Source organism: Sphingomonas sp. MMS24-J13, assembly GCF_044905095.1.
GTDB lineage: Bacteria > Pseudomonadota > Alphaproteobacteria > Sphingomonadales > Sphingomonadaceae > Sphingomonas_I.
Genome location: NZ_CP173258.1, coordinates 4,886,316 through 4,942,418 on the forward strand (window position 1 = coordinate 4,886,316; position 56,103 = coordinate 4,942,418).

The window sequence follows — 56,103 nt, forward strand, 5'->3', positions numbered from 1 at the left end:
CGCGGCTACATCAACCTGATCGTCGCGGGCAAGCAGCCCGAATGGCAGTGGCTGACAATGGATGAAGCGATCGCGCACTGCACGATCGGTGCGGGCATCTGGCACTGGGCGAGCGACGAGGGCGAACCCGACATCGTGATCGCCAGCGCTGGCGACGTGCCGACGCTCGAGGCGCTGGCGGCGGTGACCTTGCTGCGCACCTACGTGGACGACATTCGCATCCGCTTCGTCAACGTCGTCGATCTGATGGTGCTGCAGCCGCAATCCGAGCATCCGCATGGCCTGGCCGATGCCGATTTCGAGGAATTGTTCACCGCCGACAAGCCCGTCATCTTCGCCTTTCACGGCTATCCGGCGATGATTTACAAGCTCACCTACCGTCGCCCGAACCACGACAATATCCACGTCCGCGGCTATAAGGAGGAAGGCACGACGACGACGCCGTTCGACATGGTCGTGCTCAACGATCTCGATCGCTATCGAACTCGCGCTCGATGCGATCTTGCGCATTCCGCGCTTGCGCGATCGCGTGCCGGCTGAAACCCAACGTTACTGGACGTCGATCGAGCGCCATAAATTGTACGTCGCCGAGCATGGCGAAGACCTGCCCGAGATCCGCGACTGGCGCTGGGCGCGATGATCGTCGTCACGCTCAATAGCGGGTCGTCGTCGTTGAAATTCGGTCTCTATCGGATGGTTGTGTCCCAACCGGAAGCGCTGCTCACCGGCAGCGTGGAAGGGCAGACGATGAAGGTCGATGGCCGGCCGGACGTGAGGATGCCGGCTGCGACATCGGCGGCCGCGATCGGCGCGATAAAGACGTTGCTGGCCGACGCGCAATTGCCGCCGCCCGACGCGATCGGACATCGGATCGTGCACGGCGGCCCGACACTGCTGAGCCACGCCCTGATCGACGATCAGGTGCTGCGCGCGCTGCAGGCGGCGACCGCATTATCCCCGCTGCATGCGCCGGCTGCGCTCGCCATCATCCAACTCGCCCGCAATGCCTGGCCCGACATTCCCCAGGTGGCGTGTTTCGATACGGCTTTCCATGCCGGCCTGCCGGATATCGCCCGTATTCTGCCGCTGCCGCATGCGCTGAAGACAGAAGGCGTGCGGCGTTATGGCTTTCACGGCCTCTCCTGTGAATCGATCGTGCGCCAGCTGGGCGATGATCGCCCGCGCCGGCTGATCATCGCGCATCTGGGCAACGGGGCCAGCGTCACCGCCGTTCGCGATGGGCGCTCGATCGATACCAGCATGGGATTGACGCCTTCGGGCGGGGTCATGATGGGAACGCGTAGTGGCGATATCGATCCGGGCATCCTGATCTACCTGCTGCGCGAGAAGGCGATCGACCCCGGCGCGCTCGAAGATCTGATCGATCATCGATCGGGCCTGCTGGGCGTTTCGCGTTGCAGCGGGGACATGCGTCTGCTCCATGAGGCGGCGCCGGCCAATCCGGACGCACGGCTCGCCATTGCGATGTTCTGCATGTCCGTTGCCAAGCAGATCGCGGCGATGATGGTTGTGCTCGATGGGGTCGATACGATCGTTTTCACCGGGGGCATCGGCGAGCATGACGCGGCGGTGCGTGGCGAGATTTGCAGCCGGCTTGCCTGGACCGGGCTCGTCATCGATGACGAGCGCAATCGTGCCGCCCGGAACGGGATCGAGGCGGAGTCCTCGCGCTGCCGCGTGCGCGTCTTGCCATCGCAGGAGGACGAGCAGATCGCACTCCACGCGCGATCGCTCGCGGGACCTTGATCCGCCCCGGCCGACCTACGCCTGACCGAAGCGATCAGCGGTGCCGCCCATTCCCGGGCAGTAGCAAGAGCGATCCATCTTTACGGCAACGCGGGCCAAACAACGCGTTTTAAGCGTTTAACCCCATTCGAACATCAGGAGACAGATATGGCCGACGACAAGACGAAGCGCGCGCCGCAGGATAAGTCGCGGATTGCAATGGGCGAGGATTATGAGATTGCCTATTGGTCGAAGAAGTTCGGCGTGGGCAAGGACACGCTGGCCGAAGCGGTGAGCGCCGTCGGCAACAGTGCCCAGAAGGTGGCCGATTTCCTCAATAAACGGTTGTAGCCGGCTGGCCGGTCCTTATGCCGGCGAAACCATACCGCGTCGAATACGATCTTGTTGCCCGTGGCTCATCGGCCCTAGCGATCGGCAATGATTGCAGGTTCTATAGGGAGCCGGGCTGCACGGGCGCGCCAAGCTTTTCCAGCCACGCGCGCGCCTGCTTCGGCTCGCCCACCGCGCTCGACGCGACCGGGCCGCGTGATGCCAGAAACTGCCGGTGCAGTTCGAACGGCTCCAGGCCGAGCGTTTCGCGGGCGTTGTCGATCGCTTCGCCCATTTCCGCCAGATTATCGACCACCGGTGCGATTTTGGCGCGGGTTCGGCGATCCTGATCATGATCGAACAGCCCACGCCCGCCGGCGGCGGTCATCTGGAGCGCCGCGATCAAGGCCGCCAGATAGTCGGCCTCCAGCTCGGTGCGCAGGATTTCCAGGCGTTCGAGGCGTTCGGCTTTGGCCATGATCCTGCCTGAGCGCGATGCGCGTGGGCGTCAATGCCCGGCCACACTGATGACGACTTCATCATGTCAGGTCAGCGACTGGCGATAGACCAGAAAGCCCGAACGCTCGGCGACGCGATCGTAGAGCTTCCGCGCGACCGCATTGGTTTCGTGCGTGTGCCAATAGAGACGCGGCGAGCCTGCTGCCTCGGCGCGCGCGGCGACCGCCGCAATCAGCGCTCCGCCGACTCCCTTGCCGCGCGCTTCGTGCGTCGTGAACAAATCCTGCAGGTAGCAGATCGGCGCGATCGTGGTGGTGCTTCGGTGAAAGAGATAGTGCGCCAAACCGATCAGTGTGCCCTGTTGCTCGGCGACCAGCGCGTGAACGGGCTCCGCATCGTCGAAAAACCTCGCCCACGTCGTTTCGCTGATCTCGTCTGGAAGGGCCGTATCGCCCGAGCGGCCGTAAAAGCTATTATATCCATCCCACAAAGGGCGCCAACCGGCATGGTCGGTTTCGCGGAGCGGGCGGATCGTGAAGCTCTGATCGATCGTCATGGCCTGGCGATAAAGCTGCGCGGACGTGCCGTCGAGCGCACCTCGCCGCTGACAAAGCCGGCGACGGGGGCTAGGGCGTAGCGACCGCCCGGCCATAGGATCTGCGCATGCCGTTTACCGATTTCGCCGCTTTCGCATCGCGCACGCTGACCGATGCCACGATTCCGGAGCTGCCGAACCATTATCGCGGCAAGGTCCGCGACAATTACGATCTGCCCGATGGGCGCCGCATCATCATCGCCAGCGATCGACTGAGTGCGTTCGATCGGATCCTGTGCGCGATCCCGTTCAAAGGCGAAGTGCTGACCCAGACCGCGCGCTTCTGGTTCGAACAGACCGCCGATATCTGCGCCAATCATGTGCTGGAATATCCGGATCCCAACGTCCTGATCTGCCGCAGGCTCGATATCCTGCCGGTCGAGATCGTCGTTCGCGGCTATCTCGCCGGGACGACCGGAACGTCGATCCTGACGCTCTACAAGAAGGGGCAGCGCACGATGTACGGCATGACGCTGCCCGATGGGCTGCGCGACAATGCCCGGCTTGCAGAGCCGATCATCACGCCGACCAGCAAGGAATTCGATGGCGGCCATGACGAGCCGCTGACGCCTGCCGAGATCCTCGACCGCAAGCTCCTCACCGCGGCGCAATGGGATGAACTGAGCGCGACCGCGCTGGCCTTGTTCGCGCGCGGCCAGACGATGGCGGAGGAGCGCGGGCTGATCCTGGCCGACACCAAATATGAATTCGGCGTCACCCCCGACGGCAGCATCGTGCTGGCCGACGAGATCCATACCCCCGACAGCAGCCGCTACTGGCGCCGCGCAAGCTATCAGGCACGCTTCGAGTCGGGCGAGCGGCCCGACAGCTTCGACAAGGATTTCGTGCGATCGTGGGTCGCGGCGCGCTGCGATCCCTACACGGATCCGATCCCGGCGATTCCGGAAGACCTGATTCTCGGCACCGCTGCGGTCTACGCCGAGGCGTTCGAAACCATCACGGGCAAGGCCTTTGCCCCCGATCTCGCCGGGGCCACGGTGCTCGATCGCATCCGCGCGCAACTGACGTCATTTTTTGCCATTGATTGAACCGTTTCAGGCAAATTTGCGGGGCTCCCGCCCGGCGGGGGCACGCTCCTTACCGATATTCCTAACCATTGAATGATCTTGCCGCTCGCGGGCGAGCGGCTCGAACGGTGCGGTCCGGGGCGCCCCCGGACCGATATCGTTATTGCGCCGCTGCCGGATCGTGATCGAACGGCACCGCGAAGCGGGCGCGCGAATCCTTCTCGTCCGGCTTGGCGGTGCCCGCCGCCACCGCGGCCCGATGCGCGCGGGAGGCGGTTATGTAGTTGCGCACCTGCACGTCGCCTTCGTGGCAGGCATATTCGAAGAATTTATAATTGTCGTCGCGCGCCCAATCGAGCTGCGCGGTCCACGGCTTCACATAGACTTCGGGATCGTCATACGTGATCGAGTAGCTGATCGTATTGGCGTCGGTCATCGTGAGCCGCTCGATCGTATGCGCCTTGTCGCTGGTCGGCGTGGTGTTGAACGGCGGGGTCGCCTGCGTCGCCATGTTGAGCGGGGAGGCGGCGCGCTTCGCCAGATCGTGGGTCGCGCTGTCGCCCGATTTGATGTTGGTCGTCTCGATGACGAAGGTCTTGCCCTCCCAGTGGCCGACGCTGTCGCCCATCCATGCCTCTACCGGCTTGGGCCAATGCGCCTGCTTGCCGATCGGAATCACGCGCGTGCCCAGCATCTCGAGCGCGATGATCATGTAGCCCGGCGCCTGGAAGATGCGGATCCCGTTATTGTAGCGGAACGGGAACATCGAGGCCGGGAACCCGCGCGAGATGCAGCGATCCCACGTGTCGAAATCGTCGACCCAGTCATATTCCTGGCCGACCACCCAGCCCGAACGCCCGGCCTTGAACAGCTTCTCGGCCTGCGGCGTGAGCGCTGGCAACTGGCCGTCGGCGGGGCTCACCAGCATCGACGAGCGGTGCGCATAGGAAGCGGTCTTCGCCCACTGCGTCAGACCCTGGGTACCGCCGGCATTGACGCCCTTGTCCTGCCCGAACGCGCCATCGGATTTCTCGGCAGCGGCGACGCGCTTGGCATATTCGGCGTCGGTCAGCCACGCGCGGTTGCCAAATACCTTGGGGCGCTGAAACAGGATGCGGATGTTGTTGAGATTCTCGATCGGCCAGGTGCCGCGGAAATCGTAATCGCCCCACGGCGTCCTGTTGGGGGTATACGTCGTCGGGGGCGACGGCAGCGCGGTCAGGTCCGCAGGCACCTTCTCCTGTGCCACCGCGGCCGAACCTGCCATGAAGGATGCCACCGTGGCGATGGCGGATGCCGCCGTGACGATGCGCGCTGCGAAACCCCGATGCCCCATCTTCGTTGACTCTCTCCAGTTTATCTATCGGCCACCATCTATGGCTTTTTTGGGGGGCAGGCCAGCCCTTTCGGCGGGGCGAGTGCAGCGAATTCAGCCCTTCAGAGAGAGGGCACTGGAGAGAAGGCCCATGGCTGCCCGCGACCGTGGTCGGTGCGGGGTACGCCCACGGATCGTCGCAAACGTTGCAAATGCCCACTTTTCAGGATCCGCGAGCCGCGCCGGACCGGGACGCGCAGCCTTGGGTATCGACTCAGGTTCTATTTGTCCGAAAAGCCGGAACCACCCCGGCAGCGGTTGGTTCTGCATGCCGAGGTCGCGACTTAGCCCCCCGCTCAGCGGCCTCGGAACCGACCCGCCGGCCTTTCCCCCCAAAGGCCGGCGGGTCCATTCCGCCTAACGCATTTCGATTTCACCCCAGACCGGCGCCTCCCATTCGACGCGCGATGGTCTAAGATTGGCGCCCACTCCGAACCGGACGCCCATGCCGACCATCATCCCCATCGACGATCCCGCCGATCCGCAGATCGAAGCCTATCGCGATATTCGCGAGCGCGATCTGGTCGGGCGCAGCGGGTTGTTCGTGGCCGAGGGAAAGGTCGTCGTCGAGAAACTCGTCGCGAGCAGCGCCTATCGTCCGCAATCGCTGCTGATCGCGGCCAAGCGCATCGATGCGCTCGAGCCGATCCTCCGCCAATTGCCCGCCGAAATTCCGGTATACGCCGCCGCCCAGCCGGTGATCGATGCCGTCGCCGGCTTTCCGCTCCATCGCGGAATCCTCGCGATCGGCCGGCGGATGGAGCAGCCGACCGCCGAGGATCTGCTTGGGCATCTCGCGGGGGAGGCGGATGTGCTCTTGCTGTCGGCGATCGCCAACCATGACAATATCGGCGGGATCTTCCGCAACGCCGCTGCCTTCGGGATCAAGGCGATCCTGCTCGATTCCGACTGCTGCGATCCGCTCTATCGCAAGGCGATCCGCGTGTCGGTCGGGGCCGCCTTGCTCGTGCCGTTCGCGCGGATGGCGCGAGGTGAGGATGCGCTTGCCTTGCTCGATCGTCACGATTTCCGCGCGATCGCGCTGAGCCCGTCGGGCACGACCCTGCTCACCGATTACGAGCCGGGGCCGCGTAACGCGGCTATTCTCGGTGCCGAAGGGCCGGGGCTGGCCGCCGACGTGATCGATCGGGCGATCGGCGTGCGGATCGCGATGTCCTCGGGATTCGATTCGCTCAACGTCGCGACGACGAGCGGCATCGTCGCGCATCATCTGGCGGTTTGCCGGGAGCGTGCGCGCGGCTGATCAAATCCGTGCACCTTTGCCCAAGCCGTCGGCCGGGCGGCGCCCTAGCGTGTCCCGATAACGCCGAAAAAAGAATGGCGAAGGGAGAGGGTATGAAAAGCAACAGGCCGGTTCGCACCGGGGCGTGGGCGATCATTCTGGGCGGGGCCGCGCTGGCGGGAACACCGGCTTCGGCGCAATCCGATCCGCCGACGCCGGCATCCGACAGTCCGGCGGCGAAGACGGTCGGCGATATCGTCGTCACCGCGCAGCGCCGATCCGAGCGATTGCAGAACGTGCCGATCGCGGTTGCCGCGATCAACGGCGCGCAGCTCGCGGCCAAGGGCATCAACAATGTGCTCGATCTGGGCAAGGCGGTGCCGACGCTCAACGTGTCGAACGAGGTCGGCTTCACCGTCACCTCGCTGCGCGGCATCGGCAGCACCGCGATCGGCCCGGCGCTCGAGAATCCGGTCTCGATCTATGTCGATGGCGTCTATTATGCCTCGACCAGCTCGCTTGCCTTCGATCTCGTCAATATCGAGCGGGTCGAGGTGCTGAAGGGCCCGCAGGGCACGTTGTTCGGCCGCAACGCGACGGCCGGCCTGATCCAGGTGATCACGCGCGATCCCGATCAATCGACCCGCGTCTCGGGCCACCTCAGCTATGGCAATTACCAGACGGTGCGCGGCGACCTCTATCTGTCGGGCCCGATCACGAGCAATCTTGCCGCCGACCTGTCGATGCAAGGCAGCGCAATGGGCAAGGGTTATGGCAAGAACCTCTATAACGGCCAGGATATCAGCCAGAACCTCCACACCTTCACGGTCCGCTCGAAATGGGTCTGGACGCCCGCCGCCGGAACCAAGGTGACCCTGATCGGGGACTATGGCGACCAGCGCAATTCGATGAACGGGCCGAGCCTGTCGCCCGGCACGATCCCCAATCCGCTCACCGGCGGCGCGATCAAGACCGGCAATCCGCGCGACATCGACGAGAATGTCCAGCCCCTGCTCGCCAACCGCAACGGTGGCGCGAGCCTGAAGATCGAGCAGGATCTCGGCTTCGCGACGGTCTCGAACCTCGCCGCCTATCGGCGCGCGAAAACCCGCAACCGCTTCGACGTCGATTATACCCCGGCGCCCTATCTCAACGCCGATCTCTATATCGACGAGAAGCAATTCAGCGACGAACTGCAGCTCGCCTCGAACGGGGGCGGGCGCTTCAAGTGGCAGGCGGGGCTGTTCTACTTCGATGGCCATGGCGCCTACGAGCCGTCGGGCGTCGATTTCGGCTTCGGCGCCGACGCCGCGCACAACCCGATCTATCCGCTCGAATATCTCTCGACCTTCGCCAACCAGCACACCCAGTCGGTCGCGGGCTATGCGCAGGCGACGTGGGAGGTGCTACCGTCCACCAACCTCACCGGCGGCGCACGCTACACCTACGAGAAGCGCACGATCGTCGGTCACACCGATGCCGCGCTCGTCGGCAATATCTCGATCGGCACGATCGCGACCGAGAATGACCGGATCAGCTTCCGCAAGCCGACCTTCCGCGTCGCGCTCGACCATCGCTTCTCGCCCGAGGTGATGATCTACGCCTCGTTCAATACGGGCTTCCGCAGCGGTGGCTTCAACACCCAGAATCTGGGCGATCCGGCGTTCCAACCCGAAACGCTCAAGGCCTATGAAGCGGGTATCAAGACCGATCTGTTCGATCGGCGGCTGCGGCTGAACCTCGACGGCTTCTATTACGATTACAAGAATATCCAGGTTCAGAAGGTCGGCCTGTCGACCACCGGCATCATCAACGGCGCCGGCGCGCACGATTATGGTGTCGAGGCCGATTTCGAGGCGTTGATCACCCCGGCCTTCCGCATCAGCGGCAGCGCGGCCGCGATCCATGCGCGCTTCACCGACTTCCCCAACGCACCGCTCTCGATCCCCGCCGGCGGCGTGCCGGTGACGATCGGCAGCGCCAAGGGCAATCATTTGCCCAAGGCGCCGAGCTTCCAGGGCATGCTCGCGGGCGATTACCGGATCGAATTGCCGCGCGGCCGCATCGATCTCAACGCCAACCTCTCCTATAATTCGGGCTATTATCTGGAGGCGGACAATATCCAGCGCCAGCGCGCCTTCACCCAGCTCGGTGCGTCGGCCACGTGGACCGCGCCGGGCGATCGCTTCAGCGTGAAAGTGTGGGGCGTCAACCTGACCGACAAACTGGTCGAGGGTTATGGCGGCACGCTCTCCGACGGCACCCACTCCTTCTTCTACGAGCCGCCGCGCACCTACGGCGTCACCTTCGGCTTCAACTTCAAATAGCTCCGGAGCAGGCCATGTATCCCTTCAAACCCGGCAGTTTCGCGCCCCGCAACGGCTGGTACGTGATCGCCTTCCCGCACGAGATCACGCGCAGTCTGATGACCCGTTGGGTCCTTAACGAGCCGGTCGTGCTCTACCGCAAGGAGGATGGCACGGCGGTCGCGGTTGCCGGCCGCTGCCCGCACCGCCATTTCCCGCTCGGCGACAGCAAGCTGATCGGCGACACGATTCAGTGCGGCTACCACGGCATCACCTTCGGCCCCGACGGCGCCTGCACGCGCGTGCCGACCCAGCCCAACATCCCGAGCGTCTACCGGATCAAATCCTACCCGCTGGTCGAGAAGGGCTTGTGGATGTGGATCTGGGCGGGCGATCCGGAACTGGCCGACGAAAGCCTGATTCCGTCGCCCGATGAGATCGGCCTGACCCTGCCCGGTTACACCGCGCGCGCTTTCTATTCGCTCCACGTGAAGGGGCGCTACCAGCTGCTCAACGACAATCTGCTCGATCTGAGCCATCTCGGCTTCCTCCACGGCACGACGATCGGCACCGACGAGAATGCGAGCGCACCCGAGGAGCGTGAATCGACCGATCGCTGGCTGCGCAGCCGCCGTACGATGCGCGGCTCGGCATGCCCGCCGGTCACCGCCGAGATGAGTGGCTATGACGGGATCATCGATCGCCTCGCCGGCATGGATTTCTATCTGCCCGGTTTCCATTCGGGCATCGACGAGACGGTCGCCGCCGATCCGCAATCGGATCGCTTCGGCGAGATGCTGAACGCCGCGCGCGTCTGGCATGCGGTGACGCCGTCGACGCGTGACGAGACCTGGTATTTCTTCGCGATGAGCTCGACCGACCCCAAGCAGCTCGATTTCCTCGAGGAATATCTGAAGCCCGTGGTTGCCGAGGATGTCTTCGCGACCGAGGCGATCGAGAAGATCGTCCGGAAGATCGACGATCTGCCGCCCGAACTGATGCTGAAGAGCGACACGACCGCGGTGCAGGGCCGCCGGATGCTGCAGGCGATGATGGACGCCGAACAGGCTGCGGTATAGCATCCGGGCCAAAGGCCGCTGACGGAGAGGCAGCCGCATGCTCGAAAACTACACGACCGCGGATTACGCGATCGACGAACGTATGCCCTTCTGGAGCGGGATCGCCAGCGAGATGCTGGCGCCGCTCACGGTGGACGCCGCCGATCTGGCGAGCTTCGAAGGTGCGATCGTCCGCCGCCGCTTCGCCGATTTCGAGCTGATCGCCGCGCGCTCCACGCCGGCGAGCGTGGTGCGCTATCCCGAGGATAAAGCGTGCCTGCTCCAGATCCAGACGCACGGCCGCAGCATGAACTGGACGGGCGACCGCCATTGTTCGCTCGAGGTCGGCGATTTCGTTATTCTCGATTCCCAGGATGTGGTGAACACCCGCTTCGAGGTCGAGCAGGCGGTGCTGATCCTGCGCCTGGACACGGCCACGATGCGCGATCGCTTGCCGCATGTCAGGGATCTGGTCGGCCGCCGGATCGCGGGCGGGTCCGGGCCGGGCGCGCCTTTCTCCACCTTCCTGCGATCGTTGTGGGGCGAGATCCGCAGCCGGGACGGCGATTGGGTGGATGCGCTCGGCGAGGTCATCTGGCCGATGCTGACGATGGCCTGCGCCGATCCGGGCGAAGCCGCGCCCCGCGCGCGCCAGCATGAGCGCGAGCGCGATACCATCCGTGCGCTGATCGAACGTCGGCTCGACGAACCCGATCTCGGCCCACGCATGATCGCGAAGGAGGCGGGGTATAGCGTGCGCTTCGTCCAGCTGCTCTTCGCGGAGCAGGGGACGACCCCGACCGCCTATATCCGCGGTCGTCGCCTGCAGCGCGCGGCCGATATCCTCGCGACCAGCCAGCAGCGCGTATCGATCACCGCGCTGGCGCTCGACGTCGGCTTCAACGATCTCAGCACCTTCTGCCGCGACTTCCGCCGGCAGTTCGGGATCGCGCCATCGCGCTATCGCGAGGCGCAGCGGGTTTAAGCGTAATTCTTTTCCGTCATTCCCGGCTTCGCGTGAATGACGGCTATCTGTATTCGCCCGAAGGCAATTATCGTGCATCGGTGCGTTCGATCGCGTGGGCGACAAGAGGGCGAGCATATATATGGGTGCCGGAGTTCACGCAGGCCGGAAGACGATGGGTGGCGCCGCGGCTCTGTCGCTGGCCGCGCTCGGGATCGTCTATGGCGATATCGGCACCAGCCCGCTCTATGCGTTCAAGGTCGCGCTGCAGGCGTCGCAGGGGACGAGCCTGACCCCTCCACAGGCGGCGATCGGGCTGGCGTCGCTCATCATCTGGTCGCTCGTGGTGGTCGTATCGATCAAATATGCCGTGCTGATCCTCAAGGCGGACAATCGCGGCGAGGGCGGGGTGGTGGCGATGCTGGCCCTGCTCGATGCCCGCCATGCGCAGAGCGGAAGCTGGCGCGGTTATCTGCTGGTCGTCGGATTGATCGGCGCGGCCCTGCTGTATGGCGACGGCGCGATCACACCGGCCATCTCAGTGCTGAGCGCGGTCGAGGGGCTGGAGGTCGATGCGCCTGGCCTCGCGCGGCTGGTGCTGCCGATCACGATCACGATCCTCGTCATCCTGTTCCTCGTCCAGTCGAAGGGAACCGGCTTCATCGGGCGCATCTTCGGCCCGGTGATGCTCGCCTGGTTCGGATCGATCGCGCTGCTCGGCATCGCCGCGATCGCGCGCCATCCGGCCGTGCTGTCCGCGCTGAGCCCATGGCCCGCGCTGGACTATATCATGCGCGAGCCGATCTCGGTCAGCTTCGCGACGCTCGGCGCGGTTTTCCTGGCGGTTACTGGTGGCGAGGCGATGTATGCCGATATGGGGCATTTCGGGCGGCTGCCGATCCGACTTGCCTGGTTCGTCATCTGCCTGCCGGCCCTGATCCTCAACTATCTCGGGCAGGCCGCCGAGGTCGCGCTCAATCCGGCGAGCGCCAACAACCCCTTCTTCCAGATGGCACCCGATTGGGCGCATTACCCGATGGTCGTGTTCGCCACCGCCGCAACCGTGATCGCATCGCAGGCGATCATCTCGGGGGTCTTCTCGCTCACCCAGCAATCGATCCAGATGGGCTTCCTGCCGCGGCTGCAGATCCTCCACACGTCGGGGCATGAAGCGGGGCAGATCTATGTCCCCTTCGCCAACTGGGTGCTCGCGGCCGCGACGCTCGCGGCGGTCCTGACCTTCCGCTCGTCGGATGCGCTCGCCGGGGCCTATGGCATCGCAGTGTCGGGGTTGATGGTCATATCCACGATCCTCGCGGCTCTGGTCGCGATCAAATGGGGGTTCAACATCTGGCTCGTCGCTGCAGCCAACGGGGCGTTCCTGCTGGTCGATCTGGTCTTCTTCTCGGCCAACGCGATCAAGTTCATCGAAGGCGGCTGGTTTCCCCTTCTCATCGCCGGCGTGATCGCCTTCCTCATGCTGACCTGGCGCGAGGGGGTGAAACTGGTCGAGGTCGTGCGCGCCAGCCAGCGCGAGGACGTGGCGACCTTCGTGGCAGCGTTGAGGCGTGACGAGCTTTACCGCCAGCCGGGCGTGGCCGCGTTCCTGAGCGCATCGCCGGTCGGCATCCCGCTCTCGCTGTCGCATCATCTGCGGCACAATCGGGTTTTGCAGGATCGCGTGCTGCTCGTCTCGGTGATCATGACCGACGAGCCTTATGTGCCGGATAATGCCCGCACGTCGGTGACGATGCTCGACGAAGGTTTCGAGCGGGTGATCCTGACCTATGGCTTCATGGAGCAGGTCGATATCCCGGCCGCGCTGGCGCTGGCGAAGACCTGCGTGCCCAGGGCCGAACTGGGCGAGATCAGTTATTATCTCGGCCACGAAACCGTAATCTCGAGCGCGATCGTCAAGGGCATGGCGCCATGGCGCGAGAAAATCTTCGTCGCGATGCACCGCAATTCGACGCCGACGGGCGCATCCTTCTGCATTCCGTCACGACAGGTGGTCGAGGTCGGGATGGAGATCGTCATCTAGATTCCCCTCCCACGGCAGCGGATCGGGTTTCCTTCGATGCCGTCTGCCCGTGGATTCGGCCACGACGATACGATAAAGGGCCCCAAACGCCGGAGACTGTGATGGCCGCCCCGAAGAAAAGCGAAACGATCGAGATACGCCTGTCACACGAGGCCAAGGCCGCCTTCATGGCGCGTTGCCGGCTGGAACGGAAGAGCGCGAGCGAGGCCGTGCGGCAGTTCATCGATGCGACGATCGATCCGCGAGCGGACGCGCGCCCACGCCGGGCGTCTTCGTGGCGGATCGTTGCCGCCGGACTGTTCGGCGCGGCGCTCGCCCTCGGCGCGGCAGCGCCTTCGCTGGCGCATGCTGCCCGCGAAGACCGGGCGGCCTTCGACCAGCTCGATCACAACCATGATGGCGTGCTGAGCTACCGGGAGTTTCAGGGGCGGTAACCGTTACAGCGCAGCGGTACGCGCGTCCGGACATGATTTTCACGCTGTCCCGACGCACCTTCGCTGGACCGCAATGATCCAGGCGGCTTCATCCGCCGCCATGATCGACACAACGCACCCCAAATCCGCCCGCGGGATCAACTGGCTCGCCGAAATAGGCAGCCTGCTCGGTCTCGCCCTGCTCGTCTTTCTCTTTCAGAGCCTGATCGCGAAGCCCTTCTACATCCCTTCGGAATCGATGATGCCGGGGCTGCGGGTCGGCGATCGGCTCGCCGTCAGCAAATATCCCTATGGCTGGTCGTGGGTGTCGCCCGGCTTCCATATCCTGCCGCCGTTCAAGGGGCGGCTGTTCGGGCATCTGCCCGAGCGCGGCGATGTGGTGATCCTGACCCCGCCCGATGCCGATCGCCGCGGCGAGGATCTGATCAAGCGCGTCATCGGCTTGCCCGGCGACGTCATCGAACTGAAGGGCGGCCGGCTATGGCTGAACGGCAAGCCTGTCGCGACACGCGACATGGGTGATCGCCTGATGCCGATCGACGGCAATTTCCACTGCGACGCCAACGATCCCGACCCCGACCGCGCCTTTCCGGGCTTCGCCGGTGCGCGCGTCGCCGGCCGGGACGGCAAGCCCTATTGCCGCCTCCACATCCTGCGTGAGACGCTGCCCGATGGCCGGTCCTACGACACGATCGATTTCGGCCGCAGCGATCCGGACAACTTCCCGGCTTACACGGTCCCGGCCGGCCATGTGTTCGTCATGGGCGACAATCGCGACGACAGCGCGGACAGCCGGGTGCCGGTCGCTTATCGCGGGCTGGGCGGCGCGGTGCCGTTCGAGAATATCGGTGGCCGGGCGGAATTCGTGACCTTCTCGTTAAACGGCAATGCGACGTGGAACCCCTTGACGTGGTTCTCGGATTTCCGCGGCCATCGCGTGGGGGCGAGCCTGCGCCCGCAAACACAGCGCTGAGATACAAAAACGCCGCCGGAATTCCTTCCGGCGGCGTTCAGGAAAAATAGTCTGGATCAGGAGAAGCGAAGGCTCACCTTGCGACGGCTGCTCCGCATGGCGGCGCCCATCATCCCGAACCCACCGACCAGCATTGCCCACGTTGCGGGTTCCGGGACCGATAGGGATGGCGGGTTGGCAAGCGTTGCGCCGATCGAAAACGCGCTGCCGCCGGTATTGTTGAGCTGCAGCGTCACCGACGAGGCCGTCGCCGTGAAGCCATTCGCGATCGTCGTGCCGAGCAGATAGAGCGAGATCGCATTATCCGCGCCAGCGTTCAGCGACGAATAAGCGATCGTCTCGATGCTCGACACCGAGAAGGCGTAATTGCCGAAGTTGATGAACAGCGGCAGCGATGTCGCTAGCGTCGTCCCGGCCGTGTTGGAGAATGTGAACGAACCATTGCTCGTGCCCAAACCGGTCGCGCCGGTATATCCGCCGGTCGCGCTGGTCGTGAAGATGCTGCCGGTGCCGCTGTAGGAGCCGGTAGTTGCGCCGAGAGTTACGGTCGGGTTGAAGAGGAACGCGAAGCTGGCCGTGCCAGCTGGAATCGTGACTGCCTGAGCGGAGCCGGCAATGCCGACCACCGCGACAGCCGCGAGCATATACTTACGCATAAGGATACCCTTTAGCTACGTGCCAACGGGGGGTGGAGGCACGTCGGCGTGAGTACGCTTCTCCTTCGCACCTGCAATACGAAATTTACTTTTGTTAACGATAAAGCGCGAGAAACGCGACGAGCCGAGCGTGCCGCGATCGTGCACCGCCAAATGGATATAGGACGGGGTGACGCATCAATTCCGCAGACCATCAAAGGTTCCGCTCGATGGTTCGGGTGATGCCGATTGCGGCCAGAAAGGCCGGATCGTGGCTGACGACGATCAGCGCGCCGTCATAAGCCTTTAGACCTGCTTCGACCGCTGCGATCAACTCGATGTCGAGGTGATTGGTCGGCTCGTCGAGGATCATCAATGGCGGTGGACTGGCGCTGCCGAGCACGCAGGCGAGCCCGGCGCGCAGCATCTGGCCGCCGCTCAACATATCCGCGCGCCGATCGGCCACGTCGCCCCTGAACTGGAAGCGGGCGAGTGCAGTGCGGCAAAGATTGTCCCCGACACCGGGATTGAGCCGCGCGTAATTCTCGACGATCGTTTCCGTCGGATCGAGCAAGCTTACCCGCTGGTCGAAGAAGGCGAAACGGCTGCGGATCGCGATCCTGCCGGACCACGGCGTCAGCAGACCGGTGATGAGGTGGAGCAAGGTCGATTTGCCGGAGCCGTTGGCGCCGGTGATCGCGATCCGTTCTGGCCCTACTATGGTCAGCGAGACGTCCCGCAGGATCGGATGGCCCGGTGTGTAGCCGGCCGTGACGTGATCCAGCGCTACCACCTCCTGAGAGGGCGGCAATCCGGTCGGCGCAAGCGTGACCGCCATCGTCTCGACCCGTTCGATCCGCTCCCGGGCATTCGCGACCAACCGGGCGGATTCGGTGCGAAGCCGGTTGGCGAGGCGGGCATTGTCCCCGCCGCTCTTCTCTGCGCGGTCGCGGCGCATGCCGATCAGGATCCTTGGCATGTCCCCACGCGCGGCCTTGCGGCTGCCGGCGGCGTCGCGACGCTGCTTGCGCTCGGCGGTGAGCTGGGCCTTGCGCGCGACCTCCACCATCTGCCGTTCGGCCGATGCCAGATCATGCTCGGTGGCGGCGAGTTCGATCGCCTTGCGTTCGCGATAGCGGCTCCAATTGCCGCCGTAGCGGCTTGCGCCGAGCGTGGTGAGCTCGACGAGCGCGTCCATGGCCTCGAGTAATTCGCGGTCATGGCTGACGACGATCGCACCGCGCCGCCAGTTCTGCAGCAGGGTGCGCACCGCCGCGCGGCCGTTGCGATCGAGATCGTTGGTGGGCTCGTCGAGAATCAGGAAATCGGGCCGGTGCAGCACCGCGCCGGCCAAAGCCACGCGCGTCCGTTGTCCGCCGGACAGATGCACGAGCAGAGTATCGGCCGGCACGTCGATCCCGACCTCGGCGAGTGCCTCGGCCATACGCGTTTCGATCGTCCAGTCGGCTTCGGCCAGTTCGTCGATCGTGGCGGTGCCGGTCTCGGCCTTGCGGAGCAACGCCAGGGCATCGCGCGCGCCGAGCAGATCGGCGACGGTCTCATGCGGTGCAATCTGGACGAACTGGCGCAACGTGCCGATCGTGCCGTTGATGCGGATCGTGCCCCGCGCGGGTTGCAGCGCGCCGGTCAGCAACCGCAGCAAGGTCGATTTGCCGATCCCGTTCCGGCCAACCAGCCCGGCGCGTTCGCAGCCGAAATCCAGATTGAGATCGTCGAGGACGGCGCGGCCGTCAGGCGTGGACCAGCCGATATGGGCGACGGAGATGGAGCAGGCAGACATGGTACGAGAATTTCCTGGCGGCAAAGCGGATCGGCGATGCTGTCGGGGTCTGGTCCACGTCGGGTGCTCCAAATCGGTGGTGTGGTACGATTAAGCGTGCTGCCAACTCTTGTAAACGAACTCGATACTGTGCCCATCCGGATCGAAGATGTTCGCGGCATAGTAACGGGGGTCATAATAGGCTCTCGCGCTGGGTGAGCCGTTATCGCCGGCGCCGGCTTCCATGGCCGCGGCGTAAGCGGCGTCCACCTCCGCGCGCGATGACGCGACGAAACCGATATGGAAGCTGTCGCCGTCGATCCGACCTTCGCGCAGCCACAGGAAGAGGCGGTTATTCTTCCCAAAGCCCTTGAGATCCGGATGACCCGGTGGACCGTCCTTGCCGTCATAATCGACCCGTTGCGTGATCCCGAGCGGCGCGAGCGCCTTTTCGTAGAAGGCGATCGACCTCGCCACGTCGTTCACGGGCAAAAATACATGATCCAGCATAGACATCTCCTAAGTTAGGAGGGGAGACCGTACCTGTCCCGGTGGCGGACGTCAGTTGCGATGGGTCAGGTGTGGGTGACCCGACCGGTTTGCGCCGCGCATCTCCTCGCCGTCCCCCCGCAGGGGAGCGGGAACTCGCTCACCTCGCTCCAGGCCCGCGGGGGAGCGTCAACCGATACACTAAAATGACGTTGTCGTTCGCGCCGCTCCCATGCGGTCCCTTGAGCGACGCATCGAAATGGACGCCGTCGACCAGCCCGTCCTTCGCCTCGAAATCATTGTCGTTGCCGACCAGCAGAAAGTAGTCGTCAGGCGCCTTCGGATCGAGCGCCGGTAGCAGCCCCATCGCCTCCTGCTTTTCCGACAAGGTGGTGGGGGTGGACGGCAACGTGTCGAGGTTCATGCCGAGCCGGCGCAGCTGTGCGGGGGCGAGCATGTTGATCAGTTCGACGCTGCGGACCGGCACGATCCCCTCCACCACCTTGCCCGCGCGCGCCACCGGCATGATGTCGGTCTCGTAGCGGGTGCCGGCGAGGTTGGTCGCACCGGTCGTATCGACCAGCAAGATGCTCTTCACCACCGGGGTTTTGGAGGTGGAGGCGGTCGATCCGCGCCCGATCCCGTCGCGCGCCAGCACGAGGAACTGGTGATCGCTCAGCGCCACCATCTCGGATTGCGCGGCGGTGCGATCGGGCGGGGTGCCGTCGCCGGCCTCGGTGTAGATCGGCAGTTCGAGCACGTAATGCGCGATCGGCCGTGGCGGAGCCGGTTGCTTCGATATGTCGTAGACCAGGATGCGGGTGACGTTGCGGGTCGCCTGGTCCCTGCCGGCGGTATCCTGCACCGTCGCCGACTGGAGGATCGTGATCAGGCGATTGCCGTCGGGCGTGATCGACAGCGCCTCGAGCCCTTGATTGTTGCGCCGGCCGCTGTCGCCCGCCTTGGCACTGTTGAAGTCGATCGCGCCTTTGGTGCGCGGCATCAGTGCGGGAACCGCCGGGATTGTGCTCAGCCGCCGGCCATGCGTATCGAAATGGTAGATGGCCGCGGCATATTCGTCCGAGACATAGATGCTGCCGTCGCGCGCGACGGCGAGACCCTCGGAATCGAGGCTGAAGCGCCCGGCGGCGCCGCCCGTGGCGACGACGGGCAGGGGGATGCCGTCGCGCTCTACGACGTTGCTGCCCGGATCCATGCCGGTCATCGGCACGCCCGCCGCATCGGTCAGGATCATGCCGCCCGCCGGGCTGAGCTGGAGCTGGCTTTGCGAGGCGGTCGATGGCGGCAGGTCGGCGGTGCCGGTGTAGGGCCTGAAGCGGATCGTGAAGGTGTTGATGCGGTTGCGATAATTCATCGTGCCGACGACCGAGCCGACATCGTTCGGCCCGCGATCGGGCAGGGTCCAGATGCGGCCGCTATAGTTGCCGTCGGGCAGCCGCCGCCACGCCGCGCGATCGACCGCCATCGACGAGAAGGAGCCGAGCGTCTCGCCGGCGAAATCGCGCGTCTCCGCACTGAGCCGGCCGGCGCCGACGAGGCCGTGGTTGATGAAGCGCTGACCGCCCAGCGTGACGACATGGTTGCCCGGCGCGGTTTCGAGATGCGGGGTGGTGTAAGCGGGGGAGTCGGCCAATGCGGGGCCGGCGATGGATGCCGCCAGAAACAGCGTGCGTGCGATCACGGACATCCCCCGATTAAATCCTCTCCCCTTCAGGGGAGAGGGGGTAGTTTCAGAAATGGACCTTCACCGTGCCGCCGAAGGTGCGCGGGTTGCCGGGATAGCCCTGGACCAGCCCGGTCGACTTGGTCAGGCCGAGCAGGTTGATGAAATAGCTCTTGTTGAAGAGGTTCTCGACCCAAGCCTGCACGTCCACTTGATTGTGCAGCAATTGCACGCCGGCACGCGCGTTCACCAACGCATAAGCGCCGATCTCGGCGGTCGGATCGAGCGTGATCGTGGTATTCTGGCTGGTGCGCCAATTCACATCGACCAGCCCGTAGCCGGTCACGCCCGGCGTAAGCTCACGGCTGTAGTCGACCGTCATGTCGGCGGTCCATTTCGGCGCCCACGCCACCTGCCGGCCGGTCAGGTCGCACGAGGTCGCGGTCGTCGTCGCCGGGCAGGTCGAATTGTGGAACGAAGAATAATAAGCATGATCGTAGCTGACATAGCCCTTCGCGTGCAGTCCGGTCGCCAGCCACGCCTCGCCCTCGAGCTCGACCCCGTCCGAGGTGAGCGAGCCGACATTGGCGAGGAATTTCAGCGCGGTGTTGCCGACGCCGACCAACTCGTTGGCCTGGTAATTCTTCACCTTGGTGTGGAAGGCGGTGAGGTTGAGAAGGAGGTGGTGGTTGAACCACTCGCTCTTGATGCCGCCCTCGAAATTGTCGGCGGTCTCACCCTTGATCGCCTGGGTCGCGCCGAACGCCACTGCCGATGCCACGCTCGGATCGGGGTTGGTGCTGTTCTCGGGCAGCAGGTTGAAGCCCTTCGACTTATAGCCACGCGCGAACTTTGCGTAGAGCATAACAGCTGGAGTGACCTTGTAGCTCACCCCCGCTTCGCCCGAAAGCGAACTGTCCTTAAGCAATTCGTCGACATGGCCGAGCTGCGCGTTGGCGCCGCTCGGCGAGAGCGCATTGATCTGCGTCTGGGTGAGGTTGGCGGTGTTGGAGACGACGCTGCCGTTATACAATTCCGAACGGCGCTCCCACGTCTCGCGCAGCCCGATATCGAAGGCCAGGCGGCGCGCGGCATCCGGATGCCAGGTGACGTTGCCGAACAGGGCTTCGGTGTCGGTGTGGAACACCGCCTGCGAGCGGAAGCCGACGCCGGCGACCTGATTGGCATAGGCGCCCTGCGCCCAGGTCTTGCCGCCGAGCGTCGGGAAGGCCGTGGCCGAGGGATTGGCCGCCCAGATATAATATTGGTTGCCGAAGCGCAGGCGTGAATCGACCTGCAGCCGCTGGCGCGAGAGGAAGCCGCCGAGCGTCGCCTCGATCGGCTGATCCTTCACCGTCGCCCAGCGCAGCTCCTGCGAGAATTGGTGCTCGTCGTTGCACGAGCCGTAATCCTGCAGCGCATTGAGCTGGGTGTAGTCATTGTCGTTGTTGGTGAAGCACTTCCAGCGTTCGTAGGCAGTGATCGAGGTGATCGCGCCCTTATTGCCCAGGTCCCAGTCGATCTCGCCGCTGCCCGAGCGGCTGTCGGTGGTGGCGTTGAGTGCCGCGTCGATATTGACGAAGCGATCCTTCGCGTTGCTGGTCAGCAAGGTGTAGCCGGCGGTGGTCATGCGCGCCTGTAGCGCGGCGGGATTGTAGACCGAGAGGATCACCGGCGAGATCGTCGGGAAGCCCTGATGGTTGTAGGTGCCGATCAGGCGGATCGTGATGTTCTCGGTCGGCGTCGCCAGCAATTGCGCGCGCACGCCCTGGCCCTGGCGGGCATTCTGGTAATTGCCGTTGTAGAGATTGAGATAATTGCCGTCGGTCTTGCTGTAATAGCCCGAGATGCGCGCGGCGAGCTTGTCGGCGATGATCGGGCCGCTGATGCTCGCCTTGAACTGGTGGAAGCCCTGGTTGCCACCGGTCGCCTCGGCATTGCCCTCGAAAGCGAAGGTTGGCTTCAGCGTGTTGATGATCACCGCACCGGCAGTGGTGTTCTTGCCGAACAGGGTGCCCTGCGGCCCGCGCAGCAATTCGACCTGGGCGAGATCGTTGAAGTCGGTCGAGACCATGCCCTGGCGGCCGGTATAGACGCCATCGACGAAGATGCCGACCGAGCCGTCGATGCCGTCGGTGTTGAAGCCGTTATTGCCGATGCCGCGCACGCCCAGGTTGAGCTGCTTCGGATTGGTCAGATAGACCGAGAAGGCCGGAAACTTGGCCTGGAAATCGGTGAAGTTGACGAGGTTCTGGCGGGTCAGCTCGACCGGGGTGATCACCGTCACCGGGATCGGCACGGTCTGGACATTCTCGGCGCGCTTGCGCGCATAGACGACGACGTCGTTGATCTGGCTCTGGCTGGCGGCGTCGGCGTCGGTCGCCGGCGCGGCGGCATCCTCCGCATAAGCGCCGCTTGCGAGCAGGCTGGTCGACAGGAGCAAAGCCGCGGCAAGCCCTGTCGGGCGCCGACCCAAATTTGCCAAATTCATGAAAGTTCAGCCCTTTATGATTCCGGATGCGCAAAAAGGGGCTCGCGTAACCATGCCGGCCCGCGTCACCCCTCCACGGGGCTCACTATGCTGTGATGTTTTCCCGTGCGGCGGCTCTAAGGTCGGCGCGCGACAGTCCGGTGACATTCATGTGGCAGTTTTGTTGAAAGGGGGCGATCCTCCCCCGGGAGGATCTTAGAGGGCTGCCAATCCCTGCCGCAGCCTTGGCGCGGCGAAGTCGAGGAATCGCCGCATCTTGAGTGGCATATGCTCGGCGGGGGCATGGACCAGATGGACCGGGCTCGGCTCGCGCTCATAGTCCGTGAACAGGATTTTCAGCCGCCCCTGCGCGACGGCATCCGCTACCTGATAATGCAGCAAGCGAACCACGCCGACCCCGCGCATGGCGGCCTCCAAGGCCGCATCCGCGGTCGTGACCGTCAGCCGCGGCCGGGTCGCGATCTCGTACAGCGCGCCGCTGCCGGCAATGCGCACGGTCCAGCTGGGAAAGGGCGCCGGCGTATCGACCGCGACGATCGGAAATGCGGCCAGATCGGCGGGCGTCGCCGGCTCGCCACGCGCAGCCAGCAAGGCCGGGCTTGCACAGATCACCGTGCGCATCGACCCCACCCGCGTCGCCACGAGGCTGCTGTCGGGCAGGCTGCCGATCCGTACCGCCATGTCGACATGGTCGTCGACGATATGGATGTTGCGATCGGCGAGCAGCAGACGGACGTCGATCGCAGGCTGGCGGGCCAGGAAATCGGCGACGATCGGTAGCACGTGGAGCCGCCCGAACATCAAAGGCGCGGTTACCACCAGTTCGCCCTTGGGAATTAGGAATTCGCCAGCAGCGGTGCGCTCGGCCTCGTCGACCTGGTCGAGGATGCGCCGCGCGGCTGCGACATAGGCTTTGCCCGCCTCGGTCAGGATCAGGCTGCGCGTGGTGCGGATCAGCAGTTTGGCGCCGATCAGACTTTCGAGCTCGCCGATCTTGCGGCTGACGGTCGGCACCGGCACCTTGAGTGCGCGCCCGGCGGCCGAAAGGCTGCCCTGCTCGACCACCGTCAGCAGGATCGACATGGCTTCGAGGCGATCCATTCGCTTTTCCGAAAAATGGAAGGATGATTTCCGAAATCGGGATATTATGCTTTCGATATGAGAAGCGCAAATCGTCTCCGACGGATGGAGACGAACATGGCTTACGGGTTTCTCGATATCGCAACGACGCCGAGCGTCGCGGCCGTTCAGGCAGCGATGGGCAGCGCGGATTTCTGGGCCGGTTTCCGCGGCAACCGCAGCTTCGATCGCTTCGGCGAAAACGAGGCTGCCTTCATCGCCGCTCGCGACAGTTTTTACATGGCGACGGTGTCCGAAAGCGGTTGGCCCTATGTCCAGCATCGCGGCGGCCCGCGCGGCTTCCTCAAGCTGATCGACGATCGCACGCTCGCCTTCGCCGACTATCGCGGCAATCGCCAATATATCAGCACGGGCAATCTCGGCGCCGACGATCGCGTCAGCCTGATCCTGATGGATTATACCGCGCGCGCGCGTCTCAAGATCTTCGCCCATGCTAGCATCGTCGCGCTCGATAGCGATCCGGCGCTGGCGGAGAAGGTCGCCGATCCTGCCTACAAGGGCAAGCCCGAACGGATCTTCGTGCTGCGGCTGGAAGCGTTCGACTGGAACTGCCCGCAGCACATCACCCCGCGCTTCACCGAGACCGAGATCGCCGAGGCGGTGCTGCCGCTGCGCCGGCGCCTGGCCGAACTCGAAGCCGAGAATGCAGCGCTGCGCGCTGCGCAGACCACTCGCTAATTTGCAACGGAGAGCCCGACATGACCAAGCAAGCCTTCCGCACCGTCGATATCGACGGGATCGAGATCTTCTATCGCGAGGCGGGTGATCCGTCGAACCCGACTCTGCTGTTGCTGCACGGCTTTCCGACGTCGAGCCACATGTTCCGCGATCTGATCCCGCTACTGGCCGATCGCTTCCACATCGTCGCGCCCGATCTGCCGGGCTTCGGCCGGTCGGGGCGGCCGCGGCACAACACATTCGATCATCTGGCGGAGGTCATCGGCCGCTTCACCGATGTGATCGGGCTCAACCATTATGCGCTCTACGTGTTCGATTATGGTGCGCCGGTGGGCTTCCGCCTGGCGCTGGCGCAGCCGGGGCGGATCGCCGGGATCATCTCGCAGAACGGAAACGCTTACGAGGAGGGGCTGAGCCAGGGCTGGGATGCGCTGCGCGCTTATTGGCGCGATCCGAGCGAGGCCAATCGCGAAGCGCAGCGCGCCATGCTGTCTCCGGAGGGAATACGCTTCCAATATGAGCATGGAGTCGCCGATCCGGGCACGGTCTCGCCCGACGGCAGCGCACTCGACATCTTCTACACGCAGCGGCCGGGGATCGACGAGATCCAGCTCGATCTTTTCCGGGATTACGCGTCTAACGTTGCGTTATACCCGGCTTTTCAGGCGTGGTTTCGCGAGCACCGTCCCAGGTTGCTGGCAATCTGGGGTGCGAATGACCCCTTCTTCCTGCCTGCCGGCGCCGAGGCATACCGACGTGATATTCCCGATGCCCAGGTCAGACTGCTCGATACCGGGCACTTCGCGCTCGAGACGCATGCGGGTGAGATTGCGGCAGCGATCCGTGAAGTGTTTGCGGAATAAGTAAATCTCCCCGGAACGGGGACGGGCCTACCACGCCGCTTCTGCCCAGCGTTTCAGCCAATCGGACGGGCTATTCGCGCGGCGGCAATACGACCTCGCGTTGATCGGCACCGCGCGCGAACCGAGCGCGGTCGGCGGCGATCGTGGTAAGGCGCCAGCCGCCGGCCGTCTCGCCGATGCGCAGATTGCGGGTCGCCCCGCCGGGCAGGCGTACCAGCGCGACCGCATCGTGCGGCAACCGGCCGGCAATGCCGATCAGTTCGGGCAGCGCATTGGCGACGGGACGTGCATCCTGCGGCGCATCGACAGCGAACAGGGTGCGCGCCGGCGCTTGCGGGGCGGGGTCGGCCTGTTCCAGCAAAGTCGCGCCGGCCGTAGCGGCGCGCCATGGTGCGGCCGCTTCGGCTTTCAACTGCAAGGCGCCGGCACCGTCGGCCGCGATCGACCAGGTGACGAAACGGAGCGGCGATGTCGCGGATTCGGCGGCCTCGGCGAAGGCGCGCAGCCGGTCTTCGGGGCCGTGTGCCTCGATTCGAACCGAGACGAGCCCATCGAGCCGCGATGCGAGCGGGGATAGCGACAGCCGCACCCCTGTCGCGGACGCGGCGTCGCCGAGCTGTTTCGCGAGCAGCGGCTGGGCCTCGGCGGCGGTGGTGGCCGGGAGACGCAGCGCAGCGGTCACCGCCACCACCTGCGAGGCGCCCCGCGCCGCCGCCTGCGCCCGGCGCGCCTCGCCGAGGCGGCCGATCGCGTGCCAGGCCCAGATGCAAAGCATGATCGCCGCCGGCGCGGTCAGGACGATCCGTTTCATTCCTGGTTCTCGACCAGCGTCACGCGAATGCGTCCCTCGACGCGCTCCGCCTGTCCTCGCTCGCGGAAATCCTCGAACCACGCGTCGGCGGCGAGCAAGGCCCGCAATTCGTCCGGATCGGCGGCGTCGAGTGCGATGCGAAGCGCGCCGTCGCGGTTGCGCCCCGCCTCGGCCAGCGGCGTCGCGGACGGCAGATGGCGCGCCAGATCCGCCAATGTGCTTGCAAGGCGCGGCTGCGCGAATGCCCGGGCGATGGTGCGTGCCTCGGCTTCGCCGGCGGCGGGCGAGGGCGCCTCGCTCACCTGTCGCGCGGTCTCGGCTTCGATCCGGCGAGCCTCGATCGTCGCGACGATTGCGATCGTGGCAGGCGCCGCCACGATCATGACCGCTAGCCCCCACAGCCACGGCTGCGAATTCGGTTTGGAGGGCCGTAACCGGCCGATCAGGGGATCGCCGCTCATCCGTGCCGCTCTCTTGCCCGATCGCTCCGCCGGGGAGTAGGCGGTGGCGAAAGGAGACGATGATGAAGCTCGCAACGATCCGTCACGAAGGGGTGGAATGCGCTGCGATCGTCGATCCCGCGGCCGGCCGCGCCTGGCCGCTGCCGGGTCGATCGATGCTCGAGCTGATCGACAGCGGCGAGGCCCCGGCCGCCGATGGCCCAGGCGTCCCGCTGGACGAGGTCGCTCTGCTTGCTCCCATCCCGCTGCCCCGACGCAACATCTTCTGCGTCGGCAAGAATTACCGCGATCATATCGCCGAGATGCGGGTGGGGGCGGAGGCGCCGCCCGAATATCCGATCCTCTTCTCCAAAGTACCGCAAACGGTGATCGCGCCGGGCGACGCGATCCGCATTCCGACCGGCGTCAGCGAGGCGATCGATTACGAGGCCGAACTTGCGGTGGTCATCGGCACGCAAGGCCGGGGAATCAAGGCGGCGGACGCTTGGGGCCATATCTTTGGATACACCATCCTCAACGACGTGACCGCACGCGATCTGCAGCGGCGCCACACACAATGGCTGATCGGGAAGTCGCTGGATAGCTTTTGTCCGATGGGGCCGTGGATCGTCACCGCCGAAGCGCTCGACGCGAAGGCGATCGATGTCGCGCTTTGGGTCAACGGCGAGCAGCGCCAGAAGGCGAATACGAGCGACCTGATCTTCGACATCCCGACGATCATCGAGACGCTGTCGGCGGGCATCACCCTCTATCCCGGCGACATCATCGCCACCGGCACACCGGCCGGCGTTGGCGCGGGATTCAAGCCGCCGCGCTTCCTCAAGGCGGGGGACGAGGTGGTGATCGAGATCGAGGGGATCGGGCGTCTGAACAATCCGGTCCAATGATAAACCGGCGGCACCTGATCGCGGGCGGTGCGGTGCTGGCAGGCACGGCCATGCTGCCGGCACGGCTGCTGGCCGCGGAAATCGACACGAGCGATCTCGTGCCCATGACCGGCCATGCCAGGCCGATCGATCGCGCCGAACGCCTCGCCCGGATCGAGCGCGCGCAGCGGTTGATGCACGCCAACAAGATCGACGCGATCCTGATCGAGCCTGGATCGTCGATGGTCTATTTCAGCGGGATCGAATGGTGGCGCAGCGAACGGCTGACCGCTTTCGTGCTCCCCGCCAGGGGCGCGCCTCTGGTCGTCACGCCGTTCTTCGAGGAGCCGTCGGTGCGGGAATCGCTCGTCGTACCGGCGGACGTGCGCGTGTGGCAGGAGGATGAGAGCCCGACCGCGCTGATTGCCGGTGCACTGCGCGAGCGCGGGCTGGCGAGTGGCACGATCGGGATCGAGGAGACGGTGCGTTTCTTCGGCAGCGACGGGCTTGCGCAGCATCTGCCGCACGCCCGGCTGGTCTCGGCCAATCCGGTGGTGCGCGGCTGCCGTCTGATCAAGACCCCCGCCGAGATCGCGTTGTTGCAGATCGCCAACGACGTCACGCTCGCGGCGATGAAATGGACCTGGGGTCGGGTGAAGGAGGGGATGACGCGGGATCAGGTCGCTGCGCTGGTCACCGCTGCGACCGGGAAACTGGGCGGGAGCGATGTCGACGCCTTGATCCTGCTGGGCGAGGCCGCCGCTTACCCGCATGGCAGCCACAAGCCGCAGACCGTCCGCGAGGGCGAAGTCGTGTTGATGGACTGCGGTTGCAAGGTCCATGGTTACACGTCGGACATATCACGCACCTTCGTCCCGGGCCGCGCGCCCGACGATGTGCGGCGCGTGTTCGATCAGGTGGCCGAAGGGCAGCATGTTGCAGTCCGGAGCGCCAAAGTCGGCCTGCCGGCGGGCGCAGTCGATGATGCCGTGCGCGCTTATTATACCAGGCTCGGCTACGGCCCCGGTTATCGCCTGCCCGGTCTGTCGCATCGCACGGGGCACGGCATCGGCATGGATGGGCACGAACCGGTCAATCTGGTGCATGGCGAGACGACGGCGCTGGCGCCCGGCATGTGCTTCTCGGATGAGCCCGGGCTTTATCTGCCGGAGAAGTTCGGGGTGCGGCTGGAGGATTGCTGGCGGATGACCGAGGCGGGCCCCAAATTCTTCACGGCGCCGCCGATGGCAATCGACCAGCCGTTCGGATGAATGGCCTTCGCATCCGTCAGGAATATGCGGACCCGGACTAAGTTGAATCTTGCCAATCAATGAACAATCGCAGCGCGCCGGCGTTTCGAGCGCATGCAAAAAACGGCCTATCTTGTGGCGGTTGCGGCGCTTCTCCTGCCCCTAGGCGGCATCGTGCTCGATCGGTCGATGGCGGTATCCGCGACACGGATTGCGGCACCGGCCGATACGCGGATCGTCCGTGCCGATTTCGACGCGTCGCGTCCGGCCGATGCCGGTTACGCCGTGCCCGGCGTGCTCGACGATCGAAGCTGGAAGCCCGAATATGACGAGATGCCGGTGACGCATGTAGCGAGCTACGTCCGCCATCGCGCTGCACCGCTCCGGCCCGACGACGCGATGCCTGCCACGATTGCCGGGGCAGCCGAACAGCCCGTGGCCACCTCGATCCTGCCTGCGGAAAAGGAGCCGGCCGTCGCGGCCGATGACGATGCCGTATCGGGCCCTCAGCTGCAGTCCTAGGTCGTTCGGACCAAGCAATGCCGGGTGGACTGGCGTCACGCGGCGCCGCGACGATCATCTGTTAAAGGTGCCTATGCTCTTGCAAGGTGAAAGAAGGCGATGCCGCGTATTCGCCTTGATCAATGCGAGTTAGAATGCGCATCCCGCCGTATACGTAATAATACGTAGGTAAACAATTCTATATTTGTAGCCGTCATTTAGATGGTTAAGCTTGTAGGATTAAAGCGGAAACAACGATTTTGGACCGATTGTTCATATGCCGTCTTACTCATCTGCGATAGGGCCAAATGCATTGGGCCAAGCGGGGGTGTGGCGTATATTGATATATCGGGGATAGGTCGTGAATCTGGCGAAGATGGAAGAGTGTCTCGCTCTGTTGCGTAAGGCCGACGATCTCTTGATGGAAGACAATGAGCTTGCGATTGCCGTGCATGTATCGCGAGCCATTGAGGATCTGGCCGCCCGGATCGATGGTCAAACGTCCGCCCAGCACAGCAAACCTGCCTGAAATTGATACCTTTCGAACGCGATGATCGCTTCGATCGAATTGTTCTGAACCTCCCGATACCCGCGACGCGCCGGAATCGCTCGGCCTTTTCTCGGGGAGAGGAGTGCGCCGCAAATGCCCCTTCCGTATTTTCCCGAACGCGCGCACGCCGTGGCATTCATCTATTATATGCGCATGTGATCGGGATCGCCGGTTTGGCAAACGCCGCGGCATCCCTGTTTGGGGTTTCATGATGGTTCGCATCATCCTTCTTGCCCTGGCTTCCGCTGCTGCCCCTGCTTCCGCAGCGGCGCCTGCCAGCGACGGGGTTGCCGTCCCGTCGCTGGCGGTTGTGGCGGCTGCCGCTTACGTGGTTTCGGGTGGCATCAAAGCGCAGCAGGTTGCTGTTGCGGGTCAGCCCGTAGCGGCCGATCCCGCGCCGGCCCGGGCCGGAGCATCGCTGTGGGAACGGCGTATGGTCCAACGCTGCGTGCATATTGATACCCGGGTCGTCTGCTGATCCGTTTCCTGCCCGCCTCTTGCGGGGGGAGGATTAAAATGCCGCGTGGAGACGCATGCCGAACACGCTGATCGGGCCGCGATCGCGATTGTAAGCCGGATTGCCGATGATCTGATAGTCGAGCGCCAGGGCGAGCGGCTTGGCCACCTGCCACTGATAATAAGCCTCGCCGATCGCCTCCGGCGCGGCATGGGGCAACTGGCCGTCGCCGACCAGCACGCCGATCCCCCCGCGGCCAGATAATCCCGATGCGCGCGGCTGATATCGTTGACGATGGCCGCCAGCCCGATCGTGTCGGCCGCCCGGCCCCAGCCCGCGCCCTTGATCGACAGGCCGGCCGAGACGGTGCGATCGACGTCGGTAAAATCGTAAGGCTCGATCGCGCCATCACTCAGTCCGGCGCGCACGAACAACCCGATCGTATCGGTCAGTGCCTGCTCGACATTGAGGCTGGCACCGATGCGCGAACGGCGGGCGCGCACGAGCGCGGTGTCAGGTGCGTCATGGGTAGCGGCGGCAAGCGCCAGCGCATTGTCGAAGCGGCCAAACCTGCCGCGGTTGAAGAAGGCGGTCAGCCGGATCGCGCCATCGCGGCCACCGATCTTGTGGCGATGTTCGATCTCGCCATCGACCTGAAACTGGTTGAAGCCGCGCTCCAGCGTTTCGCCGTTGGGGATCTTCGACAGGTTGAACAGGCCGACGCGCGCGGTCCACGCGCCTTTGTAATATTCGGCCGTCATGCCCGAACTATAGCCCCACGCGTCGGCGGCATAATCGAAGCTGCCGGCGTCGACAGCCGTCCAGTTGAGGAAATCGCTGCGCGGATCATGTGCATATTTGTTGGTGTCGAACACGTCGCCGACGCCGAATTTGCCGATCGTCAGGACAAGGCGATCGGCCATCTGGGTGGTAGCGAACTGGTTTGCCGCGCCATCGACCTTGGCGGTTTCGCCGCCCAGATCGATCGTCTGCCGCAACAAGAGGCGCTGAATGCGGACGTAAGGATGTTTTTTGCCAACCTTGTAAGCTTCGGCACTGGGGAAACCGGCCGCACCCAACGTATTCGAAAGGCCGAACCCTTGATCGACCTCGGGATTGATCCAGATTTCGGCGCCATGCCACGGCGCCACGCCGAGATAGAGCGTCGCGTCGATCGTCTCCTTCCGCTGGTTCGGCGTCAGGCTGTTAGGTCCTTGATATGGATCACGAAAACCGGGCGTGCCCTGCAAGGTGAAGGTGCCCTGCGCGTGGATGGCAAGCCAGTCGGGCAGCGTTGGGTCGGCAGCGTGGGCCGATGGCGCCAGCAAAGCAGTGAGGATCGGGCCGAGCATTTTCATCCGGATCGCCCTGATCCAACGTGATGACGGGAAGGTTACAATGCGCGCCGCTGCCATAGCATTGCAGGTGCCCCAGCCGCTGATCTCGATCAACTCCACGCAACAAAGCCGGCGGGTCGCGAGTTACGGCTGCGTCACAAAAGGAAATTCGCATGAGCAAAAAAATCGCATTGGCCGCGCTTGCGGTTCTCATGACCGGTTCGGCCGTCGTTCCCGAAGCCGCCAGCGCGCACAGCGCATCCTGGTACCGCCATCATCGCGCCTACCGCGGCAATGGCGGCAATTATCATCGCTGCAGCGGTGGCAATGGCGCGGTCGGCACGATTGCGGGCGGCGTCGGCGGTGCGCTGATCGGCAATGGCCTGGGCGGTGGTACGCTCGGCACGGTTGCGGGTGGCGTCGGCGGCGCGCTGCTTGGGCGCCATCTCGACAAGCAGCATACGCGTCACCGTAACGGCTGCTGAGGTTCGGCTATAATAGCGTCATCCCCGCGCGGCCCCTACAGAGCATTGCTGTGGGTGCCGCCTTGCGGGGATGACGATCCTCCTACCGCCGATCGGCCTCGCCGGGCTCAGGTGTCACTACCCAGGTATGGTTTTCCACGATGCTCGACGGAACCGGGCGATGATCCGCATCGCGTGACGGATCGTAGCGAAAATGCTCTTCGATCAGTCGGCAGGTCGCGCGATCGAGCTCGGCATTGCCGCTCGATTCCGTGGCAACGCAATTGCTGACCCTCCCCTTCGTATCGACATCATAGCGCACGCCTACCGTGCCGCCGATTTGCCCCTGGCGCAGCTCGGGCGGCAGATCTGAGAATTTGAGCTTGCCCTTCTTGAGGCGCGGCGGCGTATCGTCGCCATCGCCGTCGCCATTCCCCCCGCCGCCGGTGCCGTCGCCAACGCCGCCCGCGCCCTGGCCCGGTCCGGGCCGATCGGACGCACCCGCCGATGGCGCCATGCCGAGCGCGACTTTGGGGGCCGTCATCACCACCGGCGGCGTCGGCAGAACTGGCGGAGGCGGTTTGACGATCTCGGCCGCCTTGTTCTTCAGATTGCGCGGCGAGGCTCGGCTTGATGCCTTGTTCGCTTTCGGCGCCTCGGATCGCGTTCTGGGCGGCGGCGGTGGCGGCGGCGCGAGCTTGAGCGACAGCAGGGTCGCTGGCTGCTGCTCGCGGAAACGCTGGTCTACCCGCATGCCGAAGAGCAACAGGCAGCCGAGCCCGGTCACGACGATCGTCGTGCCGACGCTGCCGACCAGCCTCTCCTGCGTGCGTGCCTGCATGACGGCATCAGCGCGGAGCACGCAGGGTTTGTTCCAGGTGCCGCCGGTAACGATATGCCAAGAATCAGCGGTTATGGGGGTCGTCATGATCGATGCGCAGCGTGCCATGGCGGGCAATACCGCGATCGACGACTATGCCCGCCGCCTGCAGTCGCGACAGCAGGCCTGGTGGAAAAAACTGCTTCCGGTCCAGGCGCCCTATCAATGGAATATCCGCCGCCAGAAACTTGGGAGGACGCTCGAGATCGGCTGCGGCGTCGGCCGCAACCTCGCCACGCTCGGGCGCGGATCGGTCGGGGTCGATCATAACGAACTCGCCGTGCGGATCGCGTGCGATCGCGGTTTCAAGGCGCTGACCGTGGCGGAGTGGACCATGAGCCCGCTACGAAAGCACGAGGCGTTCGACGGCATCCTGATCAGCCATGTGCTCGAACATCTCGATGCGGATGCGTGCGCCTGGGTGTTAGGCAGCTATCTGCCGTATTTGAAACCCGGCGGCCGCGTCTTCATGATCTGCCCACAGGAAGTCGGCTACGCTTCTGACCCGACCCATGTGCGCTTCATCGATGGCGCCGCGCTGACGGCGCTGGCAACCCGGCTCGGGTTGCAACCCGAGCCGTGGTTCAGCTTCCCCTTTCCGCGCAGCGCGGGCAAGCTCTTCATCTACAACGAATTCTGCCTGCTGGCGTCCAAGCCGGCCTGATCTTCGGCACCGTCGGCGCGCTCCTCGATGAAGAAGCGCGGGCGGCGCTTGGTCTCGAGATAGATCTTGCCGACATATTCTCCGATCACCCCGATCGAGAAGAGCTGCACCCCGCCGAGCAGATAGATGGGGATCACCGACGATGCCCAACCGGGCAGCACATCGCCGCGGAAGATCTTCCCGTATAACACCCACGAGATCGCGGCGACGCTGAACAGGCAGACCATGATGCCGACCGCCGCGATCATGCGCAGCGGTACCACGCTGAACGAAGTGATGCCGTCGATTGCGAGCGAGATCATCCGGCGAACCGGATATTTGCTTTCGCCCGCCGTCCGCTCGTGGCGATCGTAGGCCACGGTGGCGGTGGCGAAGCCGAGCTGCGGCACGATCCCGCGCAGGAACAGATTGACTTCGGTGAACCTTTCGAGCGCCGCGATCGCGCGGCGGCTCATCAGCCGGTAATCGGCGTGGTTGAAGACGATCTGAACGCCCATGAAGCCGAGGATGCGGTAATAGGATTCGGCGGTGGCGCGCTTGAACGCGCTGTCGGCGGTACGTGACCGGCGGACGCCGTAGACGATATCGATCCCGGCGGCGTTGAGATCGACCATCTTCTCGATCACCGACGTATCGTCCTGCAGATCGGCGTCGATCGTGACGATGGCATCGCCCTCGGCCGCATCGAGCCCGGCGAGCAGGGCATTCTGGTGCCCGCGGTTGCGCGACAGTTTGACCCCGTGGAAGCGCGGATCCTTGCCTGCCGTCTCGCGGATCAGCGTCCAGGTGCCATCCGCGCTGCCGTCGTCGATGAGCCAGACGCCGCTCGTTGCCGCAATCTTACCGGCCCCCGCCAGATCCGCGAGAAGCTGGCCCAGCCGGCGGACCGTTACCGGCAGCGCCTTCTCCTCATTGTAGCAGGGCACGACAATGGCGAGGCGGATCATGCGGATTTCTCCCTGCCGGTTCGGAACACCAGCAGCTTTTGAACCAGGTAAGATATGATCGTGGCCCCCGGCAAGACGATCAGCCCCGCCACGAGCGGGGTCAGCCCATAGGTCATCAGCAGCGCGATGCAGGCGATCTGGACCAGGTAGATGCAGAACCAGCCTGCGAAGAAGCGCGCGAACCGGCGCCAGTCATGATCGTGGAAGACGTAACGGCTCTGCAGGTGGAAATTGAAGCAGACGCCGAAAATCAGGCAGACGAAATTGGCCAGCCAGAAGACCATGCCTGCCGAAACCAGCGCGAAGTATAGCGCATAGCCGACCAGCGTGTTGATCCCGCCGAAGATCAGGAAGCGCAGGGGCCGGCTCGCTCCGATCCGGGCGCCGAGGCGCGACGAGCGCGTCATCGCGCGACGACCTTGTAGAAGATAAGCCGCGCCAGATTGCTGGCCAGCGCATTCAATTTGCCGATGGCGACATCCCGGCGTGTCGTCGGTACCAGCCCGGCCCGTCCCATACGATCGAGGAAGGCACCATATTGGCGCGCCTGGCTGGCGCCGATCCGCACGCTCCACGATCCGCTGGAAACGCGAAAGGCCGAGACGGGATCGGCGCTATACCACGCATCGCCATGCGCCAGCAGCCGCAGCCAGTAATCGAGATCGACGACATAGGGCTGGCGCGCATCGAATCCGCCGATCCGTTCGGCGAGAGCGCGCCGGAACAGGACCGCACCGGGTTCGCCGATGACGTTGGTGCCCCTGCGCACGCAGGCACGCGCGAGCGTGGCGGCGGGAATGCGGCCGCTTGCGTTTGGGCCATAGCCACGCGTCATCAAGCGTTTGCCATGCGTGTCGAGTATGATGCGTGCGCTGAACGCCAGTGCGATCGCGCTATCGCGATCTGCCTCCAGCACCGCGACCTGTCTGGCCAGTGCGCCGGGGAGGATGAGATCGTCCTGCGGCAGCAGCTTGACGTAGGTGCCCGTCGCCAGCGCCAGCGCAGCGTTCCAGTTCGCCTCCGCACCCAGATTGGCAGCATTGCGCACCAGCCGGATCCGCGGATCGGCCACTGCCGCGACGATGTCGGCCGTATTGTCGCGGCTATGATCGTCGGCGACGATGATCTCGAAATCGACACCCTGCTGCGACAGGACCGAAGCGATCGCCGCCTCGATATGCCGGGCGCCATTGTAGGTGGGGATCAGGATCGAGACTGTCGGCAATGAACCTTCCCGGGGCGGGGCGGGGGATAGGCGAAATGCCGTTCGGCGCGCAACCCTGGGGGCAGGGGCGGATCATTGCGAGGACGCTCCGCCCGCTTGTGCCGCAACGCGTCGTGCGTGCTGGGTCTGGGAGGCTATCGAAGCCGCGCCCGCTGGAAGTCTTCTCCGCGCCCGAAGTAAACTCGGATCACCTCTGCCGTTCGGCCAGGATCCGTTCCCATGCCAGCGCATCGCCGATGATCTGCGGCAGATCGTTGCGCTTCGGCCGCCACGGCAGCGTTGCCAGGATCTTGCTGTTGTCGGCAACCAACAGATCGGGGTCGCCTGCCCGGCGGGGCTCGATGCGGCGTTCGATCGTCATGTTGGTGACGCGATCGACCGCGTCCAGCACCTCCAGCACCGAATAGCCCTGCCCATAGCCGCAATTCATGATCAGGCTCTCGGCCGGGTTGGCGATCAGATATTCGAGCGCATGGACGTGCGCATCGGCGAGATCGCTGACATGGATATAATCGCGCACGCCGGTGCCGTCAGGCGTGTCGTAATCGGTGCCGAACACGCCGACATGGCCACGCTTGCCGGTCGCCGCCTCGACCGCGATCTTGATCAGGTGGGTGGCGCCCGCGGTCGACTGGCCCGAACGGCCCTGCGGATCGGCGCCGGCGACATTGAAATAACGCAGCGCGCAGAAGTTCAGCGGGTGCGCCGCCACGACATCGCGCAGCATATATTCGGTCATCAGCTTCGACATGCCGTAGGGATTGATCGGCCGGGTCGGGGCGGTCTCGCGCAGCGGCACTTCCTCGGGAATGCCATAGGTCGCGGCGGTCGAGGAGAAGATGAAATGCTTCACCCCGGCCTGCACCACCGCCTCGATCAAGGCGCGGCTGGCGGCGGTGTTATTGCGATAATATTTGAGCGGATCGACCACCGATTCCGGCACCACGATCGATCCGGCGAAATGCATGACCGCGCCGATATTGTGCTCGGCAAGCGTGCGCCCGACCAGCGCCATGTCGGACACATCGCCCTCGATCAAGGCGACGTCATCGGGGATGGCCCAGCTAAAGCCGGTCGTCAGATTGTCGATCACCGCCACCGGCCAGCCTGCGTCCCGCAAGGACAGCACGGCATGGCTGCCGATATAGCCGGCGCCGCCGGTAACCAGGACGGTGAAGGGCTTGGATTCGATCGGCATGGAGCTCCCCGCAATGTCGGTGCCGCCTCCATGCCGCAAAGCGTCGGCAGCGTCACCCGGCTTTGCGCATCCGGGCGATCACGCGGCGGGGCGCCGCAGCCGCCGATAGGTTTCGGCAACGCTTTCCGATGCGGCGTCCCAACTATAACCGGCGCTGGCAGCGCGCGCGGCCCGGCCCATGGTCCGGCGGCGCTGCGGATCGGCGATGAGCCCACGGATCGCTTCCGCGTAGGCGGAAATTTCGAGCGGAGGGCGGAGCAGACCTTCCACCCCGTCCCGTACCAGAGCACGCGCGCTTGGCGCGTCGGCGCTGACCACGGGGATGCCGCACGCCATCGCTTCCAGCACGACGTTGCCGAAGGTCTCGGTCGTGCTCGGTGTCAGCAGGATATCGGCGCTGGCGACGGCACGGGCGAGCATTTCTCCCTGGACATGGCCCGTCAATACGGCGCCCGGCAGCGCCCGAAACAGGCTCTCCGCCGGGCCGGCCCCCACGATCAGCGGACGCACCGGCAAACCGGCGCCCTGCAGCGCGCTTATGACTTGCGCAAAGACATTGGCGCCTTTCTCCAGCACGAGCCGGCCGAAGAACAGCAGCGCGATCTCGCCGTCCGCTATGCCCTGGGCGCGGCGCCAGGCTGGATCGCGTCTCTCGGGGGCGAACATGTCCCGATCGACCCCGCGGCTCCACAGGCTGGCGCGGTCGTCGCCGCGCGTCCGCTTCATATCCGCGACGAGACCGGGCGTGGGCGCGAGCACATGATCGCTGCGGCGATAGAAAGCGCGGAGATGTGCTTCGATCAATGGCCGCGCCCAGCCGAGCCGGTAATAATCGAGATAGGTCTCGAAATGGGTGTGCATGCTGGCAACGATCGGGATGCCGCGCCGCCGCGCGTAATGCTGCGCGCGCACGTCGAGAATATCGGGCGTCGAGACATGAACGATATCGGGCGCGAACCGGTCGAGATCATAACGGATTGCGGCGGGGATGCCGAGCGCTAGCTGGAATTCGCGTCGGAACGGCAATTGCACCGACGGCACGGGGACGAGTGTGCCCGCAGGTTCGAAGGCGGGCGTATCGGTCACCGGCGAATAGACGCGCACGTCATGGCCCGATTTCTCTTCCAGATATCGGACGAGTCTATTCAGCGCCTGGTTCGCACCCTCGCGCAGATAATTGTAATTGCCCGAAAAGAGCGCGATCCGCATCGACGTCAGACCCGCCGGAAATTCAGGACGGCGTTCAACGCGAAGACAGCAAGCCCCGCAAAGACCGACACGATCACGCGCGCGACCAGATAGTTGATCGGGGTAAAGCGCAGGAACGCCGCATAGAGCGTGATCGTCACGACCAGGCCGATCGTGGCGTTGATCAGGAAATAGACATAGCCCGCCGCGAGCCCGCGCTCGGTTCCGCGAAAGATCCAGCTGCGGCCCAGCACGTAATGAACCGTGTTGGCGGCGACGAAGCCGATCGCGGCGGCCGCTACCTTGCCGACGCCGGCATAGCGGACCAGCGCCCACAGCAGCACCAGATCGAACAGGAAGGTGCCGCAACTGACGACGGTGTTCCGCACGAGCATCGCGCCGGTGCGGCGCGATGCCAGCCTGCGGATCAGGCCGGGGACCGGAGCGAGCGAAGATGCGGCATCGATTGCACGGACCTCGTTCGGCATTCAGCAAGCCGCCGCGCATGCGGACGATAAATTGGACGACATCTCCGGCTGGTCGTGCGCATCGGCCCAATCGGTGCGCCGCCGCAACCTGGGCGACAGGAATAATATGGGCAGCTTCAGGAACAGCAGTTCCGAATGGATGAAGCGATCGATGGCGCGTTCCCACCATGTATCGTTGCGCTTGCCGTTGGCGCGCAGCCAGCCGTCATAGGGGGCCCAGTGGCTGGGTTCGTCGCGTTCGATGATGCGAAAGATCTTCATCAGGACGGGGTCGCCGCGGATCACCGGATGGCGGAGCAGGATTTCGACCTGGCGATAGCCCCGTCGCTCGGTCAGCGAGATGACCCGGCACAGCTTTTCGAAAAGATCGTCGCGCTCGATCAGCGCCTGCGTGTCGAGGCCGTCGATCGTCGACCGGAACAGGATCTCGACGAAGCGATCGATATGTCCGCACGTTCGATCGACGGCGAACGGCATGATCCCGCGCAGTTCGAACCAGCGCCGGAACATCACATAATGCTTTCGTTCGTCGGCGCGGTGCCGTTCGATCGCAGCAGCCAATGCCCCATCGTGAGGAAAGCGCGCCCGGACGACATCGAGCACGCGATCGATAGCGGTATAACCGCGATGCTCGTTGTAGATGTAGATCGATCCTATCAGGTCGATGTAGCGGCGGCGAAGCCCGTCATGCAATTTCAGGAGCGGGGCTGTCATAGGCCGGACAATCGTCTCGCGGGCGTCCTGTTCCCTCAAGCGCGATATGCAAAATCACAACCTTTGCGGGCGGGCCAGGCGCGGAGACGGACAGGGCGATCGCCGCGTAGGCCGCAGCGTCGCCCCCGCGCCGGGCGATGCGGCGAGACGTCCGTTCAGCCGTCGCTCATGGTTGCATGCGCACCATCGCGCTTCGTCCGGGATCGACGCTGATGGGGATCGGCCTCACCGTTCGTATCGAAGGGGGAATGCGTGTCAGTGTCTCGTCGCGTACGGTTCTATCTTGCTGGGATCGCTGCATTCGCAGGGTTGTGTATCGCTGCGCCGGTGCAGGCCGGCACCGTCGCGCTGACCTTCGACGATCTGCCGGTCTTCGGCCCCTACAAGACCGCCGCCGAAGGCCAAGAGGTCACGACCAAATTGCTCGCGGGGATCAAGCGCAATCACTGGCGTGCCATCGGCTTCGTCAACGAGATCCAGCTGGATGCGCGCGATCGCGAGGCGCGGATCGCGCTGTTGCGCCAATGGCTCGATGCCGGGCTCGATCTCGGCAACCACAGTTATTCGCACCTGTCGCTCACGCATACGCCGGTCGAGGCCTATATCGCCGACGTCGCCAAGGGCGAGACGGTGACGAAACAATTGCTGGCCGAACGCGGACGCAAGGAAAGCTGGTATCGCTATCCTTATCTGGAAACCGGCCCGACGCTCGCGATCCGCCACACGTTCGAAAGCTGGCTGGCGACGCATGGCTATCGCACGGCGCCCGTGACCATGGAAAACTCGGACTGGGAATTTGCCGAGCCATATTCCGATGCGCTCGCGCACGGTGACACCGCAAAGGCGACGCATATCCGCCAGGCTTATCTCGATTTTACCGCACATATCGTGCCCTGGTATCAATTGGCGGCAAGGCAGTTGCTGGGGCGCGAGCCGGCCTTCGTCTTTCTGCTCCACGCCAGCCGGCTCAATGCCGACAGTATCGATCAGCTTGCCGCGATCTTCAAAAAGGCGCGGCTGAAATCGGTCACGCTCGCACAGGCGATGAAGGACCCCGCCTACAAGATCGCGGACAATTATGCCGGGCCCGACGGCGACGAATGGCTGACCCGCTGGTCGCTGACGCTCCACAAGGATCTGCCCTATGGCAGCCTGCCGACCGTACCGGCGGATATTGCCGCCTACGATGCCAAACTGGAGGCGGCACCAGCGGGCAAATGAGCCGCTCGCCGACGCAAGGTGAATGGCTCCTTTCGGCTTCGTTCAGCCACGTCTCACCGATGGCATGCGATGCCGGAAATCGCGCTGGTCAGTCTCATCGAACGCAACAGGGCCACGCATTGTAAGGAGTGGCGAGACCGTGCGTATGAACAAACTCTTTGGTGGCCTTGTCGCAACGGGCCTGATGGCGGGCTTCGCAGGGGTGGCTTATGCCCACCATTCGTTCGCCGCCGAATTCGACACCAACCAGCCGATCAAGCTGCAGGGTACGGTCGTGAAGTTCGAGTGGGTCAATCCGCATAGCTGGATCCACATCATGGCGCCCGATCCCAAGACCGGCAAGACGGCGGAGTGGCGCGTCGAGGGCGGCGCGCCGAGCGCGCTGTTGCGTCGTGGCTGGAACCGGAACTCGCTGCCGGCCGGCACGAAGATCATCGTGCAGGCGTTCCGCTCGCGCGACGGTGACACCCGCGCAAGTGCTGCAGAAATCAGCTTCCCCGACGGCCGCGAGCTCTCGCTCGGCAACCCGACGACCGAAGCCGCGATCGCCGCCGCGAAGCGTGCAGGCGCCAACTGAAAACGGCCCTCTCCCCTCGGGGAGAGGGTTTTTCTTAGGCCGCCTTTGCTGCTCCGATGCGGAACCACAACGCGTAGAGGGCGGGCAGGAACACCAAGGTCAGTATCGTCCCGCCGATCGTCCCCCCGATCAGGGTGAAGGCTAGCGAGCCCCAGAAGACCGAGAAGGTAAGGGGAATGAAGGCGAACACGGCCGCGAGCGCGGTCAATATCACCGGGCGAGCGCGCTGGACCGTCGCCTCCACCACGGCATCATATGGTGCGAGCCCGTCCGCCTGATTGGTGTGAATTTGGCCGATCAGGATCAACGTGTTGCGCATGATGATGCCCGCCAGCCCGATCAGGCCGAGGATCGCGTTGAAGCCGAACGGCTGGTGGAAGATCAGCAGGGTCGGCACCACCCCCACCAGCGCCAGCGGCGCGGTCAGCAGGACCATGATCATCGCCGCGATCGATCGCACCTGGAAGATGATCACCACCATCATGAGGATGATCATCACCGGGAAGACCACCGCGAGCGCCTTGTTGGCCTTGCCGGCCTCCTCGAGCGCGCCGGCGGTCTCGATCCGGTAGCCGGCGGGCAGGCTGGCGACGATCGGCTTGATCTCGCCGATGATCTGGTTGGCGACGTCGGGCGGCTGCAGCCCTTCGGCGACATCGCCGCGCACGGTCATCGTCGGCAGGCGATCACGCCGGCGCAGCACCGGATCCTCCATCCGCACCTCGGTATGGCCGAGTTGGTCGAGCGGCACGCGCTGGCCGGCGGCGCCGGTGAGGGTGAAGGCGCCGAGCTTGGCCGGATCGAGCCGGTCGGGCCCGGCGCTGCGCGCGACGATCTCGACCGAGCGGATATCCTCGCGCACCTGCGTCACCGGCGCGCCGGTCAGCAGGAACTGAAGCTGCTCGGAGGCGTCGTGCGAGGTCAGCCCGATCGCCTGCAGCCGATCCTGATCGAGCGCGATATGGACTGTGGGCACGCGCTCGCCCCAATCGGTATTGACCTGCCGCATCGACGGATTGGCCAGCATCACGCCACGCACCTGTTCGGCGATCGCGCGGACCTTGTCCTGATCGGGGCCGGTGACGCGGAACGCGACCGGGAAGGGCGAGTAAGGGCCGAACACGATCTGCGTCGCGCGGATGCGCGCTTCAGGTGCGAGCCCGGCCGCGGCGGCTTCGCGCACGCGCCGCTTGAGCGCCTCGCGCGTCGCCTCGTTCGGCGTCAGCACCACGATCTTGGCGAAGGACGGATCGGGCAGCTCGGGCGAGATGGCGAGGAAGAAGCGCGGCGCGCCCTGGCCGATATAGGATGTCACCAACTTCGCTTCGGGTTGTTTGCGCAGCCACGCCTCGACCTTGGCGCTCGCGGCGCTGGTCGCCTCGATGCTGGTGCCCTCGGGCATCTGGATCTCGACCAGCACTTCGGGGCGGTCGGAGATCGGGAAGAATTGCTGTTTGACGAAACCCATCCCGGCGACGCCGAGCAGGAACAGCCCCGCTACCGCGATCACGACCATCTTCTTGCGGGCAATTGTCCACGCTATCCCAGCGCGCAGCCGCTGATAGCGCGGCGTGCCATAGATCGCTTCATGCCCGCCTTCGACCTTCGCGATTTCGGGCAGCAATTTGACGCCGATATAGGGGGTGAACGCCACCGCCACGACCCACGAGGTGAGAAGCGCGAACATCACCACCCAGAAGATATTGCCGGCATATTCGCCCGCCGTCGATTTGGCGAAGCCGACCGGCATCAGCCCGATTGCGGTGACCAGCGTCCCCGCGAGCATCGGCGCAGCGGTGTGGCTCCACGCCCAGGTCGAGGCGAAGATGCGGTCGCGGCCTTCCTCCATCTTCACCACCATCGTCTCGATGACGATGATCGCGTCGTCGACGAGCAGGCCGAGTGCGAGGATGAGGGCGCCGAGCGTGATGCGATCGAAATCGCGTCCGGTCGCCAGCATGATCACGAACACGCCTGCCAAGGTCAACGGCACGGCGGCGGCGACGACGATGCCGACCCGCCAGCCGAGGCTGATCAGGCTGACCGCGATGACCACCGCCAGCGCCACGAAGAATTTGAGCATGAACTCGTCATAGGCTTCGTGGATGTTGACCGCCTGATCGGTGATCTTGGTGAAGCTCAGGCCGAGCGGCATTTCGGCTGCGATCGCCTTCGATTCCTTGTCGAGATCCTTGCCGAGCTGGAGCCCGTTATAGCGCTCCTTCATCACCACCCCGAGCACGAGCGCGGGTTCGCCCTCGTTGCGGATCATGAAGGTGGCGGGATCCTCATAGCCGCGCCGTACATCGGCGACGTCGGAGAGCTTGAGCGTGCGGCCATTCTTGACGAGCGGGGTGTCGCCGATCCGCTGGAGATCGTCGAGCGCGCCGTCGAGGCGGATCTGGACCTGCGGGCCGTGCGTATCGATCGATCCGGCCGGGGTCAGGAGATTCTGGTTCGACAGCGCCGCGAACACGTCGCGCGCCGACAGGCCGAGCGTGGCGAGGCGCTCATAGGAGAGGTTGACGAAGATCCGCTCGGGCCGCTCGCCGATGATGTTGACCTTCTTGACGCCGGGTACATGGAGCAGGCGCTGCCGCAACGTCTCTGCCTCGCGCACCAGCAGCCTTTGCGGCTCGCCGCGCGCCTTGAGCGCATAGAGCGCGAAGGTGACATCGCCATATTCGTCGTTGATCAGCGGGCCGATCACGCCGCTCGGCAGTTTGGCGGCCTCGTCACCCAGCTTCTTGCGCGCTTGGTAGAATTCTTCGGGCACGGTTTCGGGCGGGGTCGAATCCTTGAGCGTGACGGTGGTGAAGGAAAGACCCGGGCGGGTGAAGGTCTCGGCCCGGTCGTACCAGGTCAATTCCTGCATCCGTTTCTCGAGCGGTTCGGTGACCTGATCCTGCATCTCCTGCGCCGTCGCACCGGGCCAGGCGGTGACAAAGGTCATCGCCTTGATCGTGAAGCTCGGATCTTCGGCGCGGCCTAGGTTGAGGAAAGCGAACAGCCCAGCGGCCGAAATCGCGATGATCAGGAACAGAGTGACCGCGCGTTCGCGGACCGCGAGCGCTGAAAGGTTGAACCCGCTCACAACCGGATCGCCTGTGCGGGAATGGTGCGAACCTGCTCACCCTGATGAAGCATGTGCGCGCCGAGCGCGACGAACTGTTCGCCGGGGCGCAAGCCGCTGCGGATCGTGGCGGTTTCCTCGCCAATCCCGGCAAGCGTGACCGGGCGCCAAGTTACGACATTGCCTGTGACTACCCAGACGCCGGGGCCGTGGCCATTGTCGTAGATCGCGGCGAGGGGCACGCGCATCGCCGATTGGCCGGACGCTTGCGGCAAAGCGATCGTGACCGTCGCTCCGAGCGGTGCGGCCGCTGCGGAGCCTTGCAAGACATAGCGTGCGTCATAGGTGCGGGTCTGCGGATCGGCGGCGTCTGAAAGCTGACGCAACCGCGCCGGATCGGATGAGACCGCATTGAAGACGGTAGCGCGCGCGGTCGACCCGATCGCGGGGCGGATCGTCTCGGGCAGGCTGATCGTCGCTTCGCGCGGGCCCGCATGGGCGAGGCGGACGACGGTCTGGCCGGCGCTGACGACCTGCCCCGGCTCGCCCAAGGTCTCGACCACGACCCCGTCGGCATCGGCGAGCAGCACGGAGTAACCGGCTTCGTTGCTGGCGACCTGCGCCTGCGCCTCGGCCGCGCGCAATTGCGCGCGAGCCATGTTGGCGGCGGCCTTGGCCTGATCATAGGCCGAAGCTGAGACTGCGCCGGCCGAGACCAGTTCGCGATAGCGCTTCTCATCGGCGGAGGTCTGGAGCGCGCGGGCCCTGGCGGATGCGACCGATCCGGCCTGCGCGGTGGTGGCGAGCGCAAGATCGGTGCGGTCGATCCGCATCAAAGGCTGGCCGCGCCGCACCGTCTGGCCGGCGTCGACCAGACGGGCGACGATCTTGCCAGGCACGCGGAAGCCGAGATCGCTCTGCACGCGGGCGGTGACGATCCCGGTAAAGCTGCGCTCGCCTTCGCCCGCCGGGCTGGCGATCGCGGTGCGGACGAATTGCGGCCCGGTGCGGGGATCTGCCTCGCCGCGGCTGCAGCCGGAGAGGATAGTGGTCGCCAGCAAAGCGGACGCGATGAGCAGGGATTTCGACATGAGAGCCATCTCCGGAATCGGACGATGGCCAATTGGCGACTAGTGACTAATCTGTCAATACGTCACTATGCAATACCGTTATGAATTTTGGTCACGGCGCGAGGCTGCGCAGCACGAGGCTGGTCATTTCGGTGACGCCGTCGGGTAGCTCGTCGAGATTGTACTGCAGCATCAGCGGGTTGATGAACGGCTTCATCACCCCCAGGATCGCGCGGCGGGTTTCGTCGAGCGGGGTCTTGCGCTCGAACTCGCCGCTCTCGCGGCCCTCGACGATGATGCGTTCGAGCATGTCGCCCAGCCGCTCGATATAATGTTCGGACGAGGGCCATCGTTCCTCGCACGAATAGACCGCGATATCGTAGATCTTGCGGTCGTTGAAGAAGAGTTCCCGGCTCAAGTTACTGACAGTACGGCATAAAATCCGGAACTTTTCGGTCGCGGTCTTCGCGCCGGCAATCTCGCGCTCGACGGTATCGGTGATGCTCGTCAGGCATCGCGTGCAGATCGCCTCGCCGATCGCCTGCTTCGAATCGAAGAATTTGTAGATGTACGCCTTCGAGAATCCGATCACCTTGGCGAGATCGGACACCGTCGTCTTGCCATAGCCATAATGGCTGAAATGCGCGTCGGCGGCGGCGACGATCTGCTCGCGGATCGAATGATCGGCGGGGCCGCGCTGGCCGGCGGCGGACGGGGAGGGGGCGATATCGTTCATGTCATTTTGATAAGCGTCCTAAAGGCGTTTGACAACGTGTGACCGAATTGTATATTAGTCACGAACCCAATCGAGGCATCGTTGCTCCCATGCGCAAGTCTGCTTTCGCCACCCTTTCCCTGTCGCTCGCGCTCGCCGGCTGCGCGGTTGGGCCCGATTATCATCGGCCGGTGGCACCGGTTTCGGGGAGCTTCGTCGCGCAGCCGCGCGTGGCCGAGCGCACGGCTGCGACACCGGCTTCGCTCGATACATGGTGGGACGGGTTTCAGGATCCGCTCCTGTCGGATCTGGTGAAGCGCGCACTTCAGAACAATCTCGATATCGCACAGGCTGCGGCGCGGATCACGCAGGCACGCGCATCGCTGCGCACGGCCAACGCCGCCTTGCTGCCTTCGGGTCAGGTGACCGGATCGGCGGCGCACGCACATCAATCGCTCGAAACCCCGAGCGGTCGTGCCTTCAGCAATCTTCCCGGCTTCCAGCGCGATGGCGAAGTCTATGAGGCCGATCTCGGCGCGAGCTGGGAGATCGACGTATTCGGCGGGCTCCGCCGCGGGCAGGAGGCGGCGCGCGCCGATTATCAGGCGTCCGAAGCGAACGCCGCCGGCGTGCGCATCGCCATCGCCGCGCAGACCGCCGACACCTATATTACCATTCGCGGGCTTCAGAGCCGCATCGCCATCGCCGAACAGCAGGTCGAAACACAGCGTCGCCTCGTTGCTCTTGTCGATCTGCAATATCGCAAGGGCATCGCCGCCGAACTTCAGCTTCGTCAGGCCGAGGGTGCGCTGGCGCAGATCGAGGCGACCCTGCCGGCGTTGCGGACCGGCCTCGACGCGGCGATGAATGCGCTCGATGTGCTGATCGGCGTCCAGCCCGGCACCGATCGCACCTTGCTGATGGCGTCCTCGCCAGTGCCGACTCCGCCTGCCATCGCCGATGCCGGTGGACCAGCCGATCTGCTGCGCCGCCGCCCGGATCTGATCGCGGCCGAACGCCATCTGGCTGCCTCCAATGCGCGGATCGGTGAGGCCGTCGCCGAATATTATCCCAAATTCACGATCTCGGGCCTGATCGGCACCGCGACGATGGGGGCAGGCAATGTTTTCACCGGCGGCGCCAATCAGGCGCAGGGCGTGTTCGGCCTGCGCTGGCGCCTGTTCGATTTCGGCCGCGTCGATGCCGAGATCGCCGCCGCGCGCGGCAGCAATGCCGAGGCGCTGGCCGCGTACCGGCTTGCGGCGTTGCGCGCATCGGAGGACGTCGAGGACGCCTTCTCGGCGCTGGTCGAGCGCGAGGCGCAGGAACGCGTCCTTGCCGGGGGTGAAGCCTCGCTGACCAGGGCCAGCGCCGCCTCGCTCGCGGCGTATAAAGGCGGTGTCGTCAGTCTGATCGAGGTGCTCGATGCCGACAGCCGCTTGCTCGCCACCCGGGATGCCCGCGCGCAGGCGAAGACGGAAGCTGCGCGAGCGGCGGTGGCGTCGTTCCGCTCGCTGGGCGGCGGGTGGCGTTAAATAAACTGGTCATTCCCGCGTCGGCGGAATCCATAAACTCCGAACTTCAGAGAATATGGATTCCCGCCTACGCGGGAATGACGAGGCAATTACTTCGCAGGCCCGAACAGTTTTTCATGCAGATAGGTCACCGTCAGTGCGGTGGTCTTCGCGGCTTGCTTCATGTCCGCGCCGGCGCCGTGCCCGCCTTCGGTATTCTCGTAATAATAGAAAGGCAGCTTCATTTCCTCCAGCCGCGCCGCGAACTTGCGGGCGTGCTGCGGCCCGACGCGATCGTCCTTGGTGGTGGTGAAGATGAAGGGCTCGGGATAGGCGACGCCCGGCTTGAGGTTCTGGTACGGCGATGTCTTCTGCCAGAAGGCCATCACGGCGGGATCGGCATTCACGTCCCCATATTCGCCCTGCCAAGATGCGCCGGCGGCGATCTTGCCGATGCGGATCATGTCGAGCAGCGGGATTTCGATCACGACCGCATTCCACAGATCCGGATGCTGGACGAACTGGACGCCCATCAGCAGGCCCCCATTCGATCCGCCCTCGATGCCGAGATGCCGGGGCGAGGTGATCTTCCGTGCGATCAGATCCTTCGCCACTGCCGCGAAATCGTCATAGACGATCTGGCGCTTCACGCCGAGCCCGGCCTCGTGCCAGGCGGGGCCGAACTCGCCACCGCCGCGGATATTGGCGAGCGCCAGCGCGCCGCCTTGCTCGAGCCAGAGCTTGCCCTGCGTGCCCGAATAATAAGGCGTCTGGCTCACCTGAAAGCCGCCATAAGCGGTCAGGATCGTCGGCGTCGTGCCGTCATAGACGATGTCCTTCCGGTGAACGACGAAATAGGGGATTTTGACCCCATCGCTCGATGCCACCTCGCGTTGCTCGACAACATCCTGTGAGGCATCGAACCGCGCCGGCAGTGATTTGACCGGCTTGATCGTGCCAGCATCGGTGTCCGCCAGATAGAGGGTCGATGGCGTCAGGAAGCCGCTCGTGCCCCAGAAGACGAGGTTCGATCTCTCGTCGGTCGAAGTGACGCCGACCGAGAGATTATCGGGCAGGTCGATGCGCTTGCTCGTCCAGCCGCCGCCAGCCTTCGGCGTATAGGCCCAGGCGCGTCCGCGCACATTGTCGAGCGTGGTCAGGATCAGCTTATCCCTGGTCGATGTCACGCCATCGAGCGTATCGCGCGGCCCCGGTGCCCACACGAGGCGCGGCTTGAGCTTGTCGGGCGCGGCCTTGACGGCGGCGAGATCGAGTTCGGCGAGCGAACCCGCTACGAATTCCGGGCCGGCCGACGTCCATGCCTCGTTGAGCGATACGATGACCCGGCCATCGACCATTTCCGAGACGTTCGACTTGGCGGGAATGGCGAGCTTTGCTGGCCCGCGCGGTGTCAGGACGTAGGTTTCGGTGTGGAAGAAATCGAGTGCGCGCAGGAGGATCGCCAGCTTGTTGCCCTTGCCGTCACGAAGCACCCAGGAGTTGACGGACAGGTCCTTGGCCTTGTCGCCGCGATAGATTTCGACCGCGGCCGACAGCGGCTGCCCGCGCGTCAGCCGCTTGACGATATAGGCATAGCCCGAGGGGGTGAGATCGCCCGGCGTCCATTCGGTCGAGATCAGGAGGTGATCCTGATCGTCCCACGACACATCCTGTTTGGCGCGCGGCAGGTGGAAGCCATTGGGCACGAACGTGCCGGTCTCCAGATCGAACTCGCGTATCTCGACCGCATCCTCGCCGCCATTCGACAGCGATACGAGGCAGAAACGCTGTTCGGGCATCAGGCAATTGAGCCCGCTATAGACCCAGCTCTTGCCCTCGGCCTTGTTGAGCGCGTCGATATCCAGCACGGTCGTCCAGTGCGGGGTCGCGGTCTGGTAATCGGCCAGCGTGGTCTTGCGCAGGATGCCGCGCAGATGATCGGGATCGCGCCAGAAATTGTAAATCATGCCGTTGATGAACTGAGGCGCGGGGATGCGATCGCTGGCGCCGGCAATCTTGAGCGCCTCATCATAGAAAGGCTGGTAGCGCGGATCGGCCTCAAGCCGTTTCACGGTACTGGCGTTATGCGACTCCACCCACGCCATCGCCTGCGGCGAGGAGACCTGCTCGAGCCATAGATAGGGATCGTCGGCCGTGTTTTGCGCGAAGGCCGCCGATGCCGCGGCCAAAGATAGAATTGCGGCGGACATCCAGCGCATCGTCCTTCCTCTCATGATCAGGTCCGCGCGCTTGTGTCGCAGAAAATCCCGGCTGGAAAGCGCGGTGACGCGTTTCAGTCGGGATCGGTGATCGCATGGAAGGCGGCGCTGATCGCCCGTTGGTTGAGGGGCTTCGTGAGCACGACGCCCGGCGGCTCGCACGGCATGCATTCGGCGGGCGTCGCGGTGATGAAGATGACCGGAATTCGTCCGAGCTGCCGATGGATCGACGCGATCGCGCCGGGCCCGGTGCCGCTGACCAGCTTGACGTCGGACGTGATCAGCATCGGCGGATTGGCCAGGGCAGCCGCCACCGCTTCCTCTTCGGACACGGCGAAGTCGAACGAGGTCACGCCCTCGCGCTCAAGCAGATCCTGCAGGTCCATCGCGAGAAAGGCTTCGTCCTCGATGATGAGGACGTGACATGGATCGGTGGGTTTTGCTGTCATCTCTCTCGCCGCTGAACGCGATTTGCCGATGGGATTGCGGCGCCCCTCGGGGCGCCGCGTCGGAACTCAGCCGAGAGTGTGCTTGATAGCGCTCATCTGGTCGTGGCCGGCACGCACCGAGGTAAATGCTTCGCGAATGATCGCCAGCGTCGAGGGGCTCAGATCCGCATCGGCCAAGGCGGATTCGTATTTCGCCTTGATATGATCCTCGCCGCGCTCGACCTCGTTGACGATCGCCTTGTCGTCGTTCGCGGTGAACGCCTGCTTCAGATCGAGGAAGGTGCGATGCGCCGCTGCGAGGAAGCTGCTTCCCGTCTCCGGCGTTCCGCCCAGACGGGTAACCTCGGCCTGGAGGTCGGACACGACCTGGCCGCGCTCGCGTGCGAAGTCCGCGAACATGCCGGCAAAGCGCGTGCTTTCGGCGTCCTTCGCCGCCTCTTCATAGCCCTTCATGCTATCGAGCGTGGTGGTGATCAGGCTGTTGAGGGCCGAAATGTCATGATCGCTGCTCACGGGATTTCCTTTGTTTTGGAAATGCTTGAACGATCCTCCACGGATATGGGGCCATCGGCTTCAAATAAACTCGTCGGCTCGCCAATTTACCCCGCAATCCACGAACCGAGCAGCCGATCGGGCGTCAGGGCGAATGCGCCCGCAATCAGCAGCCCCGCATAGACCAAGGTCATCGTCCTTCTATGCTCCGCGATCCGCCCGCGTACCGCGTGCACGATGCCGCGCGTCACCGTGACCAGCACGAGGATCGCCAGCAGATGGATCCAGCTGAAGCCGCCATTGCGGCCATGCAGCGCGAAGCTGGAAAGCGCGCCCGCGATCATCAGCATGCCCCACGTCCGTCCCAGCTGGCGGTGCAGCCTCGTCCCCTTGGGGCGGAGGAGAACGATCGCCCCGAGCGGGACGGCGGGGATTACCGTCAGCAGGTGGATGGCGAGCCACCCGTCACGGATCGCAAGCCCGGCCAGACCGTGGCTCAGCGCGCGGCGCAGCACGCCGGTGACGATCACGGCGCTCAGCCCGACCGCTGCGGCCAGGAGCATCGCCAGCCATGCATCCCTGCGGTCGGCCGATCTGGGTGAAGTAGGAGCGTCGATGAGGGAGGCGGACATGGCAATTCCTTTCGCAGTCTCTCATTTGCCGGCGGCGGCGTGCGCTCAACGGCGGATGCAGGAACGGTGCGCCGCATTTCGTGGACGTCGCGCGCGTGGCGGGTATGTACCGTTCGCGAAGCATGAACGGGACTATGGCAGGGTGCGAAAGCTGATCCGGGAAATCGGCGTGATGGTGGTCCTCGCGGTCATCCTCGCGGCAGTCGGCGCGCTCGGCACGTTCGATCGGCCGATCGGATCGCGGCTGCTGGTGTGGCTGCTGCTGGCGTTGGGCGGCTATGTCTGCTTCCGGCCGGTGATCGCGACGGGCACCTGGCTGTCGCGGCGCGCGCAGCTCCCCCGCCTGGCGATGATCGCGGTGGCCTGCCTGCTCGCGTCATTCCCGGCCACGATCATGGTGGCGTTCGAGCTCGGCAGCCCGATCAGCTCGATATCGATGGGTCAGGTCGCTGCCCTGTTCCCCTCCGTGCTGCTGATCGGCGCGATCGCGACCGCGATCCAGTTGGCGGTTCGCGGCCCGATCGACGGAAAGGCGCAGCCGCCGGAGCCGATCATGCAGGCTTCCGATGCGCATGCCGATGTCACGGAGTTGGACGATCCGTCCGCGCCGGACGCGGTCGTTTCTCCCTTTCTCGATCAAGTTCCGGCCGCGATCGCGCATGGGCTGCTCTATATCGGCAATGAGGATCATTATGTCCGCGCTTACGCGATGGCCGGGGATGCACTGGTGCTGGCGCGGATGCGCGACGCGGTCGCCGGCCTTGGTGGCATCGAAGGCGCGCGGGTCCATCGCAGCTGGTGGGTGGCGCGTGCCGCGGTGGCGGAGGTCATCCGCCGGGACCGGGCGGTCTATCTGCGGCTGATCGACGGGCGCGAGGTGCCGGTCGCACGATCGATGGTGGCGGAATTGAAGGAAGCGGGCTGGCTCTAGTCGAGCGGCCGGCGCGGGCTTGCCTCACCCCGCGGCCGTGGCCGTCTTGCCTTGAGGCGGCTCACGAGAGGCGTAACGCACCGGTCAGGTCTCCGGCGGGCGGGCCGCCTGCCGCGATCATCGCCTGCTCGCGCATGACGAGACCCGGAAGCTTCTCCAGCCCCCAGCGCCGCGTGATGAAGCGCGCGATCGATCCCGTATCGTAGATGTCGTGATCCACCTCGCCATGGCGTGCGTGGGGTGAGACGATGATTGCCGGGATGCGCGTGCCCGGCCCCCAGCGATCGCCCTTGGGCGGGGCGACATGATCCCACCAGCCGCCATTCTCGTCGAAGGTGACGATCACCAGCATGCGGTGCCATTGGGGGCTCTTGCGCAGCGCGTCGATCACGCGCGCGATGTGCCGATCGCCGGCATCCACGTCCGAATAGCCGGCATGCATGTTGAGATTGCCCTGCGGCTTGTAGAACGTCACCGGCGGCAGGCGCCCGGCTGCGGCATCGGCCAGGAAGAGGTTGGTGCGGGGCGTTTCGCCGGTGCCGGCGTCGCGCAGGCGCCTGGCGCGTTCGGCGGTGCCGGGGCCGAACTGGGTGTAGTAATTGAACGGCTGGTGGTGCGGCTGGAAATTGGGGCGGGTCGGAAATTCGCCGTCGGTGCCGCGCCCGGCCAGCGCTTCGGCCCAGCCACCGGCATACCATGCCCAGTCGACCCTCTTCGCGTTGAGCATGTCGCCGATCGTCTTGTGGCTCTGCGGAACCAGCGTCCCCGAACTTTTCCAATTGGCGAAGCCGGGGCGCTGGGGATCGAGCTCATAGGCCGGCGCATAAGGCGGCATGATCGTATTCACCGCCCAGAAATCGGGGGTGATCGTGTTGGGCACGAATTTGGGTGGGCCGTCTATCGCGCTCCTGGGCGAATCCGGGTGCTGCTTGAGCCGGATGCTGGTCGGATTACCGTCTTCGGTCACGGCGATCCGTCCCTTGACCGGGCTCTTGTCGGCGTCGGGATAGAAAGGCGGGCGTGCCGCGATCAGATATTGGTGGTTGAGATAGGATCCGCCGAACGCCCCCATGAAGAAATTGTCGCACAGGGTGAACTCGCGCGCGATCTGGTAGAGGCGCAGATTGGCCGCACCGTCCCCATAGTGGCCCATCACGAGCCCGCCCGAATCCCCCCAGGCGGCAAAGCCGTCATTGCGCCCGCCGTTGATCTGCAATTGGTTATTGTAGAAGGCGTGGACCAGGTCGCGCGTCACCAGCCCATGCGGCAGCGGATCGCCCTCCGGGGTCGACAAGGCGAACGGGGCGTTGGGCAATGGTGCCAGATCGTCCGGGCCGATCAGATATTCGCGATGCTCGACCACCTGCTTCTTGGGGACGAGGCCCTCCCAGATCTTCGGCAGCGTCGGCAGCACGCGGCCATCGCGATCGCGTTGGACGAACCGCTCGGGGGGTACCGCCGCGAGCGGATGCTGGAGGCCGGGGAAATCGGCGAACAGATTGTTGAAGCTTCTATTCTCGGCGTAGATCACGACGACGGTGTCGATATTGGCGCGCAACGCCGCGTCGCTGACGGTAGCTCTATCCCCGTGCCGGGCGCGCCGCGCGTCCGCGGCGTCCGCGCCGCCGATCGCGGCTCCCCCCGCTGCGGCGACCATGCCGCCGAGCAATATACGGCGCTCGGGGTTGTCGGGTGTGTCGGCGGGGGGCTGCTTCGGATCGGACATGAGCCGATCCTAACCGGCTTCGATAGATTGTTACAATATTATGACAACGCGCCGGTGCGCATCCGTTGTCATCGGCGGGAACGGGGCTTGTTCAGGTCCGCCGCGGTTCGGACGAGCGTCACGAAGGCGTCCGCGTCGATCGTCTCGCCCTCGTGAATGTCGATCGCGCGACGGACATTGCCCTCGATGCTGGAATTGAACAATTTCGCGGGATCCTCGAGCGCGGCGCCCTTGGCGAAGGTGAGCTTGACCACTGCCTTGTAGCTTTCGCCGGTGCAGATCATGCCGTCACGATACCAGACCGGCACCCCGCGCCACTTCCACTCCTCGACCACGTCGGGCAGCGCCTGCTTGATCAGCGCCCGCATCCGGGCAAGGGTCTCGCCGCGCCAATCGCCGAGGGCGGCGATGCGATCGTCGATCAGGTCCGATGGCGTTTTTTCACTTTGACGCTCGCTCACCCACTCTCTCCTGCGCATTCTCGGCTCCGAACAGCGCAACGGGGGCGGGTATGTCAACTCTCGTCCTGCGAAGTGGAGGGGGCCTTAAAAAATGGGCGGCCTCCGATGAGAGGCCGCCCAGGTGGGAGATGTGAAGAAGAGGAGTTCTAGAACTTCACATTGGCTCCCAGGAAGAAACGCCGGCCGTTCAGATCGTAGAAGTAATTGTTGAAGCTGCCACCCGGCAAGGTGCCGGCGGCCGCGGCGGTATTGTACTCGACGATCGGCGGGGCCTTGTCGAAGAGGTTGTCGACGCCGAACCGGACCGTGAGGTTCTTCATGACGGTGACATGGCCGCTCAGGTTGAACAGATCGTAAGCCTTGGCACCGGCAAGGGTCGTCGCCGCGCCGAGCGAAGCGTTGCCCGGATAGGAGGCCGATTTAACCGACGGCAGATGCTGCCACTGGAGCGAGAGACCGTAGCCGCCGATATTGTAGCCGAACGTGTTCAGCATCTTCCAGCGGAAGGCGCCGGCATTGAGCCCGTTCTGCGCCGGCCCAAGGCTGCCCGCGTAATCGACCAGCGGCAGGTTCGACAGTTCCGCGGTCTTCAGGTGCAGCAGGTAGTTCACGACCGAGTTCAGGCTAAAGCGGCCTGGGCCGATGTCCGCGCCCCAATCGACCTGGATGTCGAGACCCGAGGTCTGGAAACGGCCATTGTTGAAATAGGTCGTCTGTACGTTGCCGATCGCACCGTCGCCAGCGACGCGCTCGACACCTTTACAGAAGGGCGAATTGACGTCGTAGGTCGGGTTGAACGCCGGATCGACGCACTGGCGCTGCGCGATGTCGATCGATTGGGCGCCGATCGCATCCTTCACCTTGATGTTGTAATAGTCGATCGTCAGGCGCAGCGCGCGCAGCGCGTCCGCCTCGAACGGCGAACGCAGCACCACGCCCGCCGTCCAGGTATTGGCCTTTTCGGGCTTCAGGCCGGGATTGCCGACCAGCGACGGGAAGGCATAGGTGCCGCCCGAGGTCTGGAAGGTCGGGTCCGCATAGAATTTGGCCGAGGTGCCCGGATCGGCGCGGTTCATCAGCGCCGAGCAGAGCGTCTTCACCTTGGCCGCGTTGGGGTTGGCTGCCGGATTGGCCGAATAAGGCAGCGGATTGTTGACCGAGCAGGGATCGCCCGCCGCCGCGAAAACGAAGGTCTGCTGCGGCGCGAGGTAAAGCTCGGCGATATTCGGCGCGCGCTCGGCCCGGTTGAAGCCGCCGCGGAAGCGGATCCAGTTGTTGACCTCGACGTCGCCGAGGATCTTGTAGGTGTAGCTCGTGCCGGTCGTATTGTAGTGCGACATGCGTGCGCCGAGTTCGAGATCGAACTTCTTGACGAAGGTGTCGCTCAGCACCGGCACCAGCAACTCGCCATAGACTTCCTTGGTGACGATCCGGCCGCCCGAATTACCGCTCGGATACAGGCCGATCGCCTGGTCCAGGAACGAACTGCCCTGGGTCGTCAGCGTATCGTTGAGGAAGGTATATTTGTTGGCACGATAGCTGGCGCCGACCGCCGCCTTCACATTGCCGGCCGGCAATGCGAACAGGCTGCCCTGCGCGGTGCCTTCCCACACTGTCTGCTCCATCGTCGAGCGCGTCTTGATGTCGGCCGTGATCGCGTTGATGCAGTCCTGGCTGACCGCCGTCGTCATGAAGGGATTGAGGCCGCTGGTGCAGGTGGCGGTCGATGCGCCGAAGCCGCCGCCGGTCGCGTTGCCGGTCGCCTTGAAACCCGCGCCCCAATTGGGCGCGGTCACGATCGCGCGATAACGCTCGAGCGAGGCGAAGCCTTTCAGCAAGGATGCGGTGACCGATTCACCGCGCGATCCATAGACTTCCCAGGTCCAGTCGGTGCTCGGGACCTTGCCCTGCAGGCCCGCAATCATGTTGTAGGTCGTCACGTCGACCTGCGAGGTGCGGTTGGCATAAGCCAGGTTCTGCGTGAGCTGCCAGGGTGCGGTCGGATTGGGCCGGGCCGCGAGCAATGTCTGCAGGTCGGCCGGGATGGCGCGCCCGTCGACCGGAATCACGGCGGACCAGCCGTTCACCGCTGGCGAGGGATCCTGCACGGTGTTGGTGCGGACGCTGCTGAAGATGCCCTGACCGAACACGCCGATCCAGTCGTTGATCTCGTAATTGCCGCGCGCATAGATGTTGTAGCGCTTGAGCGGCAGGATCAGCAGATCGTCGAGGAAGTTCTGGCCGAGCTGCCCGTTGACCTCCTTCTTGTAGCGATAGCCGGTCAGATCGCCCTTGAAGTGATCGGCCCCGCCCGGCGGGCTCTGGAAGAAGCCGGTGAAGGCGGTCCCGTCGGTGTTGAAATAGATGCGCGATCCGTTGCCGACCGATCCGTTGGTGAAGATGCTGTTGACCGCCGCCTGGTTGGGTACGTTGGTGCCGATCGGCTGATAACCCGGTGCGAAGGGGAAGAAATCGGTGCCGTCGATCGTCGGGTTCTTGAATGCGTCGCGGAACCAGGGACGATCGATGCGCTTGGCCGAGTGGCGATCGTTCATTTCCAGCGCGAGGCTGACATTGCCGCGATTGTCGGCGAAGTTGGTGCCCATGATGCCGCTGAGGCGATATTCCAGATTGTCGCCGCGCTGGCTGATGCCGACCTGGCCGTCGAGGTTCAGGCCGGTGAAGTTCTTCTTGAGGATGAAGTTGACCA

At 64.7% G+C, this 56,103-nt stretch carries 54 protein-coding genes and 1 pseudogene (2 of these 55 running past the window's edge); 24 read left to right on the forward strand and 31 right to left on the reverse strand.

What is annotated here, in order from left to right; translation table 11 throughout:
- From AB4Z44_RS22825 to AB4Z44_RS22840, 4 genes are all read left to right on the forward strand, one after another.
- On the forward strand, positions 1–540 hold the 3' portion of the coding sequence (locus tag AB4Z44_RS22825) for a phosphoketolase (protein WP_404711941.1). The gene continues 1,719 nt to the left of window position 1, outside the view; only the last 540 of its 2,259 coding nucleotides appear in the window; its start codon lies off the left edge, out of view; the stop codon is at positions 538–540.
- Positions 530–640 (forward strand): hypothetical protein, encoded by a 111-nt coding sequence (locus AB4Z44_RS22830; RefSeq protein WP_404711942.1) that lies wholly within the window; start codon positions 530–532, stop codon positions 638–640. The genes AB4Z44_RS22825 and AB4Z44_RS22830 overlap by 11 nt, the downstream gene beginning before the upstream one ends.
- Positions 637–1,767 carry an acetate/propionate family kinase gene (locus tag AB4Z44_RS22835; protein WP_404711943.1) on the forward strand — a complete coding sequence of 377 codons (1,131 nt, stop codon included), beginning with the start codon at positions 637–639 and terminating at the stop codon, positions 1,765–1,767. The genes AB4Z44_RS22830 and AB4Z44_RS22835 overlap by 4 nt, the downstream gene beginning before the upstream one ends.
- A gap of 147 nt (positions 1,768–1,914) precedes the next feature.
- Complete coding sequence (locus tag AB4Z44_RS22840) at positions 1,915–2,097, forward strand: DUF3606 domain-containing protein (RefSeq protein WP_404711944.1); 183 nt, start codon at positions 1,915–1,917, stop codon at positions 2,095–2,097.
- A gap of 100 nt (positions 2,098–2,197) precedes the next feature.
- Here AB4Z44_RS22840 and AB4Z44_RS22845 read toward each other — a convergent pair whose 3' ends face one another.
- Together AB4Z44_RS22845 and AB4Z44_RS22850 are read right to left on the reverse strand one after the other, a co-directional pair.
- Positions 2,198–2,554, reverse strand: coding sequence for a hypothetical protein (locus tag AB4Z44_RS22845; RefSeq protein WP_404711945.1), 357 nt, complete (start codon positions 2,552–2,554; stop codon positions 2,198–2,200).
- A 66-nt stretch (positions 2,555–2,620) separates the two neighbouring features.
- Positions 2,621–3,091: a GNAT family N-acetyltransferase gene (locus AB4Z44_RS22850; RefSeq protein ID WP_404711946.1), complete on the reverse strand. Its 471-nt coding sequence runs from the start codon at positions 3,089–3,091 to the stop codon at positions 2,621–2,623.
- A 107-nt stretch (positions 3,092–3,198) separates the two neighbouring features.
- On the opposite strand from AB4Z44_RS22850, the gene AB4Z44_RS22855 reads away from it, so the two are divergent.
- Positions 3,199–4,179 (forward strand): phosphoribosylaminoimidazolesuccinocarboxamide synthase, encoded by a 981-nt coding sequence (locus tag AB4Z44_RS22855; protein WP_404711947.1) that lies wholly within the window; start codon positions 3,199–3,201, stop codon positions 4,177–4,179.
- Between the two features lie 139 nt (positions 4,180–4,318).
- On the opposite strand, the gene AB4Z44_RS22860 is transcribed toward AB4Z44_RS22855, so the two are convergent.
- Positions 4,319–5,494: a hypothetical protein gene (locus tag AB4Z44_RS22860; protein ID WP_404711948.1), complete on the reverse strand. Its 1,176-nt coding sequence runs from the start codon at positions 5,492–5,494 to the stop codon at positions 4,319–4,321.
- Positions 5,495–5,978: 484 nt separating this feature from the next.
- Here AB4Z44_RS22860 and AB4Z44_RS22865 point away from each other — a divergent pair, with 484 nt between their 5' ends.
- From AB4Z44_RS22865 to lepB, 7 genes are all read left to right on the forward strand, one after another.
- A complete protein-coding gene (locus AB4Z44_RS22865; protein WP_404711949.1) occupies positions 5,979–6,797 on the forward strand; it encodes a TrmH family RNA methyltransferase in 819 nt (272 codons plus the stop codon).
- Between the two features lie 92 nt (positions 6,798–6,889).
- Complete coding sequence (locus tag AB4Z44_RS22870) at positions 6,890–9,103, forward strand: TonB-dependent receptor (protein WP_404711950.1); 2,214 nt, start codon at positions 6,890–6,892, stop codon at positions 9,101–9,103.
- A gap of 14 nt (positions 9,104–9,117) precedes the next feature.
- The gene (locus AB4Z44_RS22875) at positions 9,118–10,161 is read left to right on the forward strand and encodes a Rieske 2Fe-2S domain-containing protein (RefSeq protein ID WP_404711951.1); all 1,044 of its coding nucleotides are present in this window, start codon (positions 9,118–9,120) and stop codon (positions 10,159–10,161) included.
- 37 nt (positions 10,162–10,198) lie between these two features.
- Positions 10,199–11,125, forward strand: coding sequence for an AraC family transcriptional regulator (locus AB4Z44_RS22880; RefSeq protein ID WP_404711952.1), 927 nt, complete (start codon positions 10,199–10,201; stop codon positions 11,123–11,125).
- Positions 11,126–11,279: 154 nt separating this feature from the next.
- On the forward strand, positions 11,280–13,145 hold the full coding sequence (locus tag AB4Z44_RS22885; RefSeq protein ID WP_404711953.1) for a potassium transporter Kup: 1,866 nt from the start codon (positions 11,280–11,282) through the stop codon (positions 13,143–13,145).
- A gap of 101 nt (positions 13,146–13,246) precedes the next feature.
- A complete protein-coding gene (locus AB4Z44_RS22890; protein WP_404711954.1) occupies positions 13,247–13,579 on the forward strand; it encodes a hypothetical protein in 333 nt (110 codons plus the stop codon).
- Between the two features lie 100 nt (positions 13,580–13,679).
- The gene (lepB, locus tag AB4Z44_RS22895) at positions 13,680–14,552 is read left to right on the forward strand and encodes a signal peptidase I (RefSeq protein WP_404711955.1); all 873 of its coding nucleotides are present in this window, start codon (positions 13,680–13,682) and stop codon (positions 14,550–14,552) included.
- Positions 14,553–14,608: 56 nt separating this feature from the next.
- Here lepB and AB4Z44_RS22900 read toward each other — a convergent pair whose 3' ends face one another.
- The 6 genes from AB4Z44_RS22900 to AB4Z44_RS22925 all read right to left on the reverse strand — a co-directional run bounded on the left by AB4Z44_RS22900 (position 14,609) and on the right by AB4Z44_RS22925 (position 22,732).
- Positions 14,609–15,208, reverse strand: coding sequence for a PEPxxWA-CTERM sorting domain-containing protein (locus AB4Z44_RS22900; protein WP_404711956.1), 600 nt, complete (start codon positions 15,206–15,208; stop codon positions 14,609–14,611).
- Between the two features lie 193 nt (positions 15,209–15,401).
- Complete coding sequence (locus tag AB4Z44_RS22905; protein ID WP_404711957.1) at positions 15,402–16,988, reverse strand: ABC-F family ATP-binding cassette domain-containing protein; 1,587 nt, start codon at positions 16,986–16,988, stop codon at positions 15,402–15,404.
- A 90-nt stretch (positions 16,989–17,078) separates the two neighbouring features.
- Positions 17,079–17,477 carry a VOC family protein gene (locus AB4Z44_RS22910; RefSeq protein ID WP_404711958.1) on the reverse strand — a complete coding sequence of 133 codons (399 nt, stop codon included), beginning with the start codon at positions 17,475–17,477 and terminating at the stop codon, positions 17,079–17,081.
- Between the two features lie 139 nt (positions 17,478–17,616).
- Entirely contained in the window at positions 17,617–19,158 is a 1,542-nt protein-coding gene (locus tag AB4Z44_RS22915) for an esterase-like activity of phytase family protein (protein ID WP_404711959.1), read from the reverse strand.
- 49 nt (positions 19,159–19,207) lie between these two features.
- Complete coding sequence (locus AB4Z44_RS22920; protein WP_404711960.1) at positions 19,208–21,631, reverse strand: TonB-dependent receptor; 2,424 nt, start codon at positions 21,629–21,631, stop codon at positions 19,208–19,210.
- A 195-nt stretch (positions 21,632–21,826) separates the two neighbouring features.
- A complete protein-coding gene (locus AB4Z44_RS22925) occupies positions 21,827–22,732 on the reverse strand; it encodes a LysR substrate-binding domain-containing protein (RefSeq protein WP_404711961.1) in 906 nt (301 codons plus the stop codon).
- Positions 22,733–22,828: 96 nt separating this feature from the next.
- On the opposite strand from AB4Z44_RS22925, the gene AB4Z44_RS22930 reads away from it, so the two are divergent.
- Together AB4Z44_RS22930 and AB4Z44_RS22935 are read left to right on the forward strand one after the other, a co-directional pair.
- Positions 22,829–23,449, forward strand: a complete 621-nt coding sequence (locus AB4Z44_RS22930; RefSeq protein ID WP_404711962.1) for a pyridoxamine 5'-phosphate oxidase family protein — start codon at positions 22,829–22,831, stop codon at positions 23,447–23,449.
- Positions 23,450–23,469: 20 nt separating this feature from the next.
- Positions 23,470–24,312, forward strand: a complete 843-nt coding sequence (locus AB4Z44_RS22935; protein ID WP_404711963.1) for an alpha/beta fold hydrolase — start codon at positions 23,470–23,472, stop codon at positions 24,310–24,312.
- Positions 24,313–24,382: 70 nt separating this feature from the next.
- Here AB4Z44_RS22935 and AB4Z44_RS22940 read toward each other — a convergent pair whose 3' ends face one another.
- Together AB4Z44_RS22940 and AB4Z44_RS22945 are read right to left on the reverse strand one after the other, a co-directional pair.
- Positions 24,383–25,123, reverse strand: a complete 741-nt coding sequence (locus tag AB4Z44_RS22940; RefSeq protein ID WP_404711964.1) for a hypothetical protein — start codon at positions 25,121–25,123, stop codon at positions 24,383–24,385.
- A complete protein-coding gene (locus AB4Z44_RS22945) occupies positions 25,120–25,584 on the reverse strand; it encodes a hypothetical protein (RefSeq protein ID WP_404711965.1) in 465 nt (154 codons plus the stop codon). Before AB4Z44_RS22945 ends, AB4Z44_RS22940 begins: the two co-directional genes overlap by 4 nt.
- A 59-nt stretch (positions 25,585–25,643) precedes the next feature.
- Between AB4Z44_RS22945 and AB4Z44_RS22950 the strand changes: the two genes are divergently transcribed.
- From AB4Z44_RS22950 to AB4Z44_RS22965, 4 genes are all read left to right on the forward strand, one after another.
- On the forward strand, positions 25,644–26,471 hold the full coding sequence (locus AB4Z44_RS22950; protein ID WP_404711966.1) for a fumarylacetoacetate hydrolase family protein: 828 nt from the start codon (positions 25,644–25,646) through the stop codon (positions 26,469–26,471).
- Complete coding sequence (locus AB4Z44_RS22955; protein WP_404711967.1) at positions 26,468–27,721, forward strand: M24 family metallopeptidase; 1,254 nt, start codon at positions 26,468–26,470, stop codon at positions 27,719–27,721. Before AB4Z44_RS22950 ends, AB4Z44_RS22955 begins: the two co-directional genes overlap by 4 nt.
- 153 nt (positions 27,722–27,874) lie before the next feature.
- Entirely contained in the window at positions 27,875–28,222 is a 348-nt protein-coding gene (locus AB4Z44_RS22960) for a hypothetical protein (protein WP_404711968.1), read from the forward strand.
- 340 nt (positions 28,223–28,562) lie between these two features.
- On the forward strand, positions 28,563–28,730 hold the full coding sequence (locus AB4Z44_RS22965) for a hypothetical protein (protein WP_404711969.1): 168 nt from the start codon (positions 28,563–28,565) through the stop codon (positions 28,728–28,730).
- A 532-nt stretch (positions 28,731–29,262) separates the two neighbouring features.
- Here the strand turns inward: AB4Z44_RS22965 and AB4Z44_RS22970 are convergent.
- Positions 29,263–29,448 carry a carbohydrate porin gene (locus tag AB4Z44_RS22970; protein WP_404714314.1) on the reverse strand — a complete coding sequence of 62 codons (186 nt, stop codon included), beginning with the start codon at positions 29,446–29,448 and terminating at the stop codon, positions 29,263–29,265.
- 68 nt (positions 29,449–29,516) lie between these two features.
- A pseudogene (locus AB4Z44_RS22975) lies at positions 29,517–30,623 on the reverse strand (carbohydrate porin); the annotation flags it as partial.
- 95 nt (positions 30,624–30,718) lie between these two features.
- Between AB4Z44_RS22975 and AB4Z44_RS22980 the strand changes: the two are divergent.
- Complete coding sequence (locus AB4Z44_RS22980; RefSeq protein WP_404711970.1) at positions 30,719–31,030, forward strand: hypothetical protein; 312 nt, start codon at positions 30,719–30,721, stop codon at positions 31,028–31,030.
- 82 nt (positions 31,031–31,112) lie between these two features.
- Here AB4Z44_RS22980 and AB4Z44_RS22985 read toward each other — a convergent pair whose 3' ends face one another.
- Positions 31,113–31,871 carry an energy transducer TonB gene (locus AB4Z44_RS22985; protein WP_404711971.1) on the reverse strand — a complete coding sequence of 253 codons (759 nt, stop codon included), beginning with the start codon at positions 31,869–31,871 and terminating at the stop codon, positions 31,113–31,115.
- A 64-nt stretch (positions 31,872–31,935) separates the two neighbouring features.
- On the opposite strand from AB4Z44_RS22985, the gene AB4Z44_RS22990 reads away from it, so the two are divergent.
- Positions 31,936–32,553, forward strand: coding sequence for a class I SAM-dependent methyltransferase (locus tag AB4Z44_RS22990; protein ID WP_404711972.1), 618 nt, complete (start codon positions 31,936–31,938; stop codon positions 32,551–32,553).
- On the opposite strand, the gene AB4Z44_RS22995 is transcribed toward AB4Z44_RS22990, so the two are convergent.
- From AB4Z44_RS22995 to AB4Z44_RS23025, 7 genes are all read right to left on the reverse strand, one after another.
- Positions 32,514–33,500, reverse strand: a complete 987-nt coding sequence (locus AB4Z44_RS22995) for a glycosyltransferase family 2 protein (RefSeq protein WP_404711973.1) — start codon at positions 33,498–33,500, stop codon at positions 32,514–32,516. The two genes, AB4Z44_RS22990 and AB4Z44_RS22995, sit on opposite strands and share 40 nt — an antisense overlap.
- The gene (locus AB4Z44_RS23000; RefSeq protein WP_404711974.1) at positions 33,497–33,907 is read right to left on the reverse strand and encodes a GtrA family protein; all 411 of its coding nucleotides are present in this window, start codon (positions 33,905–33,907) and stop codon (positions 33,497–33,499) included. Before AB4Z44_RS23000 ends, AB4Z44_RS22995 begins: the two co-directional genes overlap by 4 nt.
- Positions 33,904–34,725, reverse strand: a complete 822-nt coding sequence (locus AB4Z44_RS23005) for a glycosyltransferase family 2 protein (protein ID WP_404711975.1) — start codon at positions 34,723–34,725, stop codon at positions 33,904–33,906. The genes AB4Z44_RS23000 and AB4Z44_RS23005 overlap by 4 nt, the downstream gene beginning before the upstream one ends.
- 187 nt (positions 34,726–34,912) lie before the next feature.
- Positions 34,913–35,923: a UDP-glucose 4-epimerase GalE gene (gene galE, locus AB4Z44_RS23010; protein ID WP_404711976.1), complete on the reverse strand. Its 1,011-nt coding sequence runs from the start codon at positions 35,921–35,923 to the stop codon at positions 34,913–34,915.
- A gap of 78 nt (positions 35,924–36,001) precedes the next feature.
- Positions 36,002–37,132 (reverse strand): glycosyltransferase family 4 protein, encoded by a 1,131-nt coding sequence (locus tag AB4Z44_RS23015; protein WP_404711977.1) that lies wholly within the window; start codon positions 37,130–37,132, stop codon positions 36,002–36,004.
- A gap of 5 nt (positions 37,133–37,137) precedes the next feature.
- Positions 37,138–37,599 (reverse strand): GtrA family protein, encoded by a 462-nt coding sequence (locus AB4Z44_RS23020; RefSeq protein WP_404711978.1) that lies wholly within the window; start codon positions 37,597–37,599, stop codon positions 37,138–37,140.
- Positions 37,600–38,313 carry a ferritin-like domain-containing protein gene (locus tag AB4Z44_RS23025; RefSeq protein ID WP_404711979.1) on the reverse strand — a complete coding sequence of 238 codons (714 nt, stop codon included), beginning with the start codon at positions 38,311–38,313 and terminating at the stop codon, positions 37,600–37,602.
- A gap of 252 nt (positions 38,314–38,565) precedes the next feature.
- Between AB4Z44_RS23025 and AB4Z44_RS23030 the strand changes: the two genes are divergently transcribed.
- Together AB4Z44_RS23030 and AB4Z44_RS23035 are read left to right on the forward strand one after the other, a co-directional pair.
- A complete protein-coding gene (locus AB4Z44_RS23030) occupies positions 38,566–39,534 on the forward strand; it encodes a polysaccharide deacetylase family protein (protein ID WP_404711980.1) in 969 nt (322 codons plus the stop codon).
- Positions 39,535–39,679: 145 nt separating this feature from the next.
- Positions 39,680–40,111, forward strand: a complete 432-nt coding sequence (locus tag AB4Z44_RS23035) for a DUF6152 family protein (RefSeq protein WP_404711981.1) — start codon at positions 39,680–39,682, stop codon at positions 40,109–40,111.
- Between the two features lie 34 nt (positions 40,112–40,145).
- Here AB4Z44_RS23035 and AB4Z44_RS23040 read toward each other — a convergent pair whose 3' ends face one another.
- The 3 genes from AB4Z44_RS23040 to AB4Z44_RS23050 all read right to left on the reverse strand — a co-directional run bounded on the left by AB4Z44_RS23040 (position 40,146) and on the right by AB4Z44_RS23050 (position 44,990).
- A complete protein-coding gene (locus AB4Z44_RS23040) occupies positions 40,146–43,205 on the reverse strand; it encodes an efflux RND transporter permease subunit (RefSeq protein WP_404711982.1) in 3,060 nt (1,019 codons plus the stop codon).
- Positions 43,202–44,275, reverse strand: coding sequence for an efflux RND transporter periplasmic adaptor subunit (locus AB4Z44_RS23045; RefSeq protein ID WP_404711983.1), 1,074 nt, complete (start codon positions 44,273–44,275; stop codon positions 43,202–43,204). Before AB4Z44_RS23045 ends, AB4Z44_RS23040 begins: the two co-directional genes overlap by 4 nt.
- A 91-nt stretch (positions 44,276–44,366) precedes the next feature.
- Positions 44,367–44,990 carry a TetR/AcrR family transcriptional regulator gene (locus AB4Z44_RS23050; RefSeq protein WP_404711984.1) on the reverse strand — a complete coding sequence of 208 codons (624 nt, stop codon included), beginning with the start codon at positions 44,988–44,990 and terminating at the stop codon, positions 44,367–44,369.
- 89 nt (positions 44,991–45,079) lie between these two features.
- Between AB4Z44_RS23050 and AB4Z44_RS23055 the strand changes: the two genes are divergently transcribed.
- Positions 45,080–46,504, forward strand: a complete 1,425-nt coding sequence (locus tag AB4Z44_RS23055) for an efflux transporter outer membrane subunit (RefSeq protein ID WP_404711985.1) — start codon at positions 45,080–45,082, stop codon at positions 46,502–46,504.
- 89 nt (positions 46,505–46,593) lie between these two features.
- Here the strand turns inward: AB4Z44_RS23055 and AB4Z44_RS23060 are convergent, their stop codons facing one another.
- The 4 genes from AB4Z44_RS23060 to AB4Z44_RS23075 all read right to left on the reverse strand — a co-directional run bounded on the left by AB4Z44_RS23060 (position 46,594) and on the right by AB4Z44_RS23075 (position 50,275).
- Positions 46,594–48,702 carry a prolyl oligopeptidase family protein gene (locus tag AB4Z44_RS23060; protein WP_404711986.1) on the reverse strand — a complete coding sequence of 703 codons (2,109 nt, stop codon included), beginning with the start codon at positions 48,700–48,702 and terminating at the stop codon, positions 46,594–46,596.
- 74 nt (positions 48,703–48,776) lie between these two features.
- Entirely contained in the window at positions 48,777–49,151 is a 375-nt protein-coding gene (locus AB4Z44_RS23065; RefSeq protein ID WP_404711987.1) for a response regulator, read from the reverse strand.
- A gap of 66 nt (positions 49,152–49,217) precedes the next feature.
- Entirely contained in the window at positions 49,218–49,664 is a 447-nt protein-coding gene (locus AB4Z44_RS23070; protein WP_404711988.1) for a PA2169 family four-helix-bundle protein, read from the reverse strand.
- Positions 49,665–49,750: 86 nt separating this feature from the next.
- Positions 49,751–50,275, reverse strand: a complete 525-nt coding sequence (locus AB4Z44_RS23075; protein WP_404711989.1) for a DUF2306 domain-containing protein — start codon at positions 50,273–50,275, stop codon at positions 49,751–49,753.
- A 142-nt stretch (positions 50,276–50,417) separates the two neighbouring features.
- On the opposite strand from AB4Z44_RS23075, the gene AB4Z44_RS23080 reads away from it, so the two are divergent.
- A complete protein-coding gene (locus AB4Z44_RS23080; protein ID WP_404711990.1) occupies positions 50,418–51,206 on the forward strand; it encodes a LytTR family DNA-binding domain-containing protein in 789 nt (262 codons plus the stop codon).
- A 61-nt stretch (positions 51,207–51,267) separates the two neighbouring features.
- Here AB4Z44_RS23080 and acpA read toward each other — a convergent pair whose 3' ends face one another.
- From acpA to AB4Z44_RS23095, 3 genes are all read right to left on the reverse strand, one after another.
- Positions 51,268–52,932, reverse strand: a complete 1,665-nt coding sequence (gene acpA / locus AB4Z44_RS23085; RefSeq protein ID WP_404711991.1) for an acid phosphatase — start codon at positions 52,930–52,932, stop codon at positions 51,268–51,270.
- A 68-nt stretch (positions 52,933–53,000) separates the two neighbouring features.
- Entirely contained in the window at positions 53,001–53,393 is a 393-nt protein-coding gene (locus AB4Z44_RS23090; RefSeq protein WP_404711992.1) for a DUF1801 domain-containing protein, read from the reverse strand.
- 146 nt (positions 53,394–53,539) lie between these two features.
- Positions 53,540–56,103, reverse strand: partial view of a TonB-dependent receptor domain-containing protein gene (locus tag AB4Z44_RS23095; protein WP_404711993.1) — the 3' portion only. Its footprint extends 526 nt past the window's final position; the window shows 2,564 of its 3,090 coding nt (coding positions 527–3,090); its start codon lies off the right edge, out of view; the stop codon is at positions 53,540–53,542.

Bases quoted from the DNA above. Each gene is read 5' to 3' on its own strand.
- AB4Z44_RS22950 (WP_404711966.1), top strand. From the start codon at position 25,644: ATGATGAAGCTCGCAACGATCCGTCACGAAGGGGTGGAATGCGCTGCG.
- AB4Z44_RS22900 (WP_404711956.1), bottom strand. From the start codon at position 15,208: ATGCGTAAGTATATGCTCGCGGCTGTCGCGGTGGTCGGCATTGCCGGC.
- AB4Z44_RS22955 (WP_404711967.1), top strand. From the start codon at position 26,468: ATGATAAACCGGCGGCACCTGATCGCGGGCGGTGCGGTGCTGGCAGGC.
- AB4Z44_RS23020 (WP_404711978.1), bottom strand. From the start codon at position 37,599: ATGCCGAACGAGGTCCGTGCAATCGATGCCGCATCTTCGCTCGCTCCG.
- AB4Z44_RS22840 (WP_404711944.1), top strand. From the start codon at position 1,915: ATGGCCGACGACAAGACGAAGCGCGCGCCGCAGGATAAGTCGCGGATT.
- AB4Z44_RS23060 (WP_404711986.1), bottom strand. From the start codon at position 48,702: ATGCGCTGGATGTCCGCCGCAATTCTATCTTTGGCCGCGGCATCGGCG.
- AB4Z44_RS23075 (WP_404711989.1), bottom strand. From the start codon at position 50,275: ATGTCCGCCTCCCTCATCGACGCTCCTACTTCACCCAGATCGGCCGAC.
- AB4Z44_RS22910 (WP_404711958.1), bottom strand. From the start codon at position 17,477: ATGCTGGATCATGTATTTTTGCCCGTGAACGACGTGGCGAGGTCGATC.
- AB4Z44_RS22850 (WP_404711946.1), bottom strand. From the start codon at position 3,091: ATGACGATCGATCAGAGCTTCACGATCCGCCCGCTCCGCGAAACCGAC.
- lepB (WP_404711955.1), top strand. From the start codon at position 13,680: ATGATCGACACAACGCACCCCAAATCCGCCCGCGGGATCAACTGGCTC.
- AB4Z44_RS23035 (WP_404711981.1), top strand. From the start codon at position 39,680: ATGAACAAACTCTTTGGTGGCCTTGTCGCAACGGGCCTGATGGCGGGC.
- AB4Z44_RS22890 (WP_404711954.1), top strand. From the start codon at position 13,247: ATGGCCGCCCCGAAGAAAAGCGAAACGATCGAGATACGCCTGTCACAC.
- AB4Z44_RS22885 (WP_404711953.1), top strand. From the start codon at position 11,280: ATGGGTGGCGCCGCGGCTCTGTCGCTGGCCGCGCTCGGGATCGTCTAT.
- AB4Z44_RS22855 (WP_404711947.1), top strand. From the start codon at position 3,199: ATGCCGTTTACCGATTTCGCCGCTTTCGCATCGCGCACGCTGACCGAT.
- AB4Z44_RS22865 (WP_404711949.1), top strand. From the start codon at position 5,979: ATGCCGACCATCATCCCCATCGACGATCCCGCCGATCCGCAGATCGAA.
- AB4Z44_RS23045 (WP_404711983.1), bottom strand. From the start codon at position 44,275: ATGTCGAAATCCCTGCTCATCGCGTCCGCTTTGCTGGCGACCACTATC.
- AB4Z44_RS22945 (WP_404711965.1), bottom strand. From the start codon at position 25,584: ATGAGCGGCGATCCCCTGATCGGCCGGTTACGGCCCTCCAAACCGAAT.
- AB4Z44_RS22925 (WP_404711961.1), bottom strand. From the start codon at position 22,732: ATGGATCGCCTCGAAGCCATGTCGATCCTGCTGACGGTGGTCGAGCAG.
- AB4Z44_RS22860 (WP_404711948.1), bottom strand. From the start codon at position 5,494: ATGGGGCATCGGGGTTTCGCAGCGCGCATCGTCACGGCGGCATCCGCC.
- AB4Z44_RS23050 (WP_404711984.1), bottom strand. From the start codon at position 44,990: ATGAACGATATCGCCCCCTCCCCGTCCGCCGCCGGCCAGCGCGGCCCC.
- acpA (WP_404711991.1), bottom strand. From the start codon at position 52,932: ATGTCCGATCCGAAGCAGCCCCCCGCCGACACACCCGACAACCCCGAG.
- AB4Z44_RS22920 (WP_404711960.1), bottom strand. From the start codon at position 21,631: ATGAATTTGGCAAATTTGGGTCGGCGCCCGACAGGGCTTGCCGCGGCT.
- AB4Z44_RS22870 (WP_404711950.1), top strand. From the start codon at position 6,890: ATGAAAAGCAACAGGCCGGTTCGCACCGGGGCGTGGGCGATCATTCTG.
- AB4Z44_RS22875 (WP_404711951.1), top strand. From the start codon at position 9,118: ATGTATCCCTTCAAACCCGGCAGTTTCGCGCCCCGCAACGGCTGGTAC.
- AB4Z44_RS22980 (WP_404711970.1), top strand. From the start codon at position 30,719: ATGAGCAAAAAAATCGCATTGGCCGCGCTTGCGGTTCTCATGACCGGT.
- AB4Z44_RS22880 (WP_404711952.1), top strand. From the start codon at position 10,199: ATGCTCGAAAACTACACGACCGCGGATTACGCGATCGACGAACGTATG.
- AB4Z44_RS22940 (WP_404711964.1), bottom strand. From the start codon at position 25,123: ATGAAACGGATCGTCCTGACCGCGCCGGCGGCGATCATGCTTTGCATC.
- AB4Z44_RS23015 (WP_404711977.1), bottom strand. From the start codon at position 37,132: ATGCGGATCGCGCTCTTTTCGGGCAATTACAATTATCTGCGCGAGGGT.
- AB4Z44_RS22935 (WP_404711963.1), top strand. From the start codon at position 23,470: ATGACCAAGCAAGCCTTCCGCACCGTCGATATCGACGGGATCGAGATC.
- AB4Z44_RS23025 (WP_404711979.1), bottom strand. From the start codon at position 38,313: ATGACAGCCCCGCTCCTGAAATTGCATGACGGGCTTCGCCGCCGCTAC.
- AB4Z44_RS23065 (WP_404711987.1), bottom strand. From the start codon at position 49,151: ATGACAGCAAAACCCACCGATCCATGTCACGTCCTCATCATCGAGGAC.
- AB4Z44_RS22845 (WP_404711945.1), bottom strand. From the start codon at position 2,554: ATGGCCAAAGCCGAACGCCTCGAACGCCTGGAAATCCTGCGCACCGAG.
- AB4Z44_RS23055 (WP_404711985.1), top strand. From the start codon at position 45,080: ATGCGCAAGTCTGCTTTCGCCACCCTTTCCCTGTCGCTCGCGCTCGCC.
- AB4Z44_RS22995 (WP_404711973.1), bottom strand. From the start codon at position 33,500: ATGATCCGCCTCGCCATTGTCGTGCCCTGCTACAATGAGGAGAAGGCG.
- AB4Z44_RS22990 (WP_404711972.1), top strand. From the start codon at position 31,936: ATGATCGATGCGCAGCGTGCCATGGCGGGCAATACCGCGATCGACGAC.
- AB4Z44_RS22905 (WP_404711957.1), bottom strand. From the start codon at position 16,988: ATGTCTGCCTGCTCCATCTCCGTCGCCCATATCGGCTGGTCCACGCCT.
- AB4Z44_RS22930 (WP_404711962.1), top strand. From the start codon at position 22,829: ATGGCTTACGGGTTTCTCGATATCGCAACGACGCCGAGCGTCGCGGCC.
- AB4Z44_RS22835 (WP_404711943.1), top strand. From the start codon at position 637: ATGATCGTCGTCACGCTCAATAGCGGGTCGTCGTCGTTGAAATTCGGT.
- AB4Z44_RS23000 (WP_404711974.1), bottom strand. From the start codon at position 33,907: ATGACGCGCTCGTCGCGCCTCGGCGCCCGGATCGGAGCGAGCCGGCCC.
- galE (WP_404711976.1), bottom strand. From the start codon at position 35,923: ATGCCGATCGAATCCAAGCCCTTCACCGTCCTGGTTACCGGCGGCGCC.